This is a genomic window from Streptomyces sp. A1277 (assembly GCF_004795015.1).
GTDB lineage: Bacteria > Actinomycetota > Actinomycetes > Streptomycetales > Streptomycetaceae > Streptomyces.
The window spans coordinates 57,672-115,342 of record NZ_SSBI01000015.1; the positions used below are offsets into that span (position 1 = coordinate 57,672).

At 69.4% G+C, this 57,671-nt stretch carries 44 protein-coding genes and 1 pseudogene (1 of these 45 only partly in view); 28 read left to right on the plus strand and 17 right to left on the minus strand.

Annotated elements, in window-relative coordinates:
• Positions 1-217: 217 nt before the first annotated feature.
• The 3 genes and pseudogenes from E6R18_RS35245 to E6R18_RS12625 form a co-directional block, all read right to left on the minus strand.
• A pseudogene (locus tag E6R18_RS35245) lies at positions 218-502 on the minus strand (LysR family transcriptional regulator); the annotation flags it as partial.
• A 10-nt stretch (positions 503-512) separates the two neighbouring features.
• Complete coding sequence (locus E6R18_RS34010) at positions 513-677, minus strand: hypothetical protein (protein WP_168712332.1); 165 nt, start codon at positions 675-677, stop codon at positions 513-515.
• Between the two features lie 182 nt (positions 678-859).
• Positions 860-1,132 (minus strand): cytochrome P450, encoded by a 273-nt coding sequence (locus tag E6R18_RS12625; RefSeq protein ID WP_240799711.1) that lies wholly within the window; start codon positions 1,130-1,132, stop codon positions 860-862.
• A 176-nt stretch (positions 1,133-1,308) separates the two neighbouring features.
• Between E6R18_RS12625 and E6R18_RS12630 the strand changes: the two genes are divergently transcribed.
• The 7 genes from E6R18_RS12630 (at position 1,309) to E6R18_RS12660 (ending at position 9,118) form a co-directional block, all read left to right on the plus strand.
• Positions 1,309-2,283, plus strand: a complete 975-nt coding sequence (locus tag E6R18_RS12630; protein WP_136316984.1) for a phosphotriesterase — start codon at positions 1,309-1,311, stop codon at positions 2,281-2,283.
• A 49-nt stretch (positions 2,284-2,332) separates the two neighbouring features.
• Entirely contained in the window at positions 2,333-3,289 is a 957-nt protein-coding gene (locus tag E6R18_RS12635; protein ID WP_136316985.1) for a phosphotriesterase, read from the plus strand.
• 12 nt (positions 3,290-3,301) lie between these two features.
• Positions 3,302-4,417, plus strand: coding sequence for an NAD(P)/FAD-dependent oxidoreductase (locus E6R18_RS12640; protein ID WP_136316986.1), 1,116 nt, complete (start codon positions 3,302-3,304; stop codon positions 4,415-4,417).
• A 5-nt stretch (positions 4,418-4,422) separates the two neighbouring features.
• Positions 4,423-5,346 carry an alpha/beta hydrolase gene (locus tag E6R18_RS12645; RefSeq protein WP_136316987.1) on the plus strand — a complete coding sequence of 308 codons (924 nt, stop codon included), beginning with the start codon at positions 4,423-4,425 and terminating at the stop codon, positions 5,344-5,346.
• A gap of 37 nt (positions 5,347-5,383) precedes the next feature.
• Positions 5,384-6,343 carry an MBL fold metallo-hydrolase gene (locus E6R18_RS12650; protein WP_136316988.1) on the plus strand — a complete coding sequence of 320 codons (960 nt, stop codon included), beginning with the start codon at positions 5,384-5,386 and terminating at the stop codon, positions 6,341-6,343.
• Positions 6,340-8,079, plus strand: coding sequence for a CocE/NonD family hydrolase (locus E6R18_RS12655; protein ID WP_136316989.1), 1,740 nt, complete (start codon positions 6,340-6,342; stop codon positions 8,077-8,079). The genes E6R18_RS12650 and E6R18_RS12655 overlap by 4 nt, the downstream gene beginning before the upstream one ends.
• Before the next feature lie 466 nt (positions 8,080-8,545).
• Complete coding sequence (locus tag E6R18_RS12660) at positions 8,546-9,118, plus strand: Uma2 family endonuclease (RefSeq protein ID WP_136316990.1); 573 nt, start codon at positions 8,546-8,548, stop codon at positions 9,116-9,118.
• 287 nt (positions 9,119-9,405) lie between these two features.
• Here E6R18_RS12660 and E6R18_RS12665 read toward each other — a convergent pair whose 3' ends face one another.
• On the minus strand, positions 9,406-9,915 hold the full coding sequence (locus E6R18_RS12665; protein WP_136316991.1) for a hypothetical protein: 510 nt from the start codon (positions 9,913-9,915) through the stop codon (positions 9,406-9,408).
• Between the two features lie 556 nt (positions 9,916-10,471).
• Positions 10,472-12,001 carry a UDP-N-acetylglucosamine 1-carboxyvinyltransferase gene (locus tag E6R18_RS12670; RefSeq protein ID WP_136316992.1) on the minus strand — a complete coding sequence of 510 codons (1,530 nt, stop codon included), beginning with the start codon at positions 11,999-12,001 and terminating at the stop codon, positions 10,472-10,474.
• A gap of 346 nt (positions 12,002-12,347) precedes the next feature.
• Here E6R18_RS12670 and acnA point away from each other — a divergent pair, with 346 nt between their 5' ends.
• A complete protein-coding gene (acnA, locus tag E6R18_RS12675; protein ID WP_136316993.1) occupies positions 12,348-15,062 on the plus strand; it encodes an aconitate hydratase AcnA in 2,715 nt (904 codons plus the stop codon).
• Positions 15,063-15,161: 99 nt separating this feature from the next.
• Here the strand turns inward: acnA and E6R18_RS12680 are convergent, their stop codons facing one another.
• Both E6R18_RS12680 and E6R18_RS12685 read right to left on the minus strand, forming a co-directional pair.
• Positions 15,162-16,070 carry a VCBS repeat-containing protein gene (locus tag E6R18_RS12680; protein ID WP_136316994.1) on the minus strand — a complete coding sequence of 303 codons (909 nt, stop codon included), beginning with the start codon at positions 16,068-16,070 and terminating at the stop codon, positions 15,162-15,164.
• Between the two features lie 137 nt (positions 16,071-16,207).
• Positions 16,208-17,062, minus strand: a complete 855-nt coding sequence (locus tag E6R18_RS12685) for a VCBS repeat-containing protein (RefSeq protein WP_136316995.1) — start codon at positions 17,060-17,062, stop codon at positions 16,208-16,210.
• Between the two features lie 281 nt (positions 17,063-17,343).
• Here E6R18_RS12685 and E6R18_RS12690 point away from each other — a divergent pair, with 281 nt between their 5' ends.
• Positions 17,344-17,604, plus strand: coding sequence for a GlsB/YeaQ/YmgE family stress response membrane protein (locus E6R18_RS12690; RefSeq protein ID WP_136316996.1), 261 nt, complete (start codon positions 17,344-17,346; stop codon positions 17,602-17,604).
• A gap of 78 nt (positions 17,605-17,682) precedes the next feature.
• Here E6R18_RS12690 and E6R18_RS12695 read toward each other — a convergent pair whose 3' ends face one another.
• The 4 genes from E6R18_RS12695 to E6R18_RS12710 are packed head-to-tail and all read right to left on the minus strand — an operon-like array spanning position 17,683 to position 22,132.
• On the minus strand, positions 17,683-19,062 hold the full coding sequence (locus tag E6R18_RS12695) for a GH1 family beta-glucosidase (protein WP_136316997.1): 1,380 nt from the start codon (positions 19,060-19,062) through the stop codon (positions 17,683-17,685).
• 8 nt (positions 19,063-19,070) lie between these two features.
• The gene (locus E6R18_RS12700) at positions 19,071-19,925 is read right to left on the minus strand and encodes a carbohydrate ABC transporter permease (protein WP_136316998.1); all 855 of its coding nucleotides are present in this window, start codon (positions 19,923-19,925) and stop codon (positions 19,071-19,073) included.
• A 5-nt stretch (positions 19,926-19,930) separates the two neighbouring features.
• Entirely contained in the window at positions 19,931-20,890 is a 960-nt protein-coding gene (locus E6R18_RS12705; protein ID WP_136316999.1) for a sugar ABC transporter permease, read from the minus strand.
• Positions 20,891-20,902: 12 nt separating this feature from the next.
• The gene (locus tag E6R18_RS12710; RefSeq protein ID WP_136317000.1) at positions 20,903-22,132 is read right to left on the minus strand and encodes a sugar ABC transporter substrate-binding protein; all 1,230 of its coding nucleotides are present in this window, start codon (positions 22,130-22,132) and stop codon (positions 20,903-20,905) included.
• Between the two features lie 269 nt (positions 22,133-22,401).
• On the opposite strand from E6R18_RS12710, the gene yicI reads away from it, so the two are divergent.
• The 3 genes from yicI (at position 22,402) to E6R18_RS12725 (ending at position 26,246) form a co-directional block, all read left to right on the plus strand.
• Entirely contained in the window at positions 22,402-24,657 is a 2,256-nt protein-coding gene (yicI, locus tag E6R18_RS12715; protein ID WP_136317001.1) for an alpha-xylosidase, read from the plus strand.
• Positions 24,658-24,904: 247 nt separating this feature from the next.
• On the plus strand, positions 24,905-25,468 hold the full coding sequence (locus E6R18_RS12720) for a Uma2 family endonuclease (protein ID WP_168712337.1): 564 nt from the start codon (positions 24,905-24,907) through the stop codon (positions 25,466-25,468).
• A 133-nt stretch (positions 25,469-25,601) separates the two neighbouring features.
• A complete protein-coding gene (locus tag E6R18_RS12725) occupies positions 25,602-26,246 on the plus strand; it encodes a histidine phosphatase family protein (protein ID WP_136317002.1) in 645 nt (214 codons plus the stop codon).
• Between the two features lie 10 nt (positions 26,247-26,256).
• Here the strand turns inward: E6R18_RS12725 and E6R18_RS12730 are convergent, their stop codons facing one another.
• The 3 genes from E6R18_RS12730 to E6R18_RS12740 all read right to left on the minus strand — a co-directional run bounded on the left by E6R18_RS12730 (position 26,257) and on the right by E6R18_RS12740 (position 31,000).
• Entirely contained in the window at positions 26,257-26,466 is a 210-nt protein-coding gene (locus E6R18_RS12730; protein WP_136317003.1) for a DUF397 domain-containing protein, read from the minus strand.
• Complete coding sequence (locus E6R18_RS12735) at positions 26,463-27,296, minus strand: helix-turn-helix transcriptional regulator (RefSeq protein ID WP_136317004.1); 834 nt, start codon at positions 27,294-27,296, stop codon at positions 26,463-26,465. The genes E6R18_RS12730 and E6R18_RS12735 overlap by 4 nt, the downstream gene beginning before the upstream one ends.
• 137 nt (positions 27,297-27,433) lie before the next feature.
• A complete protein-coding gene (locus E6R18_RS12740) occupies positions 27,434-31,000 on the minus strand; it encodes a GH92 family glycosyl hydrolase (RefSeq protein ID WP_136317005.1) in 3,567 nt (1,188 codons plus the stop codon).
• Positions 31,001-31,777: 777 nt separating this feature from the next.
• On the opposite strand from E6R18_RS12740, the gene ngcE reads away from it, so the two are divergent.
• The 9 genes from ngcE (at position 31,778) to E6R18_RS12785 (ending at position 44,086) form a co-directional block, all read left to right on the plus strand.
• On the plus strand, positions 31,778-33,223 hold the full coding sequence (gene ngcE, locus E6R18_RS12745; RefSeq protein ID WP_136317006.1) for an N-acetylglucosamine/diacetylchitobiose ABC transporter substrate-binding protein: 1,446 nt from the start codon (positions 31,778-31,780) through the stop codon (positions 33,221-33,223).
• Between the two features lie 50 nt (positions 33,224-33,273).
• Positions 33,274-34,197 carry a sugar ABC transporter permease gene (locus E6R18_RS12750; RefSeq protein ID WP_136317007.1) on the plus strand — a complete coding sequence of 308 codons (924 nt, stop codon included), beginning with the start codon at positions 33,274-33,276 and terminating at the stop codon, positions 34,195-34,197.
• A 94-nt stretch (positions 34,198-34,291) separates the two neighbouring features.
• Positions 34,292-35,209, plus strand: a complete 918-nt coding sequence (locus tag E6R18_RS12755; protein ID WP_136317008.1) for a carbohydrate ABC transporter permease — start codon at positions 34,292-34,294, stop codon at positions 35,207-35,209.
• Between the two features lie 250 nt (positions 35,210-35,459).
• Positions 35,460-36,659 carry an ROK family transcriptional regulator gene (locus E6R18_RS12760; RefSeq protein WP_136317045.1) on the plus strand — a complete coding sequence of 400 codons (1,200 nt, stop codon included), beginning with the start codon at positions 35,460-35,462 and terminating at the stop codon, positions 36,657-36,659.
• 132 nt (positions 36,660-36,791) lie between these two features.
• On the plus strand, positions 36,792-37,850 hold the full coding sequence (locus E6R18_RS12765) for a substrate-binding domain-containing protein (RefSeq protein WP_136317009.1): 1,059 nt from the start codon (positions 36,792-36,794) through the stop codon (positions 37,848-37,850).
• A gap of 231 nt (positions 37,851-38,081) precedes the next feature.
• Complete coding sequence (locus tag E6R18_RS12770) at positions 38,082-38,870, plus strand: ATP-binding cassette domain-containing protein (RefSeq protein ID WP_078622658.1); 789 nt, start codon at positions 38,082-38,084, stop codon at positions 38,868-38,870.
• Entirely contained in the window at positions 38,867-40,165 is a 1,299-nt protein-coding gene (locus E6R18_RS12775) for a sugar ABC transporter permease (protein WP_136317010.1), read from the plus strand. Before E6R18_RS12770 ends, E6R18_RS12775 begins: the two co-directional genes overlap by 4 nt.
• Before the next feature lie 325 nt (positions 40,166-40,490).
• Complete coding sequence (dxs, locus tag E6R18_RS12780) at positions 40,491-42,419, plus strand: 1-deoxy-D-xylulose-5-phosphate synthase (protein ID WP_136317011.1); 1,929 nt, start codon at positions 40,491-40,493, stop codon at positions 42,417-42,419.
• A gap of 161 nt (positions 42,420-42,580) precedes the next feature.
• Positions 42,581-44,086 (plus strand): amino acid permease, encoded by a 1,506-nt coding sequence (locus E6R18_RS12785; protein ID WP_136317012.1) that lies wholly within the window; start codon positions 42,581-42,583, stop codon positions 44,084-44,086.
• Between the two features lie 9 nt (positions 44,087-44,095).
• On the opposite strand, the gene E6R18_RS12790 is transcribed toward E6R18_RS12785, so the two are convergent.
• On the minus strand, positions 44,096-44,491 hold the full coding sequence (locus tag E6R18_RS12790) for an NTP pyrophosphohydrolase (RefSeq protein ID WP_136317013.1): 396 nt from the start codon (positions 44,489-44,491) through the stop codon (positions 44,096-44,098).
• 184 nt (positions 44,492-44,675) lie between these two features.
• Here E6R18_RS12790 and E6R18_RS12795 point away from each other — a divergent pair, with 184 nt between their 5' ends.
• Positions 44,676-45,800, plus strand: coding sequence for a hypothetical protein (locus tag E6R18_RS12795; protein ID WP_136317014.1), 1,125 nt, complete (start codon positions 44,676-44,678; stop codon positions 45,798-45,800).
• A gap of 46 nt (positions 45,801-45,846) precedes the next feature.
• Here E6R18_RS12795 and E6R18_RS12800 read toward each other — a convergent pair whose 3' ends face one another.
• Positions 45,847-46,950: an LCP family protein gene (locus E6R18_RS12800; protein ID WP_136317015.1), complete on the minus strand. Its 1,104-nt coding sequence runs from the start codon at positions 46,948-46,950 to the stop codon at positions 45,847-45,849.
• 256 nt (positions 46,951-47,206) lie between these two features.
• Between E6R18_RS12800 and E6R18_RS12805 the strand changes: the two genes are divergently transcribed.
• From E6R18_RS12805 to galU, 6 genes are all read left to right on the plus strand, one after another.
• Positions 47,207-48,316 carry a hypothetical protein gene (locus E6R18_RS12805; RefSeq protein WP_240799712.1) on the plus strand — a complete coding sequence of 370 codons (1,110 nt, stop codon included), beginning with the start codon at positions 47,207-47,209 and terminating at the stop codon, positions 48,314-48,316.
• A gap of 388 nt (positions 48,317-48,704) precedes the next feature.
• Positions 48,705-50,468 (plus strand): stealth family protein, encoded by a 1,764-nt coding sequence (locus E6R18_RS12810; RefSeq protein WP_240799713.1) that lies wholly within the window; start codon positions 48,705-48,707, stop codon positions 50,466-50,468.
• A gap of 47 nt (positions 50,469-50,515) precedes the next feature.
• On the plus strand, positions 50,516-52,195 hold the full coding sequence (locus E6R18_RS12815) for a stealth family protein (protein WP_136317016.1): 1,680 nt from the start codon (positions 50,516-50,518) through the stop codon (positions 52,193-52,195).
• Between the two features lie 3 nt (positions 52,196-52,198).
• A complete protein-coding gene (locus E6R18_RS12820; protein WP_136317017.1) occupies positions 52,199-54,205 on the plus strand; it encodes a glycosyltransferase in 2,007 nt (668 codons plus the stop codon).
• Between the two features lie 41 nt (positions 54,206-54,246).
• The gene (locus E6R18_RS12825; protein WP_136317018.1) at positions 54,247-56,247 is read left to right on the plus strand and encodes a glycosyltransferase; all 2,001 of its coding nucleotides are present in this window, start codon (positions 54,247-54,249) and stop codon (positions 56,245-56,247) included.
• Between the two features lie 48 nt (positions 56,248-56,295).
• Complete coding sequence (galU, locus tag E6R18_RS12830; protein WP_136317019.1) at positions 56,296-57,210, plus strand: UTP--glucose-1-phosphate uridylyltransferase GalU; 915 nt, start codon at positions 56,296-56,298, stop codon at positions 57,208-57,210.
• A 95-nt stretch (positions 57,211-57,305) separates the two neighbouring features.
• On the opposite strand, the gene E6R18_RS12835 is transcribed toward galU, so the two are convergent.
• Positions 57,306-57,671: the final stretch of a 3-hydroxyacyl-CoA dehydrogenase NAD-binding domain-containing protein gene (locus E6R18_RS12835; RefSeq protein WP_136317020.1), read on the minus strand. Its footprint extends 1,764 nt past the window's final position; 366 of the gene's 2,130 nt are visible here — the last part of the coding sequence; the start codon falls outside the window, past its right edge; the stop codon is at positions 57,306-57,308.

Consider the following 57,671-nt stretch of genomic DNA (forward strand, 5'->3'; position numbering starts at 1 on the left):
CCGCGCAGCAACTCCCCCAGCCAGGCGACGAAGTGCCGGTCAGCCAGGCGCGGGTCCCACGCCACCGGGTCAACCGGGGGCCGACAACGAACGCGGTGCTGTTGGTCACGGCGACCGTGAAGACCCGCTCATCGGTGGCGGGATCGAAGGAGGGAAAGTCGACGATCCGCGCCGTCTGCTGCAGCGGGGCGATCAGCTCCGGCGCCCGCGGGGTGCGTGTGACGCCACTGCCCTGCCGGACGACGAGGTCGCCGCCCAGCGGACGCCGCATCCGGGTCAGGGCGTGGCTCATGGCGGGCTGCGAGAACCCGACCCGTTCCGCGGCTCTGGTCACGGACCGTTCCTCCATCAGGGCGAGGAGGGGCACCAACAGGTTGAGGTTGACCGACGCAGGCCGGTCCAGTCCCGACGCAGGCCGGTCCAGTCCCGACGCAGGCCGGTCCAGTCCCGACGTCGGCCGGTCCAGTCCCGACGTCTCCGTGGTGCCCTCCTCGCCCTTCATGGCGCACACCTCATGCGGCGGCCCGGGTCTGCGGCGCAGCCGGGGCAGGGACGCGGTAGTCCATAGCGACGGCCGTGGTGCCGTCGAACCCGGCTTCGCGAAGCGTGTCGGTGGTGGTGAGTCCGGCGATGCCGTTGCCCACGACGACGACGCGTTTCAGGGCGGCGGTGCTCATGTGACCCTCAGCGCGGCGACGGGACAAGCCCGGGCGGCGGTTCAGGCGAGCGCGGCGTCGCCTCCTTCGACCTCCTCCCGGTCGAGCATCAGCTCGCCGCCGTCGCCGAGGCGCACGAACTGGGGTGCGGCCTCCTCGCACAGGCCGTGGCCCTCGCAGCGGGGGGCGGTCGAGAACGATCCTCACGCGGGGATCACCCTCAGGACGGGGAGCTGGTCGATGCTCCGGGTGATGTGGGCGGGAACGCGCACCTCGGGTCCGACGACGAGGCGCTCGACGCGCCGGGACAGTGCCTGGATCACGGCGCGGGCCTCCAGGCGGGCGAGCCCATGGCCCGCGCAGCCGTGCGGGCCGTAGCCGAACGACAGGTGGTCGACCGGGTTGCGCCCGACCAGGAAGGCGTCGGCGTGGTCGTAGTGCCGCGGGACGCCGGTCGCGTTTGGTCTGGCATGCACTACATGCCTGCTGAGCCGCCTGCCCCTTCGTTGCTCTGATTCTCACCCCTCGCGCAACTGTCAATGAATTATTTTCTCGTGTCGTTCGTTCCATTGACGTCGTGTAAAACGAATGGCTACCGTGACGGCAGCCACAGGGTGCACCGTCGCACCTCCACCGGACACGTGAGGCAGGCATGAGCGTGAACAGCACCACCGTGAACACCGTCCTGGGCCCGGTGCCGACCGATGCGCTGGGTGTCGTCTCGGTCCACGAGGCGCTGCTGTCGGTGCTCCCGGGTGCCGAGCACGCCTTCGACATCACTCTCGACCGCGCCGAGATCTTTGAGACGCTCTCCGGCAAACTGCGCGACTTCCGCGCCCACGGCGGCGGCACCGTCGTCGACAGCACCGGCATGTTCCACGGCCGCGACGTCCGGCTCTACGAGGCCCTGTCCCGCACCACCGGTGTGCACATCGTCGCCTCGACCGGCCAGGGACCCGAGGAACTGCTCGGGGGATACTTCCTCACCCCGCAGACCAACCCGCCGACCCCCTGGCCGGCCGAGAAGTTCGCCGACCTCTTCAGCCGGGAGATCACCGAGGGCATGGTGGTCCCGCGCGTGGAGCGCCGCGGCCCGGCCGGACTGGTCACCACCGCGGTGACCCACGCCGGTATGACCGCCACCGACGAGAGCCTGCTGCGCGGCGCGGCCCGCGCCGCCCTCGCCACCGGCACGGCCCTCTCCTTCAGGTACGGCGACGACGCCGCAGACGAACTCGCCGTCGTCCTGGACGAGAAGCTGCCGGCCGACCGGGTGGCCGTCGGCGGCCTGGACCGCAAGGACGCCGTCGCCGCCGGCGCACCCGCGAAGGTCGCCGACCGCGGCGCCCGCGTCGTCTTCGACCACGTCGGTACCGAGGACGACGAGCACCTCACCGACGCCGAACGCGCCGCCCTGGTCGCCGGCCTCGTGCACGCCGGTCACGCCGACCTGATCCTGCTCTCCGTCGGCGCGACCGGGGTGGCCAAGGGGCACCCCGCGAACGACCTGCTGTACAGCCATGTGCTGACCGCCTTCGTGCCGCGGCTGAAGGCGCACGGCGTCGGCGACGGCGACGTGCGGCGCATCCTCGAGGCCAACCCCGCCGCCCTGCTCGCGGTGCGATGAGCACACCGGCCCGAACGACCGTCAAGAACTCTTTTCGAAGGTGAGTGTTGTGTCGCGAGTGAACACCGTCCTGGGACCGCTCCCCGCCGAGGAGCTGGGCTTCGTGGCGATCCACGAGCACATCGGCTACGGCATGCCCGGCTCCGAGCTGGACACGCAGTGGTGGAAGACGCCCGAGCAGCGCTACGAGGAGACCGTCCCCAAGCTGCGCCGCTTCCACGAGCTGGGCGGCAGCACCTTCGTCGACGCGACCGGCATCTGCAACGGCCGTGATGCCGACTACTACAAGTCGCTGTCGGCGAAGACCGGCGTCCACATCGTCGCCTGCACCGGCTTCGTCGGCGGCGACACCGCCCTGCCGCACTTCGCCCGCGCCGACGTCGACTACCTGACACGGCAGTTCGTCCACGAGATCACCGTCGGCATCGGCGACACCGGCAGCCTCGCCGGCGTCATCAAGGTCGGCGTGAGCCGGGGCGGGCGCATGACCGACCTGGACAAGCGCATCTACCGCGCCGCCGCCCGAGCCGCGCTCGCCACGGGCGTACCCATCCTGACCCACCTCGCGATCGACGCCGAGAACGCCATCGCGATCTTCAACGAAGAGGGTCTGCCCCTGGACCGTGTCCTGTTCGGGCACGTCGACGACGGGGTGAACGCCGACAAGACCCGTGACGTCTGGATCGCCGGGCAGGGCGGCCGCATCGGCTTCGACACCTTCGGCTACGAGACAGAGCTGCCCGACCCGCCGTTCTGGGCCCGCCCCCGCAAGGAGCGCCTGGGCCACTTCCTGCGGTTCGTCGACGAGGGCCGCCGCATCCGGCAGGTCCTCGCCTCGGCGGACGCCAACTGCTCCCCGCTGGGCTGGCCCGGAGTCAAGGGCCACACCGTCAACTATCTCTTCGACGACCTGATCCCGGACCTGCGCGCCGCCGGCCTCGACGAGGCCGCCATCCAGACGATCTTCGTCAGCAACCCCGCCGACTTCCTGACCATCCAGAAGTAAGAGAGACCCACCATGCAGTCCTCGGACCTGAAAGACCTGAAGATCGCGATCGTCGGCGCAGGATACGGCGGTGCGGCGGCGGCCAAGGCCCTCAGCCTGCTCGGGGCGGACGTCACCGTCTACGAGCAGGCGAACCGGACCCGGGAGGTCGGCGCCGGCATCGGCCTGCGCCCCGTCACCATGAACCGGTTCCGCCAGTGGGGGATCTTCGACGCGATCGCCCGGGTCAGCTCGCCCAGCGAGTACTTCGAGATCCTCACCGCCACCGGCGACCCGATCATGAAGGAGGCGTGGCCGGCCGACGGCGAGCAGACCCACACGCACCTGATCCACCGCGGCGACTTCATCGAGGCCCTGCTCGGTGTGCTGCCCGAGGGCATGGTGCGCCTCGGCCACCGGCTGGAGCGCGTCGAGGACAAGGGCGACAGCTCGGTCCTGACCTTCGCGGGCGGCGCGACCGTCGAGGCAGACCTCGTCGTCGGCGCCGACGGCATCAAGTCGGTCGTGCGGCAGCAACTGTTCAGCGACAAGGGCCCGGTGTTCTCCGGCGAGCACGCCTACCGCGCCGTCATCTCCGTGGACGACGCCCACGGCATGGTCACCGACGACAACCTGCGCATGTACATCGGCCGCGGCACGAAGATCTATCTGCTGCCGCTGCGCCACCGTGACCAGGTGTCCTTCGACATCACCGCCCTGTGCCCGGACGGCACCTGGACGCCGCAGGTCACCAAGGAGGACATGCTGCGCACGGTCGAGGGCTTCGACGAGCGCCTGGTGGCCATCACGCGCGGCCTCGACATGGACACCGTGAACATCCGCGCCGTCTACGACATCGACCCGGTCGACACCTGGCACTCGGACTCCGTCGTCCTCGTCGGCGACGCCGCGCACTCGATGCTCCACCACCAGGGCCAGGGCGCCAACTCCGCCATCGAGGACGCCGGCGCGCTCGCCGACGCCCTGCGCCGGGCGGACTCCCTGAAGCAGGGCCTCGCCCTGTACCAGGCCACCCGCAAGCCGGTGACCGACCAGCTCCAGGCCGTCTCGCGGCAGGGCTGGACCGAGGACGAGATCAACGACGTCTTCCCCGGGCAGAAGCCCGCGGCCACCGCGACGAAGGACTGAGAACCATGCCGCTGCACCCCGAGATCGCCAAGTTCCTCGCCACCCTCCCGCCCCCGCCCCAGGGCCCGCTCGACCCGGTCGCGATGCGCGCCGCCGAAGAGGCACACGTACCCCCCGTCGAGGAGCGCCTGCCGCAGTTCGCGGTGGAGGACCTGACCGCGCACACCGTCTCCGGTGACGTGCCGGTGCGCGTCTACACGCCCGCCGCCGCGGACAGCCACGGCCTGCTCGTCTACTTCCACGGGGGAGCGTTCTTCCTCGGCAGCCTGGAGACCCACGACCAGGTCGCCCGCTCGCTGGCCAAGGAGACCGGGCTGAAGGTCGTCTCCGTGGGCTACCGCCGGGCGCCCGAGGCCGCCTTCCCGGCCGGTCTCGACGACTGCTACGCCGTGACCCGGTGGGCCGCCGAGAAGGGCGAGAGCCTGGGCTGGGACGGCACGACCCTCGCCCTCGCCGGCGACAGCTCCGGCGGCACCTTCGTCGCCGCCGTCGCGGCCCGGGCGCACGACGAGGGCTTCGACCGGATCACCCACCAGATCCTCTACTATCCCTCGCTCGACCTGGACTTCGACGAGGGCCGGTACACCTCGCTGCGGGAGAACGCGGTCGGCTACGGCCTGGAGACGGCCGGTCTCAAGCCGTTCAACGCCTTCTACCTCGGCAGCGGCGCTGATCCGGCGGACCCGCTGGTCTCCCCGGTCAAGCGGAAGGACCTGAGCGGGCTGCCGCCGGCCCTGGTCGTCACCGCCGAGTTCGACCCCATGCGCGACGAGGGTGAACTCTACGGCCGACGCCTGCGGGAGGCCGGCGCAGCGGCGACGGTGAGCCGGTACGAGGGCGCCGGCCACGGATTCGTCCAGCACTTCTCCTGGATCCCCGAGTACCACCGGGTCTTCACCGAGACCCGCGACTTCCTCGCCCGCCGCTGAACCGGCCCTGGCCGCGCACAAGTTCGGAAGGAGGACCATGACACACGAGGTCACCGTCCACCCCCTGGTCTCACCGTGGGGCCGGTTCGGTCTGTACAGCTTCTTCATCGACGCTCCCGAACCGGCGATCGTCGACACCGGGATCGCCACCTCGCCCGCCGAGGGCATGGCCCCCGCGCTGGAGGGGATGGGGCGCCGCATCGAGGACGTGCGCTGGATCCTGCTGACGCATGGGCACATCGACCACGTCGGCGGAGCGCACGCCCTGTGGGAACTCACCGGCCGGCGAGCACGGGTGGTGATCCACGAGGCCGACGCACCGATGCTCCGCTCCCGGCGGGCGCACGTGGACGAGTACCGGGGTGGACGCGGCCGGTACCTCCGCGACTCCCAGGGCGAGGCCAAGGTGGCGGCGGCCGCGAACGCCGTCATCTCCGGTGAGATGGAGCCCACCCTGCTCGTCAAGGGCGGAGAGACGTTTTCCCTCGGCGGCGACGTCACCGTATCGGTGCACGCGGTCCCGGGTCACACCCCTGGGTCGGTCGCCTACGTTCTCGACGGACAGCGCTCGGCCTTCGTCGGTGACGCCGTGCAGGTCCACGGCGCCGCCAACGGCTTTCCCGGCTACACCGACCCGTCCGCCTACCACGCCGGCCTGAAACACCTGCGCGATGAGATCCGACCGCACCACCTCTACCTCGGGCACCCCTACCGGCGGGCCGACGGCACCCCGTACGGCGTCGAACTCGACGAGGTGCAGGCCCGGGAGGCCATCGACCAGAGCCTCGCCGCCGAGGACCGCGTCGCCGAGGCCGCCCGCCGCTGCCTGGAGGCCGGCCTCATGGAGACGGACTCCCCGTACTCGCCCTTCGCCGGGGCCGCCGAGGAACTCGGTTACACCGGCGACCCCACGCTCGAACCGTCGCCGTTCTTCACCTCGATGCACGGCTACCGCACGCGTGACCGTGACGCGCACCACAGGAGCTTCGCACCATGACCGACTCTCACAAGATCCAGGCGGGCGAGCAGACCATCGCCGTCCGCAAGGACCTCCGGGTGCCGATGCGCGACGGCGTCACGCTGGCGGCCGACACCTACAGCCCCGTGGACGACACACCGCGGCCCGCACTCGTCGCCCTGAGCCCCTATGGCAAGGAACTCCAGGCACTCGCCCTGACCACGCCCCCGCAGCGCCGCCCCAGCCCGATGTGGGACGGCTGCATCGAAGCCGGTGACATCGCGCGCGTCGTCAAGGAGGGCTACGTCCACGTCATCGGCGACCTGCGCGGTTCCGGCGCCTCCGAGGGCGAGCACATCGGCAACTACAACGCCGGCGGCGTCGCGCTCGGGCAGGACGCCTACGACTTCATCGAGTGGGTCGCCGCGCAGCCGTGGTGCGACGGCAACGTCGGCATGATCGGCATCTCCTACTTCGGCTCCATGCAGGTGCTGGCGGCGGCCGAGAAGCCGCCGAGCCTCAAGGCGATCTTCGTCAGCGGCGGGCACTACGACTTCTACGAGACCACCTACCACGGCGGCGTCATGTGGTTCATGCCACGCGCCGCCCGCGAGGGCCGTGGCGGTGACTCCGGCTGGGCGTTCACCGACGGTGTCAAGTCCCGCATGCTGGAGACGTACTCGCCCGAGGAGATCAGGAAGCGGGTCGCCGAGCGGCTGAAGGACCCGGACGTGGCCGCCTGGCCCAACCTCGTCCACGTGCTCAACTACCCGAAGAACCACGAGGCGTGGTTCGACATCGTCATGAACGAGGTCGACGGCGACTGGTACGAGGAGCGCAATCCGATCACCCTCGCGCCGGACATCGACATCCCGGTCTGGCTCCAGATCGACCAGGGCCGCGGCTGGACGATGGACGGCACCATCGAGCTGTACAAGGCGTTGAAGGGCCCGAAGAAGCTCGACATCGGCCCGTACCCGCCGATGCAGTCGCGCCCTTTCATCGAGGAGCACGACAAGATGTTCCGCTGGTACGAGTACTGGCTCAAGGGCATCGACAACGGGATCATGGACGAGCCGGCCGTCACCGCCCACGTGGAGGGATCGCGAGAGAGGGTCACCGGCACGCAGTGGCCGCCGAAGGACGTCGAGTACCGGTCGCTCTACTTGCGTCCCCGCCGGGCGCTCTCCTTCGAGCCCGAGCCGATGGGCGCGGAGCACGCCGCCCCCGACGGTTTCTACCAGGCGCCGCTGACGGTGACCGACAAGGTGGAGATCCTCAGCTGGAGCACCCCACCGTTCACCGAGGCCACCGAGATGATCGGCCAGGGGGCGGCACACCTCTTCGCCGAGATCGACCAGCCCGACACCAACTTCATCCTGCGCATGTGGGACGAGGGACCGGGCGGCAAACGCCGGCTCGTCACCACCGCCTACCTCAAGGCGTCACACCGCGAACTCGACGCGGAACGCACCACGGAGGGCGACCCGCACCACCCGCACACCCGCGCGGTGCCGGTCGAACCGGGGAAGACCGAGGAGTACGTGCTGCGGATCTACCCCTTCGCGGCGACCCTCCTGCCGGGCCACAAGCTGGTCGCGGAGCTCTCCAACGACGAGCCGTTGACCGACGAGCACAACGCGCTGCTGCCGCCGGACGCCTTTCACCTGCCGGTGGGCCGCCCCGTCACCCACAAGATCTACCGGGACGCGGCACATCCCTCCCGCCTGGTGCTGCCGTTCACGACGGCGGCGGTAGGGGACGCGACTCGGTAGAGGGTACGGCGCGCAGTTGGGAGACGGCCGGTGCGGGCCCCAGGGGCGCGGCACCGGCCGTCGTGGCGCCGCTGTCCTCCCGCGCGCTGGATCCGGGGCAGGAAAACTCGGGGCAGGAGACGAACTTCAGGCGCCGCAGGGTGACGGTGGTCCCAGCGGCGGTCACTCCGGCAGCGCCGCGAGGCGGTCGCCGACGACGGTGTACAGGAGGGCATCGACGGTGCGGAACAGCACGGAGAGCGTGGGGCCGGCCCATCCGTTGTCCGCCGCGGCGAACCGCGTACCGGCTGCGGAGAGCGACGCGACGTTTCCGGCCGGAAGGGTTGACGTGACAGTTGGTCGAGGACAGGGGCGAATCGGGCGGCTGGCCAGCGGGGTCGATTAGTCTGGTGCAGGGTTGCTTGGCCCCTGTCCGTCTCCCGGGACTAGAGCCTATGACCGTCTTCCGAAGGCGTCTGGAGGAGCTGTGACCGCCGAACTGCCCGACTGGATGATTCCGCCCAGGCCGAGCGGCTGGGAGGCCGACGACCTCGACCACCTTCCCCAAGCTCCCCGTCATACCGAACTCATCGACGGAGCATTGATCTTCATGATGTCGCCGCAGCGCTCCTGGCACGCCAGGCTCGTGGAGAACCTGACGTTCGCGCTGAGGCATGGGGCACCCGCCGGGTTCGAGACCGAGCGGGAGATGACCGTCCGTCTCGACCGCAAGAGCCGACCCGAGCCCGACATCCTGGTCTCCACCGCCGCCTACGACCCCGACCGCACCTGGTACGCGCCTGAAGACGTTACGCTGGTCGTCGAGGTCGTCTCGGAGGAGTCTGCGGACCGCGACCGGTCACTCAAGCCCTTCAAGTACGCACAGGCCAGGATCGCGCACTTCTGGCGTGTCGAGGATGAAGCCGGGGCTCCCGCCGTCCATACATATGAACTGGACGGTATGACTCGCACGTACGTGCCGACTGGCATTCATCGTGGTCGGTTGAAGGTCTCGGTCCCCTTCCCGCTGGACATCGATCTCGACACGCTCGTGCCCTGACCGGTATTCGAACGCGGAAGGACGTGGGAGAGGCGACGGATCGGAGGAGAGCGGCAGCCCGACCGGTCGGCTGATCCCCACTCTCCTCCGTTCCCGCAGCGGCGACGTCGGCGCGATCTCTCCCGGCCAGGACAATGCTCTGGCGCCCCTCCGCGTTCTATTGGCCGCAGACGCGAGTGCTTGTTGCGCCTGGCCGGCTCACCTCCCATCTGCGCGCTCCACCTGGGTGACAGGGTTGGTCCTCCCGTTCGTAGGGTGAGGACGCCCAGAGGCCCCGGGAGTGGCTGTCAGGCCGCTGCGAGCGCGGCGCGGGCATCGACGCGCTGGTGATGGCGGCGCATGACCTGCCGGGCGAACGGCTGGGCGAGCAGCGCCTCGACGAGGAACGCGATGGTGCAGTTCCGCGGCCACAGGTACGCGAACTGATCGAGGGGCTCGGTGGAGACCTGCCGCGTGCCGATCCACGTGCCGACCACCGTCATCACGAGGGAGATCAGCAGCACGCTGCACAAAGCGTTCAAGATCATATGAGCGCGGAAGCTGTCGCCCGGGCGCACGAGCCGCGCGGTGAGCACCTGGGCGGGCTTCATCGTCAGCAGCACGACGGCTACGACCGCGACCAGCAGGACCGGCATCACCCGCAGCAGATCAGTCCACATGGCCACGGTGAAGCCGGCGGTCAGACCGCCGATCGCCACCGGGATGGTGTTCACCGAGATCACTGCGATGACCAGTATGAACGCTACGAACTCCTTCGGGTTGCGCGGCAGGTGGGTGTGAAAGGGGTCGTCGCTCACAGTGCGGATCCTCGTGGCTCGATACGGAGACCGGCAACAAAAAAAGCGCCCGTCCCCGAGTGGCTCGGGAGACGGGCGCTGTTTCGAAGTGTTGTACGCGCCGGACTTCGCAGCAAAGGATACAGGCTCGCAGCGTCTGTCGCGGACGAGGACGGCGACGTGCGGCCTCTGCTCATTCCTACGCCAGGGCGTCTCTGCGGCAGCGGTACGGCGAGTGGCCGCCCCGTCCGCCAAGCGGAGTGCGCGATGCAGCCAACCGTGGCAGGCGCGGTCGGCCAGAGGGCGTCAGTGGAGGCGCGGCCGTGACGCTCATATGACGCTCCGGTCCCCGGAAGGGGGTTCCGACGCGTAAGAAAGAGGATCTGACCTGCGACTTTCCTGGCCGAGGGAATCCGGACATGTTTCCGATGACTCATCATGTGAAGAGTGCGATGCTCGCAAGCCGTCACTCCTGGTTCAAAGTCCCAGGAAATTCCCAGAGATTCCGTAACACCCCGCCTTGGCTTGCATTTGTGCAGGTCAGGAGGGGTGTGGCGATGCCTTTCCTTAAGGCTCCCTAAATATCCCGGAAGATCTCGATCTGCGCCCCCACCGAGTTCAGCCGCTCCGCCAGCTCCTCGTAGCCGCGGTTGATCACGTACACGTTGCGCAGCACCGACGTGCCCTCCGCCGCCATCATCGCGAGCAGGACCACCACCGCCGGGCGCAGGGCCGGCGGGCACATCATCTCGGCGGCGCGCCACCTCGTCGGACCCTCGACCAGGACGCGGTGCGGGTCCAGGAGTTGGAGGCGGCCGCCGAGGCGGTTGAGGTCGGTGAGGTAGATGGCGCGGTTGTCGTAGACCCAGTCGTGGATCAGGGTCTGGCCGTGGGCCGAGGCGGCGATGGCCGCGAAGAACGGGACGTTGTCGATGTTGAGGCCGGGGAACGGCATCGGGTGGATCTTGTCGATCGGCGCCTCCAGCTTGGAGGGGCGGACCGTCAGGTCGACCAGGCGGGTGCGGCCGTTGTCGGCGGCGTACTCCGCGGTGCGGTCGCAGTCGACGCCCATCTCCTCCAGGACCGCGAGCTCGATCTCCAGGAACTCGATCGGGACCCGGCGGATCGTCAGCTCGGACTCCGTGACGACGGCGGCGGCCAGCAGGCTCATCGCCTCGACCGGGTCCTCGGAGGGGGAGTAGTCCACGTCCACGTCGATGGAGGGCAGGCCGTGGACGGTGAGCGTCGTCGTACCGACGCCGTCCACGCGTACGCCCAGCGCCTCCAGGAAGAAGCAGAGGTCCTGGACCATGTAGTTGGAGGAGGCGTTGCGGATGACCGTGGTGCCGTCGTGGCGGGCGGCGGCCAGCAGGGCGTTCTCGGTCACGGTGTCGCCGCGCTCGGTCAGCACGATGGGGCGGCCGGGCGTGACGGAGTGGTCGACCCGGGCGTGGTAGATGCCCTCGGTCGCGGCGATCTCCAGGCCGAAGCGGCGCAGCGCGATCATGTGCGGCTCGATCGTCCGCGTACCGAGGTCGCAGCCGCCCGCGTACGGCAGCTTGAACGCGTCCATGCGGTGCAGGAGCGGGCCGAGGAACATGATGATGGAGCGTGTGCGGCGGGCGGCGTCCGCGTCGATCGCGTCCATGTCCAGCCGGGCCGGCGGCACGATCTCCAGGTCGGTGCCGTCGTTGATCCAGCGGGCGCGCACACCGATGGAGTTGAGCACTTCGAGGAGCCGGTAGACCTCCTCGATGCGGGCCACCCGGCGCAGCACCGTACGGCCCTTGTTGAGCAGCGAGGCGCAGAGCAGCGCCACGCAGGCGTTCTTGCTGGTCTTGACGTCGATGGCACCGGAGAGCCGGCGCCCTCCGACCACACGCAGATGCATCGGGCCGGCGTAGCCGAGCGAGACGATTTCGCTGTCGAGTGCTTCACCGATGCGGGCGATCATCTCAAGGCTGATGTTTTGATTGCCGCGCTCGATGCGGTTCACGGCGCTCTGGCTGGTTCCGAGAGCCTCGGCAAGCTGGCTCTGCGTCCAGCCCCGGTGCTGACGGGCGTCACGGATGAGCTTGCCGATACGTACGAGGTAGTCATCTGACATGCCGACAGGCTATCTCAGATATGAGATGGCACTCGCGTGGGGGTGTGCCGTTCGGGTGAGAGTGGTGTGCTGGATGTGGCGGGGAAGTCGTACGGGAGTGCGGTGAGTACGCGCGGATGCGCGGCGCATCAGGGCGCCCGGACATGACCCGTCAGCGGTCATGTACTAGAGTTATCTCGACATCGAGATATATGCCGAAGGCGCACAGCGGGCTGCCGCGCGGTAAGGGTTACCTAACTAAGCCTTACCTTAGCGGATGGCTCGGTGGTCCGAGGCGGCACCACGCGGCGCCCGCCGTGGTGAGGCGCGGCGCGGAGTTACGCGCACATTGATGAAGGAGACTGTCGTGTCGGCGAACAGCTTCGACGCCCGCAGCACGCTGCGCGTGGGCGACGAGTCGTACGAGATCTTCAAGCTGGACAAGGTCGAGGGCTCCGCGCGCCTCCCCTACAGCCTGAAGGTGCTGCTGGAGAACCTGCTCCGCACGGAGGACGGCGCGAACATCACGGCCGACCACATCCGGGCGCTCGGCGGCTGGGACTCCCAGGCTCAGCCCAGCCAGGAGATCCAGTTCACGCCGGCCCGTGTGATCATGCAGGACTTCACCGGTGTGCCGTGTGTCGTGGACCTCGCCACCATGCGTGAGGCCGTCAAGGAGCTCGGCGGCGACCCGGCGAAGATCAACCCGCTGGCCCCGGCCGAGCTGGTCATCGACCACTCCGTCATCGCCGACAAGTTCGGCACCAACGAGGCGTTCGCGCAGAACGTCGAGCTGGAGTACGGCCGCAACAAGGAGCGCTACCAGTTCCTGCGCTGGGGCCAGACCGCCTTCGACGAGTTCAAGGTCGTCCCCCCGGGCACCGGCATCGTCCACCAGGTCAACATCGAGCACCTGGCCCGTACGGTCATGGTGCGGGGTGGCCAGGCGTACCCCGACACCCTCGTCGGCACCGACTCGCACACCACCATGGTCAACGGCCTCGGCGTGCTGGGCTGGGGCGTCGGCGGCATCGAGGCCGAGGCCGCGATGCTCGGCCAGCCGGTCTCCATGCTCATCCCGCGCGTCGTCGGCTTCAAGCTGACCGGCGAGCTCCCGGCCGGCACCACCGCCACCGACCTCGTGCTGACCATCACCGAGATGCTCCGCAAGCACGGCGTCGTCGGCAAGTTCGTGGAGTTCTACGGTGAGGGCGTCGCCGCCACGTCGCTGGCCAACCGCGCCACCATCGGCAACATGTCGCCGGAGTTCGGCTCCACCGCCGCGATCTTCCCGATCGACGACGAGACGCTGAAGTACCTGCGCCTGACCGGCCGAGACGAGCAGCAGGTCGCGCTCGTCGAGGCGTACGCCAAGGAGCAGGGCCTCTGGCTGGACCCGTCCGCCGAGCCCGACTTCTCCGAGAAGCTGGAGCTGGACCTCTCCACGGTCGTCCCCTCCATCGCCGGCCCGAAGCGTCCGCAGGACCGCATCGTCCTCGCCAACGCCAAGGCGCAGTTCGCCCAGGACGTCCGCAACTACGTGGACTGCGTGGACGAGGCGGGCAAGGAGTCCTTCCCGGCCTCCGACTCCCCGGCCATCGGCGCCGCGGGCCCGACGAACCCGGTCCCCGTCACCGCCCCCGACGGCACCACGTACGAGCTGGACCACGGCGCGGTCACCGTCGCCGCGATCACCTCCTGCACCAACACCTCGAACCCGTACGTCATGGTCGCCGCCGCGCTCGTGGCGAAGAAGGCGGTCGAGAAGGGCCTGACCCGCAAGCCGTGGGTGAAGACCACCCTCGCCCCGGGCTCGAAGGTCGTCACCGACTACTTCGACAAGGCGGGCCTGACCCCGTACCTCGACAAGGTCGGCTTCAACCTCGTCGGCTACGGCTGCACCACCTGCATCGGCAACTCCGGCCCGCTGCCGGAGGAGGTCTCCAAGGCGGTCAACGAGCACGACCTGGCCGTGACCTCGGTCCTCTCCGGCAACCGCAACTTCGAGGGCCGGATCAACCCCGACGTCAAGATGAACTACCTGGCGTCCCCGCCGCTGGTCGTCGCGTACGCCATCGCCGGTTCGATGAAGGTCGACATCACCAAGGACGCCCTCGGCGTCGACCAGGACGGCAAGCCGGTCCACCTCGCGGACCTCTGGCCCTCCGAGGCCGAGGTCAACGACGTCGTGGCGAACGCCATCGGCGAGGACATGTTCAACAAGTCCTACCAGGACGTCTTCGCGGGCGACGCCCAGTGGCAGGCGCTGTCGATCCCGACCGGCGACACCTTCGAGTGGGACTCCGAGTCCACCTACGTGCGCAAGCCCCCGTACTTCGAGGGCATGACCATGGAGACCTCGCCGGTCGAGGACATCACCGGCGCCCGGGTCCTGGCCAAGCTGGGCGACTCGGTCACCACCGACCACATCTCCCCGGCCGGTGCGATCAAGGCCGACACCCCGGCCGGCAAGTACCTCACGGAGCACGGCATCGAGCGCCGCGACTTCAACTCCTACGGTTCGCGCCGCGGCAACCACGAGGTCATGATCCGCGGCACGTTCGCCAACATCCGCCTGCGCAACCAGATCGCGCCGGGCACGGAGGGCGGCTACACCCGCGACTTCACCCAGGCGGACGGCCCGGTGTCGTTCATCTACGACGCCTCGCAGAACTACCAGGCCGCCGGCACCCCGCTGGTCATCCTGGCCGGCAAGGAGTACGGCTCCGGCTCGTCCCGCGACTGGGCGGCCAAGGGCACCGCGCTCCTCGGCGTCAAGGCCGTCATCGCCGAGTCCTACGAGCGCATCCACCGCTCGAACCTCATCGGCATGGGCGTCCTGCCGCTCCAGTTCCCGGAGGGCCAGACCGCCGAGAGCCTCGGCCTCACCGGCGAGGAGACCTTCTCGGTCACCGGCGTCACCGAGCTGAACGACGGCACGACCCCGCGCACGGTCAAGGTCACCACCGACACCGGCGTGGAGTTCGACGGCGTCGTCCGCATCGACACCCCCGGTGAGGCGGACTACTACCGCAACGGCGGCATCCTGCAGTACGTGCTCCGCAGCCTGATCCGCAAGTAGGGATCCGCGGCAGTACACAGCGAGAGGGCCGCATCCCCGGCGACGGGGGTGCGGCCCTCTCTCACGTTCCGCAAGGAACCACCGGAACTACCGGACGGCTCAGAACAGGAACTTGTAGCTGTTCCAGCCGCTCGTGCCGATCTTCACCTTGGCCTTGTACGGGGCCGCGGCGTTGCCGGTGCCCTGGTACAGGTAGAGCTCGCCGCCCTTGCGGGCGATGAGGTCGGTGCGGCCGTCCTGGTCGATGTCACCCGTGGAGACCAGGCGGTCGTACTGGTTCCAGCCGCTGCCGATCTGGGTGCGCTTGGCGAACGGCGCCTTCTGGTCGCCGGTGCCCTTGTACAGCCACAGGACGCCGGACTTGTCGCGCGCGACGACGTCGTTCTTGCCGTCGCCGTTCAGGTCGCCGTTGCCGGCGATCTCGCTGTAGATGTTCCAGCCGTAGCCGGCCTTGATGCGCTTGGTGACCTTGCCGTCGCCGTACCCGAGGTAGACGTAGAGGTCGCCCTTGGTGTCGACGGCGAGCATGTCGCCCGCTGCCGCTCCGCCGATCTGGCCGGGGGAGATGATCTTGTTGTAGATGTTCCAGCCGTTGCCGATCTTGATCGACGTCGAGCTGAACTTCAGGTAGCCCATGTCTCCGTTGGTCTCACGGAACCAGAGACCGTCGCTCTTGCCGTCGACCTGGTTGTCGACCTGCATCATCGCGGAAACGCCGAGCCAGCCGGAGCCGTAGACCTCGCGGGAGGTGAGCCCGCCCTTGCCGTTCGGGCCGTACGCGTACGCGGTGCCCGCGGAGTTGACGGCGTAGAGCGAGAAGTGCGGGGTGACCGCCGCAGCTGCCTTCGCGGGCGCGGCGGGCGGCTGACCCGTCGCCGCGCCGAGCGACGGCTGCGGGGCGTCCGCGGCCACGGCGGAGGTGCCGGTGGCGACGAGGGCGGCGGTGAGCGCCGCGGCTGCCGCGCGAGCGGCTATGCGTGTGTAGTGCCGGCCAGTGGTTTTGGCCACAAGTACTCCATGGATCGTGAAGTGGGACGTGGCCCGCCGCCCGGAGGCGGCGGGCCACCGATTCAGCCGAATCGTGTCACGATTTCGGGCGCGAAACCTTCACGTTTCGTCATGAGTCTGTAACCGCGGGGTTCTGCTCAGAAGAAGAGGCGGTACGTGTTCCAGCCCGAGGTGCCGATGATGGCCTTCGGCTTGTACGGGGCCGCGGCGTTGCCCGTGCCTTGGTACAGGTACAGCTCGCCCTTGGCGTTGCGCGCGACCAGGTCGGTGGTGCCGTCCATGTTGAGGTCGCCGGCGGCGAAGATGGCGTTGTACTGGTTCCAGCCGCTGCCGATCTTGGTGCGCTTGGCGTACGGGTCCTTCTGGTTGCCGGTGCCCGTGTACAGCCACAGGACACCGGACTTGTCGCGTGCGACGAGGTCGCCCTTGCCGTCGCCGTTCAGGTCGCCGTTGCCGGCGATGTCGGTGTAGATGTCCCAGCCGTAGCCGACCTTCAGGCGCTTGGTGACCGTGCCGTCGCCGTAGCCCAGGTACAGGTAGACGTCGCCCTTGGTGTCACGGGCGAGCAGGTCGCCGCCCTCGGCACCGCCGAACTGACCGGTGGAGACCAGGGTGTTGTACATCCCCCAGCCGTAACCGATCTTCTTCGCCGCGGAGTTGTCGTTGGCGTAGTAGTAGATGTCGCCCTTGGTGTCGAGCTGCCAGCGGCCGTCCGCGATGTTGTCCGCGTTGTTGTCGACGCGGCCGACGAACTTGACGTCCTTCCAGCCGGTGTCGAGCGGTACGCGCGTTTCGAGGCTGCCGTCACCGCTCGGGGTGTAGTAGTACGAGTTGCCGGAGCCGTCGAGACCGGCGAGACCGAACAGGGGCGCGTCGCCCGGCTCGGCGGCGAAGGCGGCGGATGCGCCGGTGCCGACCAGTGCCGCGGCTATCGCGGCGGCGGCGAGACGGGCGGCGGCCCGCCCGGTCCGACGGCCAGAGATCTTGGCCACGTGTGTTCTCCATGGATGGTGGGACGAGGCGTGACGCGCCGCGGGATACGGGGACACGCCACGGAATTGAGGGTGATCCTTTCACGACTCCCTCACGTCTCCAAGGGTTTGGCGAAATGAGGCCAACGCTGCATCTTCGCCCCGGTATGCGGACGTTGCGGAGTCGCTGCGGGGTCGCACCCACCCGCGTTCGAAAATCCGTGTGCGTACACCGGCCCATGCCGGGCAAGCGGACGTTAGCTTCCCGAAACTCTCAGGACAGCGGAAGAAGAGGAGTTGTCGTGTCATTTCTGTGGGCCATCATCGCGGGACTCATCATCGGCCTGCTGGCCAAGCTGGTCGTCCCCGGCCGTCAGCCCATCCCCCTGTGGCTGACCGTCCTCCTCGGTATCGTCGGCGCCATCGCCGGCAACGCTCTCGCCACTGCCTTCGGCGTGCGTGACACCGGGGGCATCGACTGGATCCGGCACATCTTCCAGATCGGCGTCGCCGCCGTCCTCATCGCCTTCGTCACCCCCATGTGGGCCCGACGGCGCACCTGAGCGACCGCGCACGACAACGCCCTGCCCGCCGCACATCGCGGCGGGCAGGGCGTTGTCGTGTCCGCGGCCCTTCCGGGGTCAGGCCCGGTGGGCCGCGATCAGCCCCTGATACCAGCGGTAGCTGTCCTTCGGCGTGCGCTCCTGGGTCTCGTAGTCGACCCGGATGATGCCGAACCGCTTCGCGTACCCGAGCGCCCACTCGAAGTTGTCCAGCAGCGACCACACGTAGTAGCCCCGCACATCGACGCCGGCGTCCATCGCCGCCCGCAACGCCGCCAGGTGTGTACGCAGATACTCGACGCGGTCCGCGTCGCGCACCGACCCGTCCGGCTCCACGGTGTCGTGCTCCGCCGAGCCGTTCTCCGTGATGTGCACCGGCGGCAGGGCGTCCCCGTAGGTCTCCTTCAGCGCGGTCAGCAGGTCGGTGAAGGACTCCGGGACGACCGGCCAGCCCATCGCGGTCCTGCGCACATCTGGGTACTCCGTCTCGGCGTACCGGTTGTCGGTGGCGACTCGCAGCGCCGGGTCCGGCTCGCGGTGCGGGGCGTCGGCGACCACGATCGGGCGGTAGTAGTTGATGCCCAGGAAGTCCAGCGGCTGGGAGATCAGCTCCAGGTCGCCCTCGCGCCGGAAATCCTGCCCGGTGATCAGCTCGCCCCAGGTCTCCTCGTCGGTGGCCGGGTAGCGGCCGGCCAGGATGGGCTCGGTCCACACCAGGTTGTGCTGGGTGTCCGCGCGGACCACCGCCGCCAGGTCGGCGTCCGACCCGGTGGCCGGGACGTTGCGGTCCAGGTTGAGGGTGATGCCCGCCTCCCGGACGCCCGCCGCCCGCAGTTCCTTCATCGCCAGGCCGTGGCCGACGAGCAGGTGGTGCGCGGCGGCCAGGGCGCCGCGCCCCTCCTTCGCGCCCGGCGCGTGCCGGCCCACGGAGTAGCCGAGGAACGCGCTGCACCACGGCTCGTTCAGCGTGATCCAGCGCGGCACCCGGTCGCCCAGGTGCTCCGCCATGATCGCGGTGTACTCGCCGAACCGCTCGGCCGTCTCCCGTACTCGCCAGCCGCCCCGGTCCTCCAGGGCCTGGGGCAGGTCCCAGTGGTACAGGGTGGCGGCCGGCTCGATGCCCGCTTCGAGGAGTTCGTCGACGAGGCGGGAGTAGAAGTCCAGGCCCTTGGGATTGACCGGGCCCGAGCCGTCCGGCTGGATGCGGGACCAGGCGATCGAGAAGCGGTACGAGCCGACGCCCAGATCACGCAGCAGCGCCACGTCCTCCCGGTAGCGGTGGTAGTGGTCGCAGGCGATGTCGCCCGTGTCACCGCCGTCCGTCTTGCCGGGTGTGTGGCTGTAGGTGTCCCAGATCGACGGGCCGCGGCCGTCCTCCTCGGCGGCACCCTCGATCTGGTACGAGGCCGTGGCCGCGCCGAAGACGAAGCCGGGCGGGAACACGGGGAAGTCAGTCATGGAAACCCTCACTTGACCGAGCCGCCGGTGATCCCGGCGGCGATGTACTTCTGGGAGAGGACGAGCAGGACCGCGGCGGGGATCGCGGACAGCACGGACGCGGCCATCACCGAGCCCCAGTCGCCGACGTGGGCGCCGATGTACTGGTAGATGCCCAGCGTGATCGGCTTGACGTCGTCGGTGGTGTTCAGCGTCAGCGCGAACATGAAGTCGCTCCACGCGTACAGGAACGAGAACAGCCCCGCCGTGATCAGGGAGTTGCGGCTCATCGGGAGCACGACCCGCACGAACGTACGGAAGCGGCCGGCGCCGTCGACCTCGGCGGCCTCGATGACCTCGCGCGGGATGGCGACCATGAACGACCGCATCAGCACGATCGCGAACGGGATGCCGAGCGAGGCGTCGGCCAGCATCAGACCGGCGTAGGAGTTGACCAGGCCGAGGTCCACGTACGCGCTGTACAGGGCGTTGGCGATGACGATGCCCGGCACCATCTGGGTGATCAGCGTGCCGAAGACGATGGTCTTGGTGCCGCGCAGCTTGAACTGCGCGAGCCCGTAGGCGGCGGGCGCCGAGATCGCCAGGCAGATGGCCACCGCGCCGAGCGCGACGGCCAGCGAGGTCAGCAGGTTGCCGCCCTGGTCGGTGAGGGCCGAGCGGAAGCCGGACAGGTCCAGGCTGTGCGGGAAGGGGTTGACCTCCAGCAGCCCGGACTCGGGCTGGAGCGCGGTGTTCACCATCCAGTACAGCGGGAACAGCATCACGCACAGCACCAGGATGCCGAAGACCATGGCGCCCCAGCGCCGCTTCGGCCGGCCGGTGAGACGGGTGGGGGCGGCGGGGGTACGCGCAGTGCTCGCCATGCCGGTCACTTCCCCTCGTTGCGGTTGGCCCGCAGGTAGAACACCGCGAAGACGGCGGAGATCAGGATCAGGATGTTGCCGACCACGGCACCGGCTCCGAAGTCCAGCTGGACGAAGGAGTTCTGGTACGTGAGGGTGCCCAGGGTCTGCGTGGAGTCGGCGGGGCCGCCGTCGGTGAGCGCGAGGATCAGGTCGAGGATCTTCACCGTCGACATGAACCCGAGCACCAGGACGACGGTGATCACCGGGCGCAGCATCGGCAGGGTGATGGAGCGGAACGTCCGCCAGGCGGATGCGCCGTCCAGCGAGGCGGCCTCGTACAGCTCCTTGGGGACCTCCTGGAGGCCGCCGTAGAGGATCACCATGTTGAACGGGATGCCGATCCAGATGTTCACCAGGATCACCGAGACCAGCGCCATGCTCGTGCTGGTCAGCCACGGGGTGTCGCCGCCGGCGCCGATCGTGCCCAGGAACGAGTTGAGGACGCCGGTGTCCTGGTCGAGGATGCGCCGCCAGACGACACCCGAGACGACCATCGGCACCAGCCACGGCAGCAGGATCAGCGACCGCAGGATGCCGTTGAGGGGGAAGCGGCGGCTGAAGAAGACGGCGAGGCCCAGGCCGATGCAGAACTGCCCGACCAGGGAGCCGATCGTGAACAGGATGGTGTGCCACAGGGCCTTGCCGAAGAGCTCGTCGTTGAAGACGTTGCTCCAGTTGTCCATCCCGTTGAACGGGGACTTGCCCGTGAAGAACGTGGACGGCGAGTAGTCCTGGAAGCTCATCACGATGTTGCGGACGAGCGGGTAGCCGAAGAAGAGCGCCATGAAGATGACGGCGGGGGCGATGAAGCCCCACTGGGCGAGCCGCCTGCGGGCCCGGATACGGGCAGGGTTCGGCGGCTTCGCGGCCTTCTTCGCGACGGGCGCGGGGCCCGCGGCTGCGGAAGCGGTGGTGGTGGACATGGTTCGGATACCTCAGTTCCCGCTCGTCGCGCGCTTCTGGGCCCGTTTGAGGGCGGTCTCGCTCGGCTCACCGGTCAGGGCGGACTGGAACGCGCTCTGCAGCGCGAGGGAGACGGACGACCACCGCGCGCCGAGCTTGGCGGTGCGCGAGCGGGCCGTGGCGACCTGGTCGGCGAGGGCCGCCAGCTCCGGCGCCTTCGTACGCCACACGGCGGCGGCCTTCGCGTTGGCCGGGACCATCCAGCTGTTGATGGCGTAGGTGATCTGCTCCTGCTCGCCGGCCATGCAGCCGATGATCTTCGCGGACATCTTCTCCCGCGCGTTGTCCCCGGTGTTGGGCACGGTCAGCACGCCGCCGCCCAGCGGCCCCACCGAGTCGTCGCCCGCCTTCGGGACCGGGATCTGGGCGATGCCCCAGTTCAGCCCCTTTTTGGAGTTCAGGGTCTCGACCTGCCACGGGCCGTTGATCATCATCGCCGCGTTGCCCGCCATGAACTGGTCGTTCACATCGGCCTGGGTCCAGTTGACCGTCGACTTGGAGAGCGAGCCGTCCTTCAGCAGGCTCTTCCAGTAGTCCAGCGCCCCGGCGACCTCGGGGCTGTCGAGCTTGGTCTCGTCGCCGCCGTTGGACCACATGAACGGGGTGAACTGGAAGACGCCGTCCTCGGCGCCGCCCGCGCTGAGCGCGAGGCCGTACCGCTTGCCCTGGGTCAGCTCCTTCGCGGTCTCCCGCATCTCGGCCCAGGTGGTGGGGACCTTGAGGCCGGCCTTGTCGAGCGTGTCCTTGTTGTAGAACAGCGCCAGCGTGTTCACGGTGCGCGCGGCCCCGTAGTACGTCCCCTCGTACGAGCCGAAGTTCACGATCCCCTCGGGGATGTCCTTCGTGGTCAGGCCGAGGTCCTTCAGCGGGATCAGCCCGCCCGCCTCGGCGAACGTCGGCATCTCGGAGGCGTCCAGCTGGAGCACGTCGGGCAGCGACTTGGACGACGCCATCCGCAGCGCCTTGGTCATCACCTGCGAGGCCGGGACGCTCTGCTGCTCGATGGTCACCCCGAGCTGCTTGCTGCACCGGGCCAGGGTCTGGGCGTCCCAGCGGTGGTAGGACTCGTCGGTCGACGAGTTCAGGACGGTGTACACGTCCGGGTCCCGCTGCTGGCCGCAGCCGGACAGGACCACGCCGCCGATCAGCGCGGAGACGACGGTGAGCGGGACGGCGACCCCGGGGGTGAAGCGGTTCGACATTCTGCTGCCTCTTGTCGGCAAGGGCTCGGGCGGCTGCGCTGCCGTCCGACCGATTTGTTTGCTGGCAGTACTAATACGGCATGTCAGCGCTCGTTTCTAGACCGTCCTGGTGACATACGCGTCACACAGGGGCAACATGCCCGCTCGCGAGGGGTGTCGAGGGCCTGATTCAGGCGGATTCACAGCCTTTGTCGAGTGAGTCGAAGCGCTTCAACAATTATTTGTTTTGTGTACGATCAAAATCAGGACCCACAGGAACGGACCCCCCCATGAAGTTCACCGACGGCTTCTGGCAGATGCGAGACGGTGTCCACGCCTCGTACGCCACCGAGCTCCGCGACCTCCGCCTCGACGCCGGCCGGCTCACCGCCTACGCCGCGGTCCAGCACGTGACCCGGCGCGGCGACACGCTGAACGCCCCCCTGATCACCGTGGAGGCGTACGCCCCCGCCGAAGGCGTCATCGGTGTCCGCGTCACCCACCTGGCGGGCAAGCGTCACCCGGGCCCCGACTTCGAGCTGCCCGGCGCCACCGGCGACGCCTCGGCCACCGCCCGGGACCACGGCGGCGCCGCCGAGCTGACGAGCGGCCCGCTCACCCTCCGGCTCGCCACCACCGGCGGCTTCGGCCTGGAATTCCTCGACGCGGACGGCCGGCTCCTGACCGCCGCCGGACGCAAGGGGACCGCCTTCGCCACGACCGGCGACGGCGGCCACCACATGCTCACCCAGCTCGCGCTGGGCGTCGGCGAGACGATCCACGGCCTCGGCGAACGGTTCACCCCGTACGTCAAGAACGGCCAGGCCGTCGACATGTGGCAGGCGGACGGCGGCACCAGCAGCGAGCAGGCGTACAAGAACGTCCCGTTCTACCTCTCCTCGCGCGGCTACGGCGTCTTCGTCAACCACCCCGGCAGGGTCTCCTTCGAGGTGGGCTCCGAAGCGGTCGGCCAGGTGCAGTTCAGCGTCGAGGACCAGACGCTGGAGTACTTCGTCGTCGCCGGGCCCACCCCCAAGGAGGTGCTGGCCCGCTACACCGCGCTCACCGGCCGCCCCGCCCTGCCGCCGGCCTGGTCCTTCGGCCTGTGGCTGACCACCTCGTTCACCACCTCCTACGACGAGGCGACCGTCACCTCCTTCGTGGACGGCATGGCCGAGCGCGGCATCCCGCTCTCCGTCTTCCACTTCGACTGCTTCTGGATGCGCGAGTACCAGTGGTGCGACTTCGAGTGGGACCCGCAGACCTTCCCCGACCCGGCCGGCATGCTCGCCCGCCTCAAGGACAAGGGCCTGAAGATCTGCGTCTGGATCAACCCGTACATCGCGCAGAAGAGCCCCCTGTACGCGGAAGGCGCGGCGAACGGCTACTTCGTCCGCACCCCTGACGGCGACGTCTGGCAGTGGGACATGTGGCAGGCCGGCATGGCCCTGGTGGACTTCAGCAACCCGGAGGCCACCGCCTGGTTCCAGGGCAAGCTGAAGACGCTCCTCGACCAGGGCGTCGACGGCTTCAAGACCGACTTCGGCGAGCGCATCCCCACCGACGTCGTCTGGCACGACGGCTCCGACCCCGAGCGGATGCACAACTACTACACGCACCTGTACAACAAGGCCGTCTTCGAGCTCCTGGAGAAGGAGCGCGGCCAGGGCGAGGCCGTCCTCTTCGCCCGGTCCGCCACGGCCGGCGGCCAGCAGTTCCCCGTGCACTGGGGCGGCGACTGCTGGTCCTCCTTCGAGGCGATGGCGGAGTCCCTGCGCGGCGGCCTCTCCCTCTCGCTGTCCGGGTTCGGGTTCTGGAGCCATGACATCGGCGGCTTCGAGGGCACCCCGGACCCGGCGGTCTTCAAGCGCTGGCTCGCCTTCGGCCTGCTCTCCTCGCACAGCCGGCTGCACGGCTCCTCCTCGTACCGCGTGCCGTGGGAGTTCGGCGACGAGGCGGTCGAGGTCGCCCGGCGGTTCACCGAGCTGAAGCACCGCCTCATGCCCTACCTGTACGGTGCCGCCGTCGAGGCCCACCGCACCGGCATCCCCGTCATGCGCCCGATGCTCCTGGAGTTCCCGGAGGACCCGGCCGCCCGCACCGCCGACCGGCAGTACATGCTCGGCCCGGACCTCCTGGTCGCCCCGGTCTTCAGCGAGGACGGCGAGGTCGAGTACTACGTCCCCGAGGGCACCTGGACCCACCTGCTCACCGGCGAGACCGTCACCGGCCCCGCCTGGCACCGGGACACCTACGGCTTCGACAGCCTCCCGCTGCTGGTCCGCCCCGGCGCGGTCCTCCCGCTCGGCGCGGACACCTCCCGCCCCGACGGCGACTGGACGGACAACCTCCAGCTGCGCGTGTACGCCCCCGAGGGCACCGGCGACCTCCATCGCACGGTGACCGTCCCCGACCTCACGGGCGCCCCCGCCGCCACGTACGAGGTGGTCCGCGAGGACGGCACGCTCCGGGTCACGGCCGACGCGGACCGGCCGTACGAGATCGTGGTCGTCGGCGACGCGGCGCTGGAGGTCGTCAAGGGCTGAGCACACGCGGCCGGTGGCCCGGGGCCTGCCCATCGCACAGGCCCCGGGCCACCGGCCGAAGCCGGCTCGTGGTGGCGTGCGGGCCCATGCCGACGCCACCACGAGCGGATGGCTCACGACGTGCGTTCGGGGCCTGCTCCTGGTGGATGAACCTGATGTCGGCGGGTGGGGCACCCGTATGCTGGCCGTGTACCGCCTGCCGGGTCACACCGCGGCTTCCGGGCGGGGCAGGAGGTGAAGAAGGGCAATGAGCGTTGCCATCGACCACACAGGGCCTTGGACCGTTGCGGACGTCCTGGCTCTGCCCGAAGACCGCACCACCCGCTACGAACTGCTGGGGGAATCCCTCGTTATGTCCCCCGTCTCCGGCATCCGGCACCAGCGGGCCTCGCTCCGGCTCGCCATGATCCTCCACGCGGCGGCCCAGGCAGCCAACGCGCCGGTCGAGGTGCTGGAGGCCATCAATGTCATCCTGCCCTCCGGTCTCGTGGTCCCCGATCTCGTGGTGACCGACGCCGGCGCGAGTGCCGAGGAGGTCGTCAGCGTCGAAGCCGAGGGCGTACAGCTCGTGGTCGAGCTTGTCTCACCCGGTAACCGCACTGTGGACCGCAAGTTCAAGCCGATGCTCTACGCCGAGGCCGCGATCCCGCATTTCTGGTGCCTGGAGTTCGACCCCGCGCCCATGCTCATCGTCTACGAGCTGGAAGGCGGCCGGTACGTGGAGCGGACGACCGCACTCGCGGGCGCGACCACCCACCTGTACGCCCCGTTCCCGGTCGCCATCGATCCGGCCGGACTCTCCCGCCAGTAGGTGCTGGCCACATCCGGTCACTCCCGGGCGCGCCCGCCCGCCTCACCACGGGCGGAATGCGATCGTGGACCGGCGGGTTCGCACCCTCGACAGCACGTGAGCGGAAACAGCACCGAGAGCGGATGGCCTTCACATGGGCGAGTTGATCCTGATCCGGCACGGCGAGACCGAGTGGTCCCGCAACGGGCGGCACACGAGCCACACCGATCTGCCCCTGACCCCCCTCGGGGAACGGCAGGCCCGCTCCCTCGCCCCGCTGCTCGCGGACCGCTCCCTCGCGCTCACCCTGGTCAGCCCTCTCGTCCGGGCCCGGCGCACCGCCGAACTCGCCGGGCTCACCGCGCCCCGCATCACGCCCGATCTGCGCGAGTGGGACTACGGCGGCTACGAGGGCATCACCACCGACGAGATCCACCGCACCCGCCCCGGCTGGAACCTCTGGACGGACGGCGTCGCCGCCGGCCCCGAGGCCCACCCGGGCGAAACCCCGGCGGAGGTCGGCGACCGGGCCGACCGGGTGCTGGCCCAGATCGCGGAGGCCGCCCGGCGCGCCGGGGACGAGGACATCGTGCTCGTCGCCCACTCCCACTTCCTGCGCGTCCTGACGGCCCGCTACCTCGGCCTGACCCCGGCGCAGGGCACGCTCTTCCAGCTGGCGACGGGCGCCGTGTCCCGGCTCGGCACGGAGCACGGCCGGCCGGTCATCACGGCCTGGAACGTGGCCCTGCCGGAGAGCCTGCTGCCCACGGTTGTTCCGGACGCTCAGGAACGTGGCTGAGCGGGACGCCTCAGAGCGAGCCGTCCCCGAGGGCGGCGACGAAGGGCGCCCAGTGCGCCCGCGCGAAGGTGAGCGCGGGCCCGTCGGGTCCGGCCTTGCTGTCGCGCACGGGAACGAGACCGGGGAGGTTGTCGGCGATCTCGACGCACTCGCCGCCATCCCCGTTGCTGTACGACGACGTACGCCAGGCAGCGATGCTCAGGCCGGGTTCGGTGCTCATGAGGTCGCGAACTCCCTCGCCGCCGAGGTGATCCGATGCAGGGATGCCTCCGGCGACAGCGCGACAGCCCTCGCCAGATCGTAGGCGGAGCGGTACTGCTCCACCAGCAGCGGGTCTTCGACGAGTTGGCCGCTGTAGGCACCTTCCGTGCACGCGACGGCGGGAGCGTCGGCGAACTGCGTCAGAGTCATCGACGCGTGCAGGAAGGGGTGGGCCCCGGCGGAGAACGGCAGAACCTGTGTGACGACACGGGGCCGGGAGTCGGTCTGTTCGGCGAGGTGTGTGAGCTGTTCAGCCATCGCAGCGCCTCCGCCCACCGGCAGGAGCAGAGCAGCTTCGTGAATCACCATCCAGAGCATCGGAGCGTCAGGCGAGTCGAGGAGACCTGTGCGCTCCATGCACGTCTGGACGTGTCCTTCGATGACCTCTGCGGTGGCGAACGGGTGGGCAGCCCGCGTCAGCGCCCGCGCGTACGACTCGGTCTGCAGGAGTCCGTGGACGGTCATCGACGTGTAGCTGCTGATGGACGTGGCGCGCAGCTGCAGTTCGGCAGCGTCCGCGAAGTACCCCGCCACCTTCGACTCCTGCGCCAGCCGGCACGGCCGCTGAAGGTGCTCGCCGGTCCCCAGTAACCCGTCCAGGGCCCGGGACATCTCCAACTGCGGGCGGCGCGTGGCCGATTCGAACTGGCCGATGTACGAGCCGGAGCAGAAGACCCGCTCGCCCAGCTCGGTCTGCGACATCCCCGCCGCCTCGCGCAGGCGGCGCGACTCGGCGCCGTAGAAGGTGCGGGCATCGATGTACGGGTCCAGGTCCTTCGGCTGCGGCATGCCACCGAATGCAGAGGCCGCCCGACGGCCCCGTACCCCCGATCGGCACATGTCCACCCGCACGGGCGCCCGCCGGAGAAACGCGCCCGGCCGGCACCCCGCGAGGGGCACCGGCCGGTCGTCACATGCGCGGGGGCTCAGGAGATCAGCTCCACCTCCGCGAGCGTCGCCTCACCGTCGAACACCAGCCGGTAGTGCGCGTAGGTGCCGGGGGACTTCACCGAGAAGGCCCGCGTCTGCTTGTCCCAGGCGAAGGTCTGGCCGGACCGCTTGTCGAGGTCCTTCCAGCTCCTGCCGTCCGCCGAGCCCTGGAGGACCCAGCCGGCCGGGGCCTTCGCCGCCGTCGCCGAGGTCAGCGTGTACTGGGCGGCCTTCGTGGCGGACGGGACGGGGAGTTCGACCGTGGCGGCGGTGCCGGTGGTCGCCGAGGTGTTGTCGAACAGCGGTCCCTCGCCCTTCAGCACGTCCTTCGCCGGGGACGGCACCTTGTCGTCCTTCGTGACGGAGACCGGGGCGGCGTTCTTGCCGGTGCCCCAGGCGGAGGGCTTGGCGCCCATGTCGAAGTCCAGCGTCCCGCCCTTGGCCAGCAGGTCGTGCGGCAGCGCGGTGGAAGTCCACTTCTTGCCGTTGACCTTCAGGCCCTGGACGTAGATGTTCTCCGCGCTGTTCTTCGGCGCCCTGACGACCAGCTTGCGGCCGTTCTCCAGGTGCACGGTGGCCTTGGTGAACAGCGGCGAGCCGATCGCGTACTCGCCGCTGCCCATGACCAGCGGGTAGAAGCCGAGCGAGGAGAAGAGGAACCAGGCCGACTGCTCGCCGTTGTCCTCGTCGCCGTGGTAGCCCTGGCCGATGTCGCTGCCCGTGTACAGCCGGCCGAGGACCTCGCGGACCTTCTCCTGCGCCTTGTACGGCTGCCCGGCCGCGTCGTACATGTACGTGACGTGGTGGGCGACCTGGTTGCTGTGCCCGTACTGGCCCATCCGCACGTCACGGGCCTCCGTCATCTCGTGGATGACGCCGCCGTAGCTGCCGACGAACTCGGGGCCCGCCGTCTCCGGGGTGGCGAAGTAGGTGTCCAGCTTCTTGGCGAGCCCGTCCCGGCCGCCGTAGAGGTTGGCCAGGCCCCGGCTGTCCTGCGGGGCGGTGAAGGCGTAGCCCCAGCCGTTGGTCTCCGTGTAGTCGTAGCCCCAGACACGCGGGTCGTACAGGTCGGAGGGCAGGCGCCAGTCGCCCTGGGCGTCCTTGCCCTGGAAGAAGCCCGCCTTGTCGTCGAACAGCTCCACGTAGTCGCGGGCCCGGTTCATGAAGTACTCGGACTCGTCCTTGTAGCGCTGCTTGTGCGTCTTCTCGTAGAGCGCCTGGCCCATCCGCGCGATGCCGTAGTCGTTGACGTAACCCTCCATCGACCAGGACATGCCCTCGTGGGTCGTGGTGTCGGCGTACCCGGTGAACGGGGACGTCTCCATGCCCTTGCGGCCGACGCCCGAGGACGGCGGGACCACCGTGGCGTTCTTCAGGGCCGCGTCGTACGCCGCCTCCGCGTCGAACTTCACGCCCTTGACGTACGCGTCGGCGAACGCCACGTCCGAGGAGGTGCCGGTCATCAGGTCCGCGTAGCCGGGGGAGGACCAGCGGGAGATCCAGCCGCCGTCCTTGTACTGCTGCACGAAGCCGTCGACCATCTCGCCGGCCTTCGAAGGGGTGAGGAGGGAGTAGGCCGGCCAGGTCGTCCGGTAGGTGTCCCAGAAGCCGTTGTTGACGTACACCTTGCCCCGGACGATCTTCGCGCCGGTGTGCGTCGGGGTGTCCGAGCCGACCTGCGGGGAGAACGGGGAGGCGTAGGTGTCCTCGCCGTTGACCTTCTCGAAGCCCGAGTTCGGGTAGAGGTAGAGCCGGTACAGGCTGGAGTACAGCGTGGTCAGCTGGTCGGCGGTCGCGCCCTCGACCTCCACCTTGCCCAGCAGGCCGTCCCAGGCGTCCCGCGCCTTGTCCTCGACGCGGTCGAAGGAGCGCGAGGCGGGGATCTCGGCGGCCAGGTTCTTCTTCGCCTGGTCGACGCTGATCAGCGAGGTCGCCAGGCGCAGGTTCACCGTGCGGTCCTTGCCCGCGTCGAAGCGCAGGTACCCGGTGACGTCGTCACCGCCGCCGCCGGAGAGCTTGCCGCTCGCGGTGACGGGCGCGTCGAAGACCCCGTACACGAACAGGCGCGTCGCCCCGGTCGAGCCGCCGCTCTTGACGTCGGAGAAGCCGGTGAAGGAACTGGTCCCCGGGTCCAGGGTGAGCCCGCCGTCGTTGGAGACGTTGTCGAAGACGATGCTCGCGTCCTTGCCCGGGTACGTGAACCGCATCCGCGCCGCGTGGTCGCTCGGCGCCATCTCGGCCTTGAGGCCGTTCTCGAACGTCACCCCGTAGTAGTGGGGCCTGGCCGTCTCGTTCTCGTGCTTGAACGGCAGCGCGCGTGCCGTGCGGGAGGCGTCCGGGGTGCCGGAGGCCGCCGACGGCATCAGCTGGAAGGTCTGCCGGTCGCCCATCCAGGGGCTCGGCTCGTGGCTCGCGCTGAACGCCTGCATGGTCGGCAGGTTGTCCTCGTTGTTGCCGCGCGCGTAGTCGTAGAGCCAGCTGGTCGAGCCGGCGTTGGTGACCGGCGTCCAGAAGTTGAAGCCGTTGGGGACGGCGGTCGCGGGGAAGTCGTTGCCGCGCGAGAAGGAACCGCTGGAGTTGGTCCCGCGCACGGTCGAGGCGTAGTCCGAGAGGTGCGCCTTGCGCTTCTCGGGCGCCTTGGGCGCGATCTTCAGGTCGTCGATCCAGCCCTGGAACTTCGCCCGGCCCTTGGGGGAGTCGTACGCGACCAGGACGCGGTCCACGGTCTTGCCCGCGGCGACGGTGCCGATCTGGGCCTCGACCTTGTTCCACTGGTTGACGTAGAGCCGCTTGGCGTCGGCCTGGCCCTGCGGGGTCAGCAGCCCGCCGTCGGAGTCGGTGGCGTGCAGATCGCTCAGGTAGGTGCCGTCGGTGAACGCCAGGTCCACCGCGACGTGCGTGGCCGGGTAGGACAGGTCCGTCTCGCCCATCTGCGGGTAGACCAGGTAGGAGAGCTCGGTGTCCCGGGTGACGGGCGTGTCGACGTCGAAGACCTTGTTGTACGAGTAACCGCGGCCGTCCGCCTTGTGCGTACCCGCGTACCGCAGCGCCTTCTTCCCGGTGAAGCCGGCTCCGGCCTTCGCGGTGGGGGAGCCGGACGGGCCCCGGTCGACCTGGCTGCGCATGTCGGCGGGCGCGGGGGCCGAGGTGTCGCCGTCGGAGAACTGGACGTCGGCGAGCTGGGTGGCGTCGGTGGCGCCGTTGTTCCTGGTGATGTCCAGGCGGAAGTGCTGGTAGGCCCGGTCCGCCTCGAAGTCGTACGACTTGGTCTGGAAGCGCTCGCTGAAAGTCTGGCCGGTCCGGGTGTCCAGGTCCGTCCAGGTCTTGCCGTCCTCGGAGCCCTGGAGGGTCCAGTCCCTGGGGTCGCGCTCGTCGTGGTCGTCGGCCGAGGTCAGCGCGTACGTCACGACCTTCACCGGCTCCGCGAGGTCGAACTCGGCCCAGGCGGTGGGCTCGAACGACAGCCACTTGGTGCCGGACTCGCCGTCGACGAGGTTCTCCTTCACCTCGCCGCCGCCGGTGTTCTCGTCGCTGGCGCGGACGTCCGTGACCTGGTCGGTCACATTGCCCGGTATTCCGGAGGAGAAGCCGCCGTCGACACCCGATGCCCGCTTCTTTCCGTCAGGGCCCTCTTCTACGGTATTGCGCCAGTCCGGCTGCTTTTCGTCCTCTTCGAAGGACGTGCTGAATGTCCGGTCACCCGTGGGCCGGTGACCCTTTCCGGCGGGCCCTGCCGATTGAGCGGCGGCCGCGGTGGGGGCTGTCACGACCAGGACCAAGGAGGCCGCGATCAGCGCTGCCGTGCTGCTTCGTCTCGTGCGAGAACGGTGTGGGGGGTGCATGCGGAGCCATTCCTCCCGGGGAAAGTGCGCTTGGACAACGTTGTCAGAAGATGCGCAGGAACAAGTAGGGAGCGAAGTGGCGCGTGGTGTCAAGGGTGTTGGTCCGGAGCCGGCTGCAGAATCGACCGTAATGCGGAAATCGTTACACCGGGAGGAGGGCGCACGGTGCCGAGGTATCCGCGAGGTCTCAACTCGGGAAAGACTCCCGTGCAAACTTGCTTTCGATCTTGCTCAGTTGGCGGCAAGTGGACTATACCTGTCGGCGTCTGCACAGCCGGGTCACCGGTTGAGCGGCAGGGGGACACGGGGGCAGGACAACACGACGCCGCAGGTGCGTCGTCTGTTCGGTGCCCCGACGCCCCCCACGGCAATGGTTAGCCTGAAATCTGTACCACCCAAGCGCAACTGACCGCGGTGGCGGGGCCCTTCGCTGAGGCGAATAACGACGGGGCGACCGGTACACACCGCCTGAGTCCTGGAGAAGGCGAGGACTTGAGCATGGGATCCACCTCCGCCCACAAGAATGAGGGCCTTGGCCGTCGCGATGTGATCAAGCGTTCTGCCGCACTCGGTCTGATCACCGTCCCGACGATGAGCTTCCTGTCCGCCTGCGCGAGCGGCGACAGCGGCAGCGACGACACGGTCAAGAAGGGCAAGACCAGCGCGAAGAACCCGCTGGGCGTCAACGAGACGGCCGCCCTCGACGTGGTCATCTTCGACGGCGGCTTCGGCCAGCAGTACGCGATCGACGCGGAGAAGAAGTACACCGCGGCCTACCCCAAGGCCAAGGTCAAGCACTCCGCCACGCAGAAGATCCAGTCGCAGCTGCAGCCGCGCTTCAACGGTGGTACCCCGCCGGACCTGATCGACAACTCCGGTGCCGAGCAGATGGACATGGGTGTCCTCGTCGGCAAGAAGCAGCTGCTCGACCTCACCCCGCTGATGGACGCCCCGTCCATCGACGACCCGAGCAAGAAGGTCCGCGACACCCTGCGTCCGGGCGTGCTGGAGATGGGCCAGTTCGAGGGCGACCCGGTCTGGATCATGTACTACGCGTACACCGTGTACGGCGTGTGGTACTCGCAGACCGCGCTCGAGAAGCTCGACGCCGAGTACCCCGAGAACTGGGACGACATGCTCGCCCTCTGCGCGAAGGCGAAGAAGCAGGGCATCGCGGGCTGGACGTACGCCGGTAAGTACCCGTACTACCTGCCGTTCTCGCTCTACCCGTTCATCGCCAAGATCGGCGGCCGGGAGGTTCTCGACAAGATCGACAACCTGGAGCCGAACGCGTGGAAGGACCCCGCCGTCAAGGCGGCGTTCGAGGCGTACTACGAGCTGTACAAGAAGGGGTACATCCTCAAGGGCACCCCCGGTCTGACCCACATCCAGTCGCAGACCGAGTGGACGAAGGGCAAGGCGCTCTTCATCCCCAACGGTTCCTGGGTGGAGAACGAGGCGGCGCCGACCACGCCCAAGGACTTCAAGATGATGGTCGCGGCCCCCTCCGGCCTGGACTCGTCCGACAAGATGCCCTTCGGGACCATCTGGGCGTCCGGCGGCGAGCCCTTCGTCGTCCCGGCCAAGGCGAAGAACCCGCAGGGCGGCATGGAGCAGCTGCGCATCATGCTCTCCGAGGAGTCCTCGAAGAACTTCACCAAGCAGGTCAAGTCCCTGAGCGCCTTCAACGGCGGCACCGACGGGCTGACCCTGTCCACGGCCATGCAGGCCGGCGTCGACGCGCTGAAGAAGGCCGGCGACAACGTGGTGAACCCGCGCCTCCAGGACTGGTACGTCAAGCTCCAGAAGGAGCAGATCGGCACCGCCGGTCTCGGCGAGATGATGGCCGGGCGCCTGACGCCCGCCGAGGCCATCAAGAAGATCCAGGACTACGCGGACGCCGCGGCCAAGGATCAGTCCATCAAGCACTACAAGCACCAGTGAGCAACCGTCACCAGCGGCGGCACCCGCGGAAAGATCGGGGTCGGTAAACGATGCAGCACGGCAAGTACCGGTTCATTGTGGGGTTCCTGGTAGTCCCCTTGGCCTTGTACGCGGTCTTCGTCATCTGGCCGTTCATCCAGGCCATCTACTATTCCTTCACGGACTGGACCGGTCTGAGCCCGGACTTCAAGATGGTCGGCTTCAGCAACTACACCAGGATGCTGAAGGACGACACTTTCTGGAAGTCCCTCCAGCACAGCGTGATCCTGGTGCTGGTGCTGCCGCTGGTGACGTTGGGCCTCGCGCTCTTCTTCGCCTTCATGCTGAACGTCGGAGGCCGCCGGCGGAAGAACGCCGCGGTCTCCGGTGTGCGGGGCTCGGGCTTCTACAAGATCGCGTATTTCTTCCCGCAGGTCCTCTCGATCGTCATCGTCGCCCTGCTGTTCCAGTTCGCGTACAACCCGCGTTCGGGAATGGTGAATTCGGCGCTCAAGGGGATCGGCCTCGACTCCGTCCAGCCGGACTGGCTGGGTGACCCGAGTCTGGCCCTGATCTGCGTCATGGTGGTGCTGGTCTGGTCGACGGTCGGCTTCTTCGTCGTCCTCTTCTCGGCCGGAATGGCGTCCATTCCCAAGGACTTCTACGAGGCGGCGCTCCTGGACGGGGCCAGCCGCGTCACGACGTTCTTCAAGATCACCGTGCCGCTGCTCTGGGACACCATCCAGTCGGGCTGGGTCTACATGGGCATCCTGGCCCTCGGCGTCGAGGCGTTCACGGCCGTCCAGGTCATGACGGTCGGCCCCGGCGGCCCCGACTACGCGACCTCGATCCTGCCGCTGTACGTCTACCAGACCGCCTTCCGCGACGGTCAGGCCGGCTACGCGACGACGATCGGTGTCGGACTCCTCATCGTCACCATGGCGTTCGCCGCCGTCGTGATGCGGCTGGGCCGGCGCGAGCGGCTGGAGTTCTGATGCCGCGCCTCCCGGGACGCGGTGCCCGGACCCCCAGCAGGCAAGACAGCCCGGTCCCGGCGGCCGGCTCGACAGTAGTACGAGGTGAGCACACGTGAAGGCCACAGACACCCCTCCCGTGGTCGCGGTGAAGGAACCGGCCCCCGTGTCCAAGGCGCCCGCACCGGGCGGCAAGGAGAAGAGCAGCGAGGGCAAGACCCTCAACGTCTTCTCCCACGGCGTGCTGATCATCTGGGCGATCCTGGTGGTCATGCCGCTGCTCTGGGCGATCATGTCCTCGTTCAAGGACGACGACTCGATCCTGTCCACCCCGTGGGCGCTGCCGGACAAGCTCCACTTCGACAACTGGTCGCGCGCCTGGAGCCAGGCGCACATGAGCGATTACTTCTTCAACACGATCCTCGTGGTGGGCGGTTCGCTCATCGGCACCCTGCTGCTCGGCTCGATGGCGGCGTACGTGCTGGCCCGGTTCGACTTCCCGGGCAACCGCTTCATCTACTACCTGTTCATCGGCGGGATGAGCTTCCCGATCATCCTGGCGCTGGTCCCGCTGTTCTTCGTGATGAACAACATGGGCCTGCTCAACACGCGGCACGGACTGATCATGGTCTACATCGCGTACTCACTGCCCTTCACCGTCTTCTTCCTCACCTCCTTCTTCCGGACGCTGCCAGGCTCCGTGGCGGAGGCGGCGATGATCGACGGGGCCTCGCACACCCGGACGTTCTTCCAGGTGATGCTGCCGATGGCCAAGCCCGGCCTGATCAGCGTCGGTATCTTCAACTTCCTCGGCCAGTGGAACCAGTACATGCTGCCGACGGTGCTGAACACCGACCCGAAGGGCCGGGTGCTCTCGCAGGGCCTTGTCGAACTGGCCAACAGCCAGGGCTACAAGGGCGACTGGTCCGGGCTCTTCGCCGGCCTCGTGATGGCGATGCTGCCGGTCCTCGCGGCCTACATCATCTTCCAGCGCCAGGTCGTGGCGGGGCTGACCGCGGGCGCGGTGAAGTAACGCCCCCGCCGCTCGTCCCCGAACCGCCCGCCCGCACCTCCTGAACGCACCTCCCGAACGAACCGAACCGCCCGCCGGCATCCCTGCCGGCGGGCGGTTCGTCTGTGTACGGGGGAGTTCGCCGCGGTCGCGGGGCGCGGGGCGGGCGCTCATCGGTGGCTCGGACTGCTCAAGGTCTTGACGGGGAGGACCCCAAAACGGTCAGCTTAGAGTTCACATGTTGGAGAATATGGCAGGAGTGAGTGAGTCGATGGAGACTCCGGGGTCGCAGACGTCTCTGCATCGCGCCAACCTTGAGCGGGTCGTGCGCGCCGTACGTATGGCTGGTTCGCTCACCCAGGCGGAGATCGCCAGGAGCACGGGCCTGTCCGCGGCCACCGTCTCCAATATCGTTCGCGAACTGAAGGACGGCGGCACGGTCGAGGTGACCCCCACCTCGGCGGGCGGCCGCCGGGCCCGCAGCGTCTCGCTCAGCGGCGACGCGGGCATCGTGATCGGCGTCGACTTCGGCCACACCCACCTGCGCGTCGCCGTCGGCAACCTGGCCCACCAGGTGCTCGCCGAGGAGTCCGAGCCGCTGGACGTCGACGCCTCGTCGGCCCAGGGCTTCGGACGGGCGGAACAGCTGGTCAACCGCCTGATCGAGACCACCGGGATCAGCCCGGGCAAGGTCATCGGGGTGGGGCTCGGTGTTCCCGGCCCGATCGACGTCGAGTCCGGCACGCTGGGCTCCACGTCGATCCTGCCGGGCTGGACGGGCATCAACCCCAGCGAGGAGCTCGCCGCACGCCTCGGAGTGCCGGTGTACGTGGACAACGACGCCAACCTCGGCGCGCTCGGCGAGCTGGTGTGGGGGAGCGGCCGGGGGGTCAGGGACCTCGCGTACATCAAGGTCGCCAGCGGTGTGGGCGCCGGGCTGGTGATCGACGGGCACATCTACCGGGGCCCGGGCGGCACGGCCGGCGAGATCGGCCACATCACCCTGGACGAATCGGGGCCCGTCTGCCGCTGCGGCAACCGCGGCTGCCTGGAGACCTTCACGGCCGCGCGGTACGTCCTGCCCCTGCTCCAGCCCAGCCACGGCCCCGATCTCACCATGGAGCGGGTGGTCCAGCTGGCCCGCGAGGGCGATCCGGGCTGCCGGCGGGTGATCGGCGACGTCGGGCGGCACATCGGCAGCGGGGTGGCCAACCTCTGCAACCTGCTCAACCCGAGCCGCGTGGTGCTCGGCGGCTCGCTCGCGGAGGCCGGGGAGCTGGTCCTCGGGCCCATCCGCGACTCCGTGTCCCGCTACGCCATCCCCAGCGCCGCACGGCAGCTCTCGGTGCTCCCGGGGGCCCTCGGCGGCCGTGCGGAGGTACTGGGGGCGCTGGCGCTCGTCCTGAGCGAGATGGGGGATTCAACCCTTTTGGAGAGCACCCTGCCCGCGGCCACACCTGCCTTCACTTAGATAACGAATGGCACCGTTGTCATCTCGTTAAGGATTTACTCCTTGACGCCGCCCCTGCGGCCGAGTTGACTTCCAGCCACCTCGGCCGCGACGTTGCGGCCTCGTCAGGGAGGCAAACCCCCAATGAACGCAATGACGCGACGCATCGTCATAGGCACGGCCGCCGTCTCGATGGCCGTCTCCCTCGCCGCTTGCGGCAAGGCCGGCGACGACAAGAAGGACTCGGCGGACTCGGGTAGCAAGACCAAGATCGGTCTGCTCCTCCCGGAGAACAAGACCGCTCGCTACGAGACGCTGGACAAGCCGCTGTTCATCGATGCGGTCAAGAAGGACTGCGCGGACTGCGACGTCGTCTACAACAACGCGGCCGGTGACGTCGGCCAGCAGAAGCAGCAGTTCGAGCAGCAGATCGCCGACGGCATCAAGGTCATCGCGATCTCCTCGGTCGACGCCGAGAAGTCCGCCGCGTGGGTCGCCGACGCTCACAAGAAGGGCGTCAAGGTCGTCGCGTACGACCGCGCCATCGCCGGTGCCGACGCCTACGTCAGCCACGACAACGAGAAGATCGGCAAGCTCCAGGGCCAGGCCATCCTCGACGCCCTCGGCTCCAAGGCGGCCGGCGCCAACCTCGTCATGATCAACGGTGACGAGAAGGACCCGAACGCCGGCCTGTTCAAGAAGGGCGCTCACGCGTCCCTCGACGGCAAGATCAAGATCGCCTACGAGGCGTCCGGCGAGTGGGACCCGAAGATCGCCGGCGAGAAGATGACCGCCGCCATCTCCTCGGTCGGCAAGGGCAAGATCGACGCGGTCTACTCCGCCAACGACGGCATGGCGGGCGGCATCATCACGTCCCTGGGCAACGCCGGCATCAAGGACATCCCGGTGGGTGGCCAGGACGCCGAGCTCCCCGGTATCCAGCGGATCATCGCCGGTACGCAGACCTTCACGATCTACAAGTCGCCGAAGCAGCTCGCCCCGGCGGCCGCCCAGTTCGCCGTCAACCTGCTCCAGGGCAAGGACATCGGCGCCGAGGGCGAGACGGACGGCGTCCCCTCCACGCTGCTCGAGCCGACCGTGGTGAACAAGGACAACATCCAGTCCACCGTGATCAAGGACGGCATCTACCAGGCATCCGCGGTCTGCGTGAAGGACATCGCCGCCAAGTGCACCGCACTGGGCATCAAGTAGTCCCTCCTCGCGCCAGGGCCGGCCGGCCCTGGCGCGTACGGGTCTGATCCGCGCCGCACGGCGGAGTCCGCCCACCCCATGACTGTCCGGCCCCGGCCGGCCCACACCCCGCTGCCGGCCGGGTGCCGGACACTCTCCCCCCAGTACTTCCCGTACGTCGACGCTGCCCCTCGTGGCGCGGCGTCTCCGCCGGTCAGGCGGCACATCCCCGCCGGTCAGGCGGCGAAGGAGATGGTTCACGTGTCACAGACGCCCGTGCTGGCGTTGCGTGGGGTCTTCAAGCGATTCGGAGCGGTCCAGGTCCTCTCCGGTGTCGATCTCGAAGTCCACGCCGGAGAAGTGGTCGCCCTGGTCGGCGACAACGGTGCAGGAAAGTCCACGCTGGTCAAGACGATCGCCGGCGTGCACCCCATCGATGAGGGCGTCATCGAGTGGGAGGGCGCGAAGGTGGACATCAGCCGTCCGCACGACGCCCAGAACCTCGGCGTCGCCACCGTCTACCAGGACCTCGCGCTCTGCGACAACCTGGATGTCGTCGCCAACCTCTTCCTCGGTCGCGAGATCAAGAAGGGCGGCGTCCTCGACGAGGTCGCCATGGAGAAGCGGGCCCAGGACCTCCTGTCCACGCTCTCCATCCGCATCCCCAGCGTCCGTATCCCGGTCGCCGCGCTCTCCGGGGGCCAGCGCCAGGTCGTGGCCATCGCCCGTGCCCTGGTCGGCAACCCCAAGATCGTGATCCTGGACGAGCCCACCGCGGCCCTCGGCGTCGAGCAGACCGCACAGGTCCTCGACCTGGTGGAGCGGCTGCGCGAGCAGAACCTCGGCGTCATCCTCATCAGCCACAACATGGCCGATGTGAAGGCTGTCGCCGACAAGGTCGCCGTGCTGCGACTCGGCCACAACAACGGCATCTTCCCTGTGGCGACGACCAGCCACGAAGAAATCATCGCCGCGATCACGGGCGCCACCGACAACGCCGTGACCCGCCGCAAGTCCCGCAGCGCGGAGGCATCCAAGTGAGCAACATCAACGAGACTCCGGCCAAGGTCCCGGCCCAGGCGGAGGCCGACGAGGCTCCCGCGGCAGCGGCCGCCGCAGTCAGGGTCGTCGACCCCCGCCTGCTCGTCCGTGAGCAGGGCTTCAAGGGCTACTGGACCGAGTTCAAGCGCAAGGTGCGCTCGGGCGAGATCGGCTCACTGCCTGTCGTGGTGGGCCTGATCATCATCGGGATCGTCTTCCAGCTCGAGACCGGCAACTTCCTCACCTCGTACAACCTCGACCAGATCACGCTGTACGCGGCGGGCCCCGGCATCATGGCCGTGGGCATCGTCTTCGTACTGCTGCTCGGCGAGATCGACCTCGCGGTCGGTTCCGTCGCGGGTCTCGCGGGTGCGGTCTGGGCCGTGGTCGGCACGGACATACCCGACTCCCTCGCCATCGTGGTCGGCATCCTGTCCGGCACGGTGATCGGCGCCTTCCACGGCATCGTCTTCGCCAAGATCGGCGTGCCCGCGTTCGTCGTGACCCTGGCAGGCTTCCTGGGCTGGGCCGGCATGCAGACCTGGGTGATGGGCGACAAGTCCACCATCACCACCCCGCTCGGCAGCTTCGTCCGCGACCTGACCAGCTACTACTTCGCCGACGTCGCAGCCGCCTACGGCCTCGCCGTGGTCGTGATCATCGCCTTCTACCTCGCGCAGCTGCGCGACTCGCGCCGCCGCAAGGCCGCAGACCTGCCGCACCGCCCGCAGAGCGAGATCATCCTGCGCACCGTGCTGCTCGCCGTCCTGTGCCTCCTCGCCGCGTACGCGTTCAACCAGGAGCAGGGCCTCCCGCTCTCCCTGGTGATCTTCCTCGCGATCCTGGTCATCACCGACTTCGTTCTGCGCCGCACCACCTACGGCCGTCAGATCTTCGCGGTCGGCGGTGGCATCGAGGCAGCGCGTCGTGCCGGTATCAACGTGACCTGGATCCGCATCTCGGTCTTCATGATCTCCGGCACGCTCGGTGCGGTCGGCGGTCTCTTCCTGGCCTCCGCGACCGGCGGCGCCGACCGTTCGCTCGGTGGCGGCAACCAGCTCATGATGTGCATCGCCGCAGCCGTCATCGGCGGTACGTCCCTGTTCGGCGGACGCGGCAAGGTCTGGTCCGCGCTGCTGGGCATCCTGGTCATCCAGTCGATCGTCCAGGGCCTCAACCAGATGAACCTGTCGTCGAACGCGATCCAGTACATGATCACCGGTGGAGTACTCCTCATCGCCGTGATCATCGACTCGGTCTCGCGCAAGACCCAGAAGACCGCGGGCCGCGCCTGACCGCGGATCCGCAGGAGCGCCCGGCACCCGTTACGGGTGCCGGGCACGTCGGTGTCTCCTGGCAACCGGCGCGCCGCTGCCGCGGGAGACGGCGCCGCGCCTGAGGGGCCTCTCCGATACGGCGCTTCTGGACGCGGCGGCGGACTCGCTGGGGCCGGCGCCTTGATGTCAGACGTCCACCGGTACGCGGAGTGAAGGTCGGCGGGGTGTTTTCGGTAGCCGGTGCGGCTCGCGTCCACGCCCCAGGCGGACGCGGACGCCGCCGAACATTTAGACTCTGCGGATCGGCAAGAAGTTCGACCGGCTCAAATGCAAGGAGGCACGGGTGCCGTTGCTGACCCAGATCCAGGGACCGCGTGACCTTGACCGGCTCACTTCCGAGCAGCTGGAACAGCTCGCCGAAGAGATCCGGACCTTCCTCGTCGACGCCGTCTCCAAGACCGGCGGCCACCTCGGACCCAACCTCGGCGTGGTCGAGCTGACCATCGCCCTGCACAGGGTCTTCGACTCGCCGAAGGACAAGGTCCTCTTCGACACCGGCCACCAGAGCTACGTGCACAAGCTCCTCACCGGCCGCCAGGACTTCACCAGGCTCAAGAGCAAGGGCGGCCTGTCGGGCTACCCCTCGCGCGCCGAGTCCGAGCACGACGTCATCGAGAACTCGCACGCCTCCACCGTCCTCGGCTGGGCCGACGGCCTCGCCAAGGCCAACGAGGTGCGCGGCAAGGACGACCACGTCGTCGCGGTCATCGGTGACGGAGCTCTCACCGGCGGCATGGCCTGGGAGGCGCTGAACAACATCGCCGCCGCCAAGGACCGCCCCCTCGTCATCGTCGTCAACGACAACGAGCGCTCCTACGCGCCCACCATCGGCGGCCTCGCCAACCACCTGGCGACCCTGCGCACCACCGACGGCTACGAGCGCTTCCTGGCCCGCGGCAAGGACCTCCTGGAGCGCACCCCCGTCGTCGGCAAGCCGCTGTACGAGACGCTGCACGGCGCCAAGAAGGGCCTCAAGGACTTCATCGCGCCGCAGGGCATGTTCGAGGACCTCGGCCTGAAGTACGTCGGCCCGATCGACGGCCACGACATCGAGGCCCTGGAGTCCGCGCTCCAGCGCGCCAAGCGGTTCGGCGGCCCCGTCATCGTGCACTGCCTCACCGAGAAGGGCCGCGGCTACACCCCCGCACTGCTCGACGAGGCCGACCGCTTCCACGCGGTCGGCAAGATCCACCCCGACACCGGCCTGCCCGTCGCCACCTCCGGACTCGACTGGACCTCCGTGTTCGGCGAGGAGATGGTCAAGCTCGGCCACGAGCGCGAGGACATCGTCGCGATCACCGCGGCCATGCTCCAGCCGGTCGGCCTGACCAAGTTCGAGAAGGCGTTCCCGGACCGGATCTACGACGTCGGCATCGCCGAGCAGCACGGCGCGGTCTCCGCCGCGGGTCTGGCCACCGGCGGCCTGCACCCCGTCTTCGCGGTGTACGCCACCTTCCTCAACCGGGCCTTCGACCAGGTCCTGATGGACGTCGCCCTGCACAAGTGCGGGGTCACCTTCGTCCTGGACCGGGCCGGGATCACCGGTACGGACGGCGCCTCGCACAACGGCATGTGGGACATGTCGATCCTCCAGTGCGTGCCCTCGCTCCGGATCGCCGCCCCGCGCGACGCCGACCAGGTCCGCGCCCAGCTGCGCGAGGCCGTCGAGGTGGACGACGCGCCGACCGTCGTCCGCTTCTCCAAGGGCGCGGTCGGCCCCTCGGTCAAGGCCGTCTCCACGGCCGGCGGCATGGACGTGCTGCGCGGGCCCGACGCCGCCCGGCCGGACGTCCTGCTCGTCTCCATCGGCGCGCTCGCGCCGATGTGCCTGGAGATCGCCGACCTGCTCGACGCCCAGGGCATCTCCACGACCGTCGTCGACCCGCGCTGGGTCAAGCCGGTCGACGAGGCCATGGCCCCGCTCGCCGCGCAGCACCGCGTCGTCGTCACCGTCGAGGACAACAGCAGGGCCGGCGGCGTCGGCTCCGCCATCGCCCAGGCGCTGCGCGACGCGGACGTGGACGTACCGCTGCGCGACTTCGGCATCCCGCCGGTCTTCCTCGACCACGCCTCCCGCAAGGAGGTCATGGCCGAGATCGGGCTGACCGCACCGGACATCGCCCGCCAGGTCACCGGCCTGGTCGCCAAGCTCGACGGCCGCTACGAGACGGCCGCGGAGAGCCGCACCGTCGCGGAGCGCGTCCGGGACTGATCCGTACCCGAACTCGGCCGAATGGGCCGGTCGAACCACCCGGTACGAGTGGTTCGACCGGCCCATTCGCGTGAAATCCCGCCGGGACAGGCGTGCCGCGGGCAGGTGGGCCGAGCGGGTCCGAATCATGGCGTGCACGACGAGTGCGTGGAGGTACGCCGGTGAGCACGCAGAAGGACCTGCCCCCCAGCGGAAACGGGCTGTTCCGGACCAAGACGGTCGAACAGTCCATCCGCGACACCGAGGAGCCGGAGCAATCCCTCAAGAAGTCCCTCTCCGCGCTCGACCTCACGGTCTTCGGGGTCGGCGTCATCATCGGCACCGGCATCTTCGTCCTCACCGGGAAGGTCGCCAAGGAGACGGCGGGCCCCGCCACCGCCATCGCCTTCGTGGTCGCCGGCGTCGTCTGCGCCCTGGCCGCCCTGTGCTACGCGGAGTTCGCCTCCACGGTGCCGGTGGCCGGCTCGGCGTACACCTTCTCCTACGCCTCGCTCGGCGAGCTGGTCGCCTGGATCATCGGCTGGGACCTGGTGCTGGAGTTCGCGCTGGGCACGGCGGTGGTCGCGGTCGGCTGGTCCGGCTACGTCCGCTCGCTGCTGGACAATGCCGGCTGGCACCTGCCGGACGCGCTGTCCGGACCGGACGTGGCGGAAGGATTCGGCTTCGACATCCTCGCGTTCGCCCTGATCCTGATCCTGACCGTCATCCTGGTGCTGGGCATGAAGCTGTCGGCCCGGGTCACCACGGTGGTCGTCGCCGTGAAGATCGCCGTGGTCCTGGTCGTCATCATCGCGGGCCTGTTCTTCATCGACACCGCGAACTACTCGCCGTTCATCCCCGAGGCCGAGCCGCAGCCCTCCGGATCGGGCTTCGACGCCCCGCTGGTCCAGCTGATCTTCGGCTACGCCCCGACGAACTTCGGCGTCATGGGCATCTTCACCGCCGCCTCCGTCGTCTTCTTCGCCTTCATCGGCTTCGACGTCGTGGCCACGGCGGCGGAGGAGACGAAGCTCCCGCAGCGCGACATGCCGCGCGGGATCATGGCCTCGCTGTTCATCTGCACCGCGCTCTACGTCGCCGTGTCGATCGTCGTGACCGGCATGCAGCACTACACCGAGCTGTCCGTCAGCGCCCCGCTCGCCGACGCCTTCAAAGCCGTCGGACATCCCTTCTACGCGGGCGTCATCAGCTTCGGCGCGGCGGTCGGCCTCACCACGGTCTGCATGATCCTGCTGCTCGGCCAGACCCGGGTGTTCTTCGCGATGAGCCGAGACGGCCTGCTCCCGAGGTTCTTCTCCAAGACCCACCCGCGCTTTCGCACCCCGTACCGCCCGACCATCCTGCTCGGCGTGATCATCGCCGTCGTCGCCGGTCTGACCAGCATCAACGAGCTGGCGACACTGGTGAACATCGGCACGCTCTTCGCCTTCGTGGTCGTCGCGCTCGGCGTCATCGTGCTGCGCCGCACCCGCCCGGACCTGCACCGCGCCTTCCGCACCCCGTGGGTGCCGCTGATCCCCATCCTGTCGGTGGCCGCCTCGGTCTGGCTGATGCTCAACCTGCCGGCCGAGACCTGGCTGCGGTTCGCGATCTGGATGGTGATCGGCGCGGTCATCTACTTCTCGTACGGGCGCAAGCACAGCCGTGTGCACCGCACCCGGGCGTGACCCTCCCCGTCACCGCCCGGGCCGCACCGTGCGCGGGCCCGCGCACCGCGCCCCGTACGCCTCGACCCGGCGCCGCAGTTCGCGGTCGGCGGTGACGACGAGGCAGGGCCGCGGCGAGGGCCCCGCCGCGGCCTCGGCCGCCAGCTCGGTGATCCGGTCGTCACCGCTGCCCGGCGCCGCCTCCACCCGCACCCCCGGCACCGGAGCGACGCCCCGGGCCCGCCCCTCGACCACCAGGACCAGATCGACGGGACCGGGCAGGCCGGGCAGGCCGTCGGAGGCGTACGGGACCAGCGCGTCCCGCAGCCGCTCGGCCGCGCCGCGCCGGTCCCGCCACCAGCCGTCCGGGACGGAGCCGACCACGTTGGCGGCGTCGACGATCACCAGGGAGCGCGGGGCGGACATGCCGCAAGGGTGTCACGCGCGGCCGCCTCGGCGTACGCTGCGGGGCCCGGATGCGGGCCGGTAGCGACGATTCCGCGGGTTCGAACGGTGATTCTATGATGGGTGCTCCCCGACTTCCGGGTGCCGGTCGTGACACAAAGCCGCAGATCGGGAGCGGACCATCACGGAAGGATGACCTCACGACATGCGAGTCAGGTCGAGACGTTCCCAGGGGAGCACCTCGGGCAAGGGCGAGGATGCCCTGCGAGACGTCGAAAGCGCCGAGGGGCCTGCCGCGACCCCGGTCGGCGGACGCTGGCTCGTACGTGGCAAGGACGGCAGGCTCACCGCCTACGCCCGCAACGAGGACGGGGTCCTGCGCTGGACCGAGGAGCGCCCGGGCGGACCCCGCTGGCAGGGCCCCGAGTTCTTTCCGGCCCCGGACCTGAACCACCTCTCCGTCGCCCAGGGCGCGGACGGCTACGTGCACTTCGTCGGGCGCCGGACGGTGTCCGGCCAGGAGGGCCCGCAGGTCGACCTCGTGCACGCCATCCAGTACCAGACGGGACGCCCGGTCACCGCCTGGCGTTCCCTGGGCAACCCCTACAAGGACGCCGAGCGGGCCGCCCGCATCGGCCCGCCGGCGGCCGGTGTCGCCCCGTCCGGCGCGGTCAACGTCTTCGTCCGCAACGCCAACGGCGGGATGATGCTGCGCCGCGAGGGCAGGAACGGCAAGTGGGAGGCGTGGAAGGACCTGCGGGGCACCCTGGGCAAGGAGACGATGGCCGTCGCGGTCGCCGAGTCCGGGCGCATCGAACTCCTCGTCCCCGGCACCAGCAAGGCCATGAGGTGGACGCAGAACGAACCGGGCGGCGCCTTCGAGAAGGTGCCGAACCTGAACGTCAAGATCGCCGGCGGCGCGGTGAGCGTGCTGGAGACCGCTCCCGACCGCAACACCTTCTACTGGACCGACGCCGCGGCCGGCACCCTCACCGCCAACCGCATGGGCACCCCGGCCGTCACGATCGGCGACACCCCGGCCGAGGGCCCGGTCGCCGCGCTCCGCGCCGACCTGGACGGCTACGACTGCACGGTGCTCGCCCACCGCGACCGCGACGGCCGGGTGATGCTCGCGGCCTGCGGGACGGAGAACGAGAGCGGCGGCCTGTGGTGGGCGGCGACGGGCGAACGGACCGCCCACCCCCCGGCGTTGGCCCTCGACGGGCAGGGCCGCGTGGTCCTCGCGGTGATCGGGGCGCGCGGCGGGCTCCACGTGGCCCGGCAGATCAGCGAACCGGGCCTCGCGCTGGGCCCCGCCCAGCGGGTGTGAACCGGGCGGGGGCCGTGGGACCGCCCGGTCCCACGGCCCCGTCGTGTCAGCCGCCCGTCGCCGGGGACTTCTTGGCCGACTCGGGGATGGCGGTGTCCTCGCGGATCGCCTTCCACAACGTCTTGGCCTGCGGCTGGGCGGCGACGACCCGGTTGGGGTCGACCTTGTCGTAGGCGACGGGGAGCATGATCGTCTCCATCGTGTCCGGGTCGACCCCGTTCATCGAACGGCCGAACTGGGCGAGGGACTTGAGGGAGGCCAGGTCCTCGTCGGTGGTGAGGGACTTGGTGGCCGAGTTGGCGATCTTGTAGGCGCTCGTCGGACTGCCCAGCAGGTCCTGCTTCTTGACCTCGCTGAGCAGGGCCATGAGGAACTGCTGCTGGAGCCCGATGCGGCCGAGGTCGCTGCCGTCGCCGATGCCGTGACGGGTGCGGACGTAGGAGAGCGACTCGGTGCCGTTGAGCTTGTGCGGCCCGGCGGTCAGGTCGAGCCCGGAGGACTTGTCGTGGATGTCCTCCGGGACGTCGACGGTCACGCCGCCGATGGCGTCCACGAGGTCCTTGAACCCGGCGAAGTTGATCTCCAGGTAGTGGTCGATGCGCACGCCGGACATCTTCTCGACGGTCTTGACCACACAGGCCGGACCGACCTGCGCGTAGACGGAGTTGAACATCACGCGGTTCGCGGTGTCCACCGTCGAGCCGTCGGCCTTGGTGCACTCGGGCCGGGTCACCAGGGTGTCGCGCGGTATGGACACGGCGACGGCCTTGCTGCGGCCCTCGGGGATGTGCACCACCAGCGCGGTGTCGGACCGGGCCCCGCTGACACCGGCGCCGCCGCCCAGCTTCTTGTTCTCCGCGCCGGCCCGCGAGTCGGAGCCGAGGATCAGCAGGTTCTGCCCGCTGGTGGGGAGCTTCTCGGGACGGTCCTCGCCCAGCGCCTTGTTGATGTCGACGCCCTTGATGTTGCCGTCGAGGCGGCTGTAGAGCCACCATGCGGTGCCGCCTGCGGCGAGCAGCAGGACGAGCAGGACGATCAGGGTGATCTTGAGACCGCGACGCCGCTTGCGGCCTTCTCTGCGCTTGCGTCCGCTGCCATGAGACGCCGGAGGGCTTTCGTGCGTGCTCGCGGGTATGGCGTCGTGGCTCATCGTGGTCGAGTCCTCAAATCTCGTGGCCCGGGGCGGGCTGTGGAGTGCGTGGGACTCGGGTGGGGGGTGGGGCCGGTCCGTGCGTGCATGACTGAGCGTGCACTATAGAACAGAGGATCGTGCGCATGGGTGTTTTGGTTCCCTGGGGGCGACGGCCGCGCGACCCGGTCGGGCGGATCGGCGCTGAGCATATGATGCTATCGATCCTGTGTGGGCGGGATGAAGGATCGGTGAAGGGGAGAGGGTGTCAAGGGCCATGCGGAGAAGGAAACCGGACTCCTCGGGCAGCACCCTCCTCTTGGCTCCGTCCACCGGCCGCCACCAGGTCAGCGGTACGCCGCGCGGCCGCTGGATGACGCTCGGCAAGGACGGCAGGCTCACGCTGTACGCCCGCACGGACGGCGGTCTGTTGCGCTGGACGGAGCGGAGCCGGGGCGGTGACCGGTGGGACGGACCGGACTTCGTGCCGATCGCGGGCCTGACGGACCTCACCGTCGTTCAGGGTGCCAACGCGTACGTGCACTTCCTCGGGCGGCGGGAGCTCCGCGGTGACGAGGGGCCGAGCGTGGACTTCGTACACGCCGTCCAGTACCAGACCGGCCGGCCCGTCACCGAGTGGCGCTCCCTCGGCAACTTCTACCGCGACCGGGAGAGGGGCCGGAAGGTGGGGGCGCCGGCCGGAGTCGTCGACGCGCAGGGGACGGTCTTCGTCTTCGCGCGCAACGCGGGCCGCGGACTGCAGATGCGCCGTGAGGGCAAGGGCGGCAAATGGGGGGCCTGGCAGGACCTCAAGGGCGCCGGGCTCTCCGCCGGAATCGTGCCGTCGGTGACCTCCGGCGGGCTCGTGGAGGTCTTCGCGACCAGTGACCGCGGCGTGCAGCAGTGGCGGCAGGACGTTCCGGACGGACCGCTGCTGATGGCTCCTCCCTCGCAGTTCTACGCCCTGGAGGGGTCCGCGACGGCACTGGAGACCGCGGCCGAGCGTCTCACCTACTACTGGACCGATGCGGCTACGGCGGGAATCGTCTTTTTCCGGGCAGGTGCCTGGCCCGTGCTGCTGGGCGGGTACCCCGGAGAGGGCGCCGTCGTCGCGCTGCGCGCCGACCTGGGCGGCTACGACTGCACGGTTCTCGCACAGCGCGGGACGAGCGGCACTCTGCTGATCGGGGTCTGCGGCACCGAAGGGGAGCAGGACGGCGTCTGGTGGTCCGACACCACCGAGGAGTGCGTCGGTGATCCCGCGCTCGCCGTCGACGGGCACGGCCGCGTCGTCGTAGCGGTGCGTGGGCGGGACGGGGCGGTCTCCCTCGCCCGGCAGGAGCCGGGTCCGGGGCTCACACTCTCGCCGCAGTGGCACCGGCTCTGATCCGCCGGCCCCTTCTGGAGCACCGGCACGACACCGGGGCATCGCTCCTCCGGCATGTGATGTTCTCGTGAAGTTGTAAAAGGTTGTATGAGTCTCCAGTGGGATTCATCACGGGTATATGTCGCATGTGTCCAGCTTTTTGACTGGACGTTGACCGGTTCTTTATGTGAAGGTTCTGTGACTTGCTCGCAGGTGAGCAAGTGTGACCGTCTCGCGGGGCGGTTCTTCGTGGGGGATGACAGGTTTCGGTCTCATGCCGTCCTTTGTCCGGGCGCAACGAGGCATCCGGTCGAGGCTGACGCTGGACCGCAGTGGCGTGGGTGGTGGATGCCTCGTGGTCGGTTCCGGCAATCCGGAGGCGGGATCGCTGGTTTCGGCGTACCGGTCCGTGGTGCCGGCAGGCGCACGGAGGGGCATCGTCCGCAAAGTGCCGGCCCCGCTGCGCTCAGCGGTGAAGTCCTCGTTCACCTCCGTCGACGCCATCCGGTCCGCGACGGTGGTCTGGGCGATGGGCGGCCGCCGCAACGCTCCCCGGCACAGCGCGGCCGCCACCCGCCGCGTGGTGCGCGTCAAAGGCCGGCACATGCACGCCCTGGTCGTCGAGGGCGCCACGGCCTGGGCGGCCCGGGCCCGCAATCTGCACATCCTCGTCGCCGCGCTGGAGGCCGGGGGAGTCGACTACTTCTGCATCCGCGGCGCCACGAAGGACCTTCCGACCGTCGCGGTGCCCGCGGGGCAGCGCGAGTCGGCGGAGGAGATGCTCCAGATCGCCTTCGAGCAGACTCCCGGCTACGTCGGCGCGGCCACCGCGTCGGAGCCCGGCATGCGCCCCGGCGACATGGGCAAGTCCTGGCGCCAGCTGCGCAAGCACGACGCACTCCGGGTCGCCTGGTACGTCACCGACCCCACCCAGGAGCTCGTCTACGGCGCCGACCAGGGCTGTGACCTGGAGTTCTGGAAGGAACGGGACGGACAGCTGGAGGCGCCCCGCCCCAACCGGGTGGTGGCCGAGGTGCCGGTCGACGCACCACGCCACACCGTCCCGCAGGCCCTGTTCGCACTGATTCCCGGCGCCTATACCACCGGCAGCGCGCGTACCGTGGCCGAATTCACCCAGCCCCTGGCCGAGGACCACCTCTTTCCCATCGACGTCGTCTACACCTGGGTCGACGACTCCGACCCTCAGTGGAGCGCCGAACGCGACGCCGTCCGCTCGGGGCGGCTGGGCGAACCGCCCCGGACCCTGCATGCCCAGGCGGCCAACGACTCGCGCTTCACCAGCCGCGACGAACTGCGCTACTCCCTGCGCTCCCTGCACCAGTACGCCCCTTGGGTCCGCACCGTCTATCTGGTCACCGCCGGGCAGGTGCCCAGCTGGCTGGACACCGACGCCGCGGGCATCAAGGTCGTCGACCACCGCGAGATCTTCTCGGACCCCACCGCCCTGCCCACGTTCAACTCGCACGCCATCGAAAGCCAGCTGCACCACATCGACGGCCTGTCCGAGCACTTCCTCTACCTCAACGACGACGTGTTCTTCGGCCGCCCGCTCGGCGCCGACCGCTTCTTCCACACCAATGGCCTGACCAAGTTCTTCCAGTCCAAGGCGCTCATACCGAGCGGCCCCGTGGGCACGGACGACCTGCCGGTGAACGCGGCGGGCAAGAACAGCCGGGCCCTGATCGAGCGGTCCTTCGGCACCCGTATCGCGCAGAAGATGAAGCACACCCCGCACCCCCTGCGCCGCAGCATCCTCTCCGACATCGAGCTGGTCTACAGCGCGGAGCACCACCGCACCCAGCACTCCCGCTTCCGGTCTCCCGAGGACGTCCCGATCGCCTCGTCCCTGCACCACTACTACGGCTTCCACACCGGCCGCACGACCACCGGGAACCTGCGCTACCAGTACATCGACCTCGCCGCCGACCAGGCCCGGCGCCGCCTGGACAACCTCCTCGCCCACCGGAACTTCGACACGTTCTGCCTGAACGACACCGTCGCGCACCCCGACCCGGAGGCCCAGGAGCGCATGGTCCGGTCGTTCCTCGACAGGTACTTCCCCGTCCCCAGCCGCTACGAGCGCGCGGACTGGGACGGACATCGCGTCGTGAACCGTTCGGATCGACCGGAGACGGCCGAGATCAGACGGTGAGCGGACCGGTCCCCCCTCGCAGCACCCATTCCCCGTACGAAACGAAAGTGAACCGCGTGTTTGACACCTCCAGTCGAGAGACGGCTGGCGAGACCTTCATGGGCACCGGCCAGCGCCCGGAGCCCGTGCCTGCGCAGCTGCGCAGGGGCCGTACAGAGCGGCAGGTCGTCGTGGACATGCACAAGCGCGTCGCGCTGGTGCACGACCGCCTCACGCCGCTCGCCGCACGCGAACTGAACAACCTGGAAGTCCGTCGCGCCCTGGAAGCCGAACAGATCGACTGGTTCGCCGTGCCGGGCCTCGACGACACCGCTTCCGCGGTCGGCGTGGACGCACGGCAGCGCCCCCAGGCCCTGGCGGCGCTGCGAGCCAGCCTGTCCGGCAGCAGGGGCTACCTGGCCCGCCCCAAGACCGGGATGGCCCCCGGCGACGGCGCGTGGGACGGAGCCTCGGCCAAGACGTGGGAGCGGGCGGTCGGCCTGTCCGTCGTGCGCGCCTTCTGGTTCCGCACCACGGAGGAAGGGCACCTGACCCACGGTGCCGATACGGGCTGTGACATCGAGTTCTGGGAGCCCGAGGAGAGCGTGCCCGGCCAGGGAGCCGACCGCCTCGTCGCCCCCCGCCGCAATCGAGCCAGCGAGCACGTCTCCCTCGGACAGTCGCAGCTTGTCGTCCCCGGGGAGCACATGACCAAGCTGGTGGGCCGGGCCCACGGATCCGAAGTGCCACAACTGCGCCCTACACGGACCCGCCCCGAACTGGATATCCCCTTCCCCGACGAGCACCCCTTCCCCATCGACGTCGTCTACACCTGGGTGGACGGCGACGACCCGGCCTGGCAGCGACGCCGCGCCGAGAGCCGCGGCGAGGTGTTCCACGCGGAGGCGGCGAGCCTCGCCCGTTACGTCTCCCGCGACGAGTTGAAGTACAGCCTCCGCTCGGTACGGATGTTCATGCCGTGGGTGCGGAACATCTACATCGTCACCGACCAGCAGACTCCGCACTGGTGGGCCCCCGGCGACGGCCGGGCCCGCGTGGTGGACCACCGGGAGATCTTCGACGACCCGTCCCACCTGCCCACGTTCAACAGCCACGCGATCGAGTCCCGGCTGCACCACATCCCCGGACTGTCGCGCCACTTCGTCTACTTCAACGACGACATGTTCATCGGGCGGACCCTCACCCCCTCCGCGTTCTTCCACCCGAACGGCATCGCCAAGTTCTTCCCGTCCCCGGCACAGGTCCCCTACGGCCCCCCGGAACCCGACGAGGTGCCGACCTCGGTCGCCGCGAAGAACAACCGCCGGCTCATCCTGGAGCGGTTCGGCCGCACGCTCGTGCAGAAGATGAAGCACGTGCCGTACGCGCTCAACCGGGACATCCTCGCCGCCATCGAACGGGACTTCCCCGAGGAGCACCGGCGTACCTCCGCCAGCCCCGTGCGGAGCATCACCGACCTGTCCATAGCGTCCTCGCTGCACCACTACTACAGCTACTACTCCGGGCGCAGCCTGCCCGGCGACCTGCGGTACGGCTACTTCGCGCTCGACGACCCCGAGCTGGAGCACAAGCTGGAACTGCTGCTCCTGCGCCGGGACCGGGACACCTTCTGCCTCAACGACTCCGCGAGCGACCCCGCCGAGATCGAGCACCAGAGCCACCTGCTCCACCGGTTCCTGGAGGCTTTCTACCCGGTGCCGAGCCCGTACGAGAAGACGGTGGCCTGAGCTGTGAACATCGAGATCCTGGTCCATACCCTGGCCACCGATTCCATCGGCGCGCGGGCGGCCGCCCGGCTCGCCCAGTCCCTCGCCGCCAGGCACCGGGTCACCGTCGTGGCCGTACGGGGCGCCGCCGCACCGCACCCGGCGCTCCGGCTCCCGGAAAGCGTGACCGTCGCGGCCCTGGCCCCCTCGGTCGCGGCCGGCGACCGGGACGACGACAACACCTCGCAGCTCGTCATCGCCGGCGACCCCGAATTCCGGCGCTACAACCGCGCCGACGACGGGAGGCTCCGCAAGCACCTGTCCGCGAGCGGCGCCGACGTGGTGATCGCCCTCAGCTCCGCGCTCGGCGCGGTCCTGGCGCAGTGCCCCGTGCCCCACGCGCGGCGCATCGCCCGCCAGTCGGCGCCTGTCGAGCGGCTCCCGGAGTCGGTGCGCGCTCGCTGGACGGAGCTCTACCGCGACCTCGACGCGGTCGTCCCGCTCACCCAGGGCGATGCCGCCGCTCCCGAGTACCGAGCGCTGCGTACCGCCGGCGTCGAGGTGCGCCACATCCCTGAACCGGTGCTGCTGGCCGAGAGCCCGGACAAACCGACGACGGGTGTGGTGATCAGCGCCGGGCGGCTGGTCTCGCACCGCCGTGTCGACTTGGCGCTGCACGCCTTCGCGCAGACGCACGCGACTCAACCAGGCTGGCAGCTGAGGCTGTTCGGCACCGGGCCGCTGCGGCGCGAGACCCGCGAACTGGTCACCACGTTGGGACTCCACGACCGTGTGCTGGTGTTCGACCGGGAAGCCGGGGAGGAGGACTTCTACGACGCCGACATCGCCCTGGTCACCTCGGAGCGCCTGGACAGCGCCCGCCCGGTGCTGGAAGCGCTCGCCCAGGCCACGCCGGTGGTCGCCACGGAGGTGCCCTACGGCGCTCCCGAGGTGCTCGCCGACGGCCACGCCGGGCCGCTGGTGCCGGTCGGTGACGTCCACGCCACGGCCCGCGCGCTGGAGCGCTACATGGCGGACGAGCGACTGCGCTCCGCGCACCGGACCCAGGCCCTGCGGACCGCACAGTCCGCAGGCATGGAGCAGGTCGGCGACGCGTACGAGGAACTGTTCGGCACGGTCAGGGCCGGGGTGCGCGGCCGGTGGAGCCAACGACGGCGCACGGGCGCCGGCGCGCCCGCCGAGGAGCGTCCCCGCCCCACCGCCGACTGCCGGCTGCTGCCGGACGGTGCGTGGGAGGTCACCTTGCACGGTGTGCCCGGTGCCCGCACCGTACGCGTCAAGGACCAGAGCAAGGGCGGTGGGGAAGACGTCGACTTCGCCGTCGGGAGCGGCGGGACCCGGGCGCAGATCGACGCTCGCGCGCTGGCCGTGCTGCGTGAGGGGCGCGCCGACTTCTACGCGGTGGACGGCAAGGGCAAGGAGCGCCGCCTGCGCTTCGGACGGTGCACGCTCGGCGGTGCGCGCGACGTCGGCCATCTGAGCGACCTGGACCACTTCCACTGGGCGCTGCCGTATGCGACCGAGGGCGGCTATCTGCGCCTTCGTGTCTGGTCCCGGCCGAACCATGCCGAGCTGGTGGCCGTCGAGTACAGCGATACGAGCCTCTGGCTGACGGGATGGCTGCAGGGGCAGTGGCAGCCAGGCGGCGAGTGGTTGTTGCTGCTGCGTCGTCGGCAGGAGCCCACGCGCACGCTGGCAGCCGGTCGGGCGCGTTTCGAGGATGGCTGGTTCGGCGCGGAGCTGAACATGAACGAGGCCATGAGGGCTCGGCTGCTCATGCGTGAGAACTGGGACGTCCTGCTCACCGACGGCAGCGGCAGCGAGCCGGTCAGGGTGGCGCGCATCGCCGACGACCAGGTGGTGCGGCGCGATGTGCAGCGCTTCCCCGAGCTGGTCCGCGAGGAACCGGCGGATCTGTTCGGCCCCGACGTGGGCCGCGCCGTCGTCGGACTGCGCCCCTACTTCACCGCGGACAACGAACTCTCCCTCGTGGTGACCGAGCACCACTGACAGGGGCCCCCAACGGACCTCGAGAACCCCAAAGGACACTCGTGCGGATCTCCTTCCTGCTCCACAGCATCGACAATTTCGGCGGGGTGCCGCGGGCGACCAGCAGTCTGGCTTCCGCGCTGGCGGTCCACCACGAGGTGGAGATCGTCTCGATCTTCCGGACAGCGGACCGGCCGTCCTTCGCCCCGTCCGCCGACGTGACCGTGCGCTACCTGTCCGACCAGCGCGACGGGGCGCCGAAGACCAAGAACGGCAAGCCGTCCCGGATCATGCCGCGAGAGGACGGCTGGGCCGACCGGTACACCCAGGAGACCGATGACCTGATCCTCGGCCACCTCGGCAGCTGCAGCGCCGATGTCGTGATCGTTGCCCGGCCGGCGCTCGCCGCGTACCTCATCGCCCACGGGCGGCATGGCTACGGGCGTGTGGTCATCGACCACGAGAGCTCGATGGTGCCCTCTCCGGAGCTGCGCGAGCGCACTCTGGAGCTGTACCGCGAGATGGACGGAGTCGTCTGCCTCACCCAGGCCGACCTGGAGAACTACCGGCGACAGCTCGGCGAGCAGGCGCCCCCGTTCGCCGCCATCGGTAACATCGTGCCGCCGCCGGCCCGCCACGCCCCTGTGCGCGGCCTGCCGCTGATCGCCGCCGCGGGACGCCTCGTGCCGCTCAAGGGCTTCGACACGCTCATCAACGCGTTCGCCATGGTCGCCCCCCATCACCCGCAGTGGCGGCTGCGCATCTACGGCCGCGGGCCCGAGCAGGCACGGCTGCAGGACCTCGTGCACGCGCACGGTCTCAGCGACGCCGTCCGGCTGATGGGCGCACTGCCCGACCTCACCGCGGAGTGGGACAAGGCCGCGTTCGCGGTGAGCGCGGCCCGCCGGGAGTCCTTCGGCCTCACCTTGGTGGAGGCCATGCACCACGGGCTTCCGGTTCTCGCTGCCGACGCGCCCTTCGGCCCCGGCGAGATCGTCGTCCCGGGCCGCAACGGCATCCTGGTCCCCGTCGGTGACGAGGAAGCCATGGCCCAGGCGATGCGCTACCTGATCGAGCAGCCGGGCGTTCGGGAGCAGCTGTCCGAGGGCGCCTACGCCTCGGCTCCGCTTTACAGCGCCGAGCGCATCGCCTTCCGTTACGACGCCTTCCTACGGGATGTTGCGGCGTCGGTACCGAAGGAGCGCACCGCCGCGGTCCCGCCCGCCGCCCCGTCCGGCGTGCCGGCGGAGGTACTGGTGCGTGGGGACGGCGCCATCGAGGTCCGTGCCGTGCTGGAGCCCGGCACGGAGCCCCCCGCGCTGTGTGTCACCCTGCGCAAGGCCGAGTCCCCGCTGGTCAGGCTGGCAGCTCTCGGGACGTCGGTGGACGAGGTGACGGGTGCTCTGCGCTCGGTGTACGCGGTCCCCGCCGAACCGGCGGTCCTCGCCGAGGGCCGTTACGACATCGACCTGGAGCTGCCGGACGGCCGGCGCCGGCCGCTCGCCGTAGAGGGCGTCCACACCGGTGGCCTGCTGGTCCGCCGGGTCCCGGCGGAGGGCCCCGCGTACTGGCCCGTGCCCTACCGCACCGCCGACGGCCATCTGTCGGTCTTCGTGCGCCATCGCGTGGAGCACGCCGAGGTGCACGCAGTGCTGGTGGGGCAGGACGGCTGGCTCGTGCGTGGCAACCTGATCGCTCCGCCGGGCACCGACCTCTCCGCACTGCGGCTGGGAGCCGTGCCCCGCAGGGGGAGCGCAGGGGCCACCATCGCAGGTCAGGTCTCCATGGGGTACGACGGCGCCTTCGAGGCGCACCTGCCGTTCGCCGGGGTGGTGGCCGCCTCGTCGGGCGGCCACGACGACTGGGACCTGTGGCTGGAGCGTGAACCCGGCCAGCCGCGCATCCGGCTCGCGCGCTTCTTCGACGACCTCCTGGAGCGCAAGCGGATCGATGTCTATCCCACGCAGCGCTGGCACCACCCGACCCAGGGCCCGGCCCGCGGAAGGGTCTTCTACACGCCGGGCAACGAACTTTCCTTCACCGTCAGCCCCGACAAGGGCTGACCTTCCGTCACCCCGTCACATCAGCCGTTCGCTGTGGAGTACACGCTTATGCATACGCACCACCGCCAGACCCGCAAGGCCGTCATCCCGGCGGCGGGCCTCGGCACCCGATTCCTCCCCGCGACCAAGGCGACTCCCAAGGAGATGCTCCCGGTTGTGGACCGGCCCGCCATCGAGTACGTCGTGGCGGAGGCCGTACGCAGCGGACTCGATGACGTGCTGATGGTGACCGGCCGCAACAAGCGGGCTCTCGAGGACCACTTCGACCGGGCCTACGAACTGGAGCACCTGCTGGAGCTGAAGGGCGACTTCGGCAAGCTTGGCCAGGTCCGCGAGTCGAACGAGCTGGCCGACGTCCACTACGTGCGGCAGGGTAACCCGCTCGGCCTGGGCCACGCCGTTCTCTGTGCCGAACCGCACGTCGGTGACGCCCCGTTCGCGGTGCTGCTCGGCGATGACCTCATCGACGAACGCGACTCGCTGCTCGCCCGCATGCTGGAGGTCCAGGAGCAGCGGGGCGGCAGCGTCGTGGCGCTCATGGAGGTCGAGGACGACCGGACACACCTCTACGGATGCGCGGCCGTGGCCCCGCTGGAGGACGAGGCCGGCGATGTCCTGGCCGTCACCGATCTCGTGGAGAAGCCCGAACCCGGCACCGCGCCCAGCAACCTCGCCGTGATCGGGCGGTACGTCCTCGCCCCGGAGATCTTCGAGATCCTGCGCAAGACCCCGCCGGGCCGCGGCGGCGAGATCCAGCTGACCGACGCTCTGCGCCAGTTGGCTCTCGATCCGACGCTCGGTGGCCCTGTGCACGCCGTGGTCTTCGGTGGCCGCCGCTACGACACCGGGGACCGGGGCGACTACCTGCGTACCGTCGTCCGGCTGGCCTGCGAGCGCGAGGACCTGGGCCCCGAATTCCGTGCCTGGCTGGGCGAGTTCGTCCAGGAGGAGGGCATCCGCTAGCGGGGCGGCGCCTGTCGGCCGCGCAGGGGGAGAACGAGTGAGGGCCGTACAGGAGTGATCCCGTACGGCCCTCACCGCGTTCACACACGCCGGAGTTACGCCGGCACGCTCGCCACGCCCCGCTCCAGGAACTTCTTCCCGTTCACCCGCTCGGAGACGCCCTCGCGGTCCAGGTACGGCGTGATGCCGCCCAGGTGGAAGGGCCAGCCCGCGCCGGTGATCAGGCAGAGGTCGATGTCCTGGGCCTCGGCGACGACGCCCTCGTCCAGCATCAGACCGATCTCCTGCGCCACCGCGTCCAGGACGCGGTCGCGGACCTGCTCCTCGGTCAGGACGGAGTCGCCCTGCTTGAGGAGGGCGGCGACCTCAGGGTCCAGCTCCGGCTCGCCGGAGTCGTAGACGTAGAAGCCGCGCTTGCCCGCCTTGACCACGGCGGCCAGGTTCTCGGAGACGGTGAAGCG

Coding starts and splice junctions, on each gene's coding strand:
- E6R18_RS12725 (WP_136317002.1), top strand. CDS start 25,602: ATGGGCGAGTTGATCCTGATCCGGCACGGCGAGACCGAGTGGTCCCGC.
- E6R18_RS12645 (WP_136316987.1), top strand. CDS start 4,423: ATGCCGCTGCACCCCGAGATCGCCAAGTTCCTCGCCACCCTCCCGCCC.
- E6R18_RS12735 (WP_136317004.1), bottom strand. CDS start 27,296: ATGCCGCAGCCGAAGGACCTGGACCCGTACATCGATGCCCGCACCTTC.
- E6R18_RS12750 (WP_136317007.1), top strand. CDS start 33,274: ATGCAGCACGGCAAGTACCGGTTCATTGTGGGGTTCCTGGTAGTCCCC.
- ngcE (WP_136317006.1), top strand. CDS start 31,778: ATGGGATCCACCTCCGCCCACAAGAATGAGGGCCTTGGCCGTCGCGAT.
- galU (WP_136317019.1), top strand. CDS start 56,296: ATGCATACGCACCACCGCCAGACCCGCAAGGCCGTCATCCCGGCGGCG.
- E6R18_RS12695 (WP_136316997.1), bottom strand. CDS start 19,062: ATGACTGACTTCCCCGTGTTCCCGCCCGGCTTCGTCTTCGGCGCGGCC.
- E6R18_RS12630 (WP_136316984.1), top strand. CDS start 1,309: ATGAGCGTGAACAGCACCACCGTGAACACCGTCCTGGGCCCGGTGCCG.
- E6R18_RS12730 (WP_136317003.1), bottom strand. CDS start 26,466: ATGAGCACCGAACCCGGCCTGAGCATCGCTGCCTGGCGTACGTCGTCG.
- E6R18_RS12800 (WP_136317015.1), bottom strand. CDS start 46,950: ATGAGCCACGACGCCATACCCGCGAGCACGCACGAAAGCCCTCCGGCG.
- E6R18_RS12670 (WP_136316992.1), bottom strand. CDS start 12,001: ATGTCAGATGACTACCTCGTACGTATCGGCAAGCTCATCCGTGACGCC.
- E6R18_RS12705 (WP_136316999.1), bottom strand. CDS start 20,890: ATGTCCACCACCACCGCTTCCGCAGCCGCGGGCCCCGCGCCCGTCGCG.
- E6R18_RS12650 (WP_136316988.1), top strand. CDS start 5,384: ATGACACACGAGGTCACCGTCCACCCCCTGGTCTCACCGTGGGGCCGG.
- E6R18_RS12765 (WP_136317009.1), top strand. CDS start 36,792: ATGACGCGACGCATCGTCATAGGCACGGCCGCCGTCTCGATGGCCGTC.
- E6R18_RS12720 (WP_168712337.1), top strand. CDS start 24,905: ATGAGCGTTGCCATCGACCACACAGGGCCTTGGACCGTTGCGGACGTC.
- E6R18_RS12770 (WP_078622658.1), top strand. CDS start 38,082: ATGGTTCACGTGTCACAGACGCCCGTGCTGGCGTTGCGTGGGGTCTTC.
- E6R18_RS12640 (WP_136316986.1), top strand. CDS start 3,302: ATGCAGTCCTCGGACCTGAAAGACCTGAAGATCGCGATCGTCGGCGCA.
- E6R18_RS12790 (WP_136317013.1), bottom strand. CDS start 44,491: ATGTCCGCCCCGCGCTCCCTGGTGATCGTCGACGCCGCCAACGTGGTC.
- E6R18_RS34010 (WP_168712332.1), bottom strand. CDS start 677: ATGAGCACCGCCGCCCTGAAACGCGTCGTCGTCGTGGGCAACGGCATC.
- E6R18_RS12760 (WP_136317045.1), top strand. CDS start 35,460: ATGGAGACTCCGGGGTCGCAGACGTCTCTGCATCGCGCCAACCTTGAG.
- E6R18_RS12700 (WP_136316998.1), bottom strand. CDS start 19,925: ATGGCGAGCACTGCGCGTACCCCCGCCGCCCCCACCCGTCTCACCGGC.
- E6R18_RS12655 (WP_136316989.1), top strand. CDS start 6,340: ATGACCGACTCTCACAAGATCCAGGCGGGCGAGCAGACCATCGCCGTC.
- yicI (WP_136317001.1), top strand. CDS start 22,402: ATGAAGTTCACCGACGGCTTCTGGCAGATGCGAGACGGTGTCCACGCC.
- E6R18_RS12710 (WP_136317000.1), bottom strand. CDS start 22,132: ATGTCGAACCGCTTCACCCCCGGGGTCGCCGTCCCGCTCACCGTCGTC.
- E6R18_RS12795 (WP_136317014.1), top strand. CDS start 44,676: ATGCGAGTCAGGTCGAGACGTTCCCAGGGGAGCACCTCGGGCAAGGGC.
- E6R18_RS12805 (WP_240799712.1), top strand. CDS start 47,207: ATGCGGAGAAGGAAACCGGACTCCTCGGGCAGCACCCTCCTCTTGGCT.